Below are 57,671 nucleotides of genomic sequence, written 5' to 3'. Positions count from 1 at the left end.
TCAGCTCGCTCGCCCCGTCGATCCTCGCCGCCTCGAACATCTCCTCGGGCAGGGCCAGGAAGAACTGCCGGAAGATGAACACCGCGGTGGTGTTGATGAAGAACGGCAGGATCATCCCGGCGTAGGTGTCCCCGAGCCCGTACGAGCCGGCGACCTGCACGTACAGGGGGATCATGAGCAGCTGGAAGGGGACCATCTGCACCCCGAGCATGACCACGAACAGTACTCCGCGGCCACGCCAATGCAGCCGGGACAGGGCGTAGCCGGCGCTGAGGCCGAAGGTCAGGGTGCCCAGCAGGACACCGGCGGTGAACACCACCGAGTTCAGCAGCGCACGCAGCAGCGGGAGCCGCTCGTTGATGCTGGCGAAGTTCTCCAGGGTCCAGCCCCCGGTGGGGAACATGCCCGCCGGGGTGGTGGTCGGGTTCTCCTGCAGGGCACCGACGATCATGAAGTAGAAGGGGAAGATGAACACCAGCGCCGCGAGCGCGAGGATCACGTACAGCGCGATCCGGGTGGGGGTGCGGGACCTCATGTCAGCTCTCCTTCGTCAGGCGGGTGGAGGCCAGGGACAGCAGGCCGACGCCGATCACGAGCAGCACGCCGATCGCAGAGGCGACATCCGGGTTCCCCTGCTGGATGCCCTTCTGGTAGATCATCAGCACCGGTGAGGTGGAGGCGCCATCCGGTCCGCCGCCGCTGGTCAGCAGATATGGCTCGGTGAACAGGTTCGCGCCGGTGATGATCGAGAGGATCAGCACGAGCATCGTGGTGGCGCGCAGGCCCGGCACCGTGATGTGTCGGAAGCGCTGCAGGATCCCGGCCCCGTCGGTCGAGGCGGATTCGTACAGCTCTTTCGGCACGTTCTGCAGCGCGGCGAGATACAGCAGGATGTAGAACCCCAGTTGCTTCCACGTCACGTACAGGGCGATCGACGGCATCGCGAGGGCGTCGTTGACCAGCCACGAAGGATCCGGGGCGAGCGGCCCGAGGATCGTGTTGACCAGGCCATCCTGCGAGAACAGCAGCATCCACACGCCGATCAGCGACACGCTCGCCGTCACGTACGGGACGTAGAACGCCACGCGGAAAGCACCGGCCCAGCGGGTGACCGCGTTCAGGGCCGAGGCGAACCCCATCGACAGGATGACCGTGAGAGGCACATTGATCACGAGGAACACCGCGATGTTGCCGAAGGACTGCAGCACGCGGGGATCGGTCAGGGCGGTGCGGTAGTTCTCCAGCCCAACGAACGGATGGTCCATGTCCATGCCGGGGGCGGTGAACACGTAGTCGAAGAACGAGATGTACACGGCGTAGGCCAGGGGATATGCCATCACCGCGGCGAGGAACACGATGTACGGCAACGAGAGTCCCAGACCGAGGGGCTGCTTCCCGAGCAGCCGACGCAGCGGGCTCGTCGGAGGGCGTAGGGGCGGGGCGGTATCGGGGGTGATCATCGTGCTCCCTTCTGCACCAGCTGGTCGATCTGCTCGGCGGCATCGTGCAGGCCGTCCGCGACCGACTTCTTCCCGAAGATCGCGGAGGCGGAGAACTCGTCGCGGAATCGCTGCCAGATCTCGATGGCACCGGACAGGTAGGGCACATCGGCCACTCGATCGGCCTGATCGGCGAAGCTCGTGTAGTCGGGATGCTCGGCGAAGTAGTCCGGGTAGGTGGCGAGCAGGTCGGTGCGCAGGGGCATCTGACCGGAGAGCTCGAGCAGCTTGCCGTCCCACTCCTCGCTGGTGGCGAAGGACAGGAACTCCCAGGCCGTGAGCCGATTTCGGCTCGAGCTGAACATCGCGACGTTCTTGGAGTCCGCGAAGGTGATGGTCTCCTCGGGGGCGATGCCGTCCGCACTGGGAACCGGCATGAATCCGTAGTCGAGCTGATCCTTGTAGGTGGCGATCGCCCAAGGCCCTGCCAGCTGCATCGCGGTGGTGCCCATCGTCATCGCGTCGTCCGTGGACTCCTCCCGTGGGGCGAGCCCTTCCTCGTACATCGCGCGCCACAGCTCGGCGACCGCCAGGCCGTCGGGGGAGTCGAAGGTGGTCGCGTCATCCTCCACGAGGAGCGTGCCGTGGGTCTGGGCGAGGTACATCGGGTAGAAGTCGAACCACGGCTGGTAGAAGTCGCTCGTGGGTGCGGGCCAGACGGCTGATGCCGAGGCACCTGAGCTGACGATCTGCCGTGAGCCCTCGAGGAAAGTCTCGAAGGTGTCCATTCCTGGGGACCCTGGATCGATCCCGGCGGCCGCGAAGATCTCCTTGTTGAACATGACCATCACCGGGTTGGACTTCCAGGGCAGCTGGTAATAACCGCCCTGGCCTCCGTCCTCGGCGTAGTCGCGGGCGCGCTGTCCGGTGCGGCTCTCGATGTGCTCCCGGCCGCCCTCGAACGTGGTCAGATCGACCAGGCCGCCGGCGCGCACCCAATCGGGCAGCGCCGCCGGGGACGCGTTGAAGACGAGATCTGCGGTGGTGCCGGCCACGATCGCGGCGGAGATGGCCTCCTCCGAGCTGGCTCCGGCAGGGACCTCCTGCAGCGTGACCTGCTCATCGGGATGCTCGGCGTTCCAGGCGGCGGTGACCGCCTCGCCCCAGGCGAGCTCCTGCTCGTTGTTGGAGACCCAGATCCGGATGGCGCCACGGGTTGTCGCCGCCTGCACAGGGTCGACCGCGCTGCGTGAGCAGGCTCCTGCGGCGAGGGCCAGAGGAACTGCGAGTGCTGTGGCGCCGAGAGCGCGCCGGGTGAGGGTCATCGTCGATCTCCTCGGTGGTGGTCGTGGTGGTGGGCGGATCGTCAGGGCTGAGAGGGCGGAGCGATGCTGCCTCGGCGCACGACGACAGTGCCGTCGACGAGGACGGCGCGGTGGGCATCGCCGCCGAGCGCCGCCAGCAACGTGCGGGCCGCGACGGCGCCGCGCACATCGGCCCCGGTGGAGACGCTGGTCAGCCCTGGGGAGAGGTGCGCGGAGAGCTCGCTGTCGTCGAAGCCCGTGACGGAGAGGTCCTCGGGGATGCGCAGCCCGGAGCTGCGCGCGTAGGAGAGGCCGGCGATCGCCATCACGTCGTTCGCGTAGACGATCGCTGTCGGGTGGTCGTCGCCGTCGAGCAGTGCAGCGGTCGCATCACGACCGGAGGCGGCGGTGAAGTCGCCCTCGACGATGCGGTCGGGGAGGAGGCCATGGCGGGTCATCGCAGCCGCGAAGGCGTCCCGGCGCGCTGCGGCGTGGACGTAGCGCAGGGGCCCGGAGACGTGCGCGATGGAGGAATGGCCGGCATCGACGAGCAACTCCACGAGCTCGCCGACGGCGGCGGCGTCCTCGGTGTAGACCACGGGTGTGTCGACGGGCTCCTCCTCGTGGGGTGCTTCGGCGCTGAGTATCACGGCGGTCAGTCCCAGCTCGCGGACGAGGTCAGGGCGGCGGTCGCCCTGCTCCACATCGAGCAGGATCACACCATCGACGCGTCCCGCGGCGTATCGCTCGTAGGCCGCCGTCTCGGCGTCGTCATCAGCAACGACGTTGAGCATCAGGCCCATCCCGGCCTCGGCGAGGACGGCCTCGCAGCCGGCGATGAAGCGTGGGAAGAAGGTGTCGGTGGCGATGATCTCCGGTCGCCGTGCAATGACGAGACCGATTGTGCTGGTGCGAGACGTCGCGAGCGCCTGGGCGCTCGAGCTCGCGGTCCACCGCAGCGATTCAGCCGCTGCGAAGATACGGCGACGAGTCTCCTCTGCCACTGGGCGCTTGCCGGAGTATGCGAGGGAGACGGTGCCCTTGGAGACGCCGGCGGCTCGCGCGACGTCCCCGATGGTGGGTCGTGCACCGTGCATGGTCTTCCTCCTCCGGGCGGGGTGAGCGCAGTCGGCTCGGTCGAACCGGTCGGTCGTTCTTGGGTCTGGCGGTCTCAGCAGCTGTGCTGGCGCTGACGCCAGCACCGATGCGCAGACCGGTTTGAACAGAAAGCAGTTAAACCGGTTTGTGGATTCCTGTCAAGCTGATCGGGAGGAAGGGCCCCTATGGTCGGCACGCACTAACACGCGGTCCGGGCCCCTTGTGCAGCCGCCTGGGTGTCCCCTAGTGTTGCTGATCACGCACAGGGGGAGCGCTCCCCCACTGTTCGACCAGAGTTCACATGGCGATGCCTTCGGCGTTGCGTCGGATCCACTTTCGATGACGAGAGTTCCTACCGGTGGGGGAGCGCTCCCCCTGGCGTGGCCTCGACGTGACGCCCGTCCGCAGTCGTCCGCACCTCCGCCCTCCGGAGGGCCTCACCCCTTCGTGTACAGAAAGTTTTCCCATGCGACAGCTCCTGAAAGCCTCCGCAGTCCTCGCGACCGCAGCCCTTGCCCTGACCGCCTGCGGAAGCGCCGACAGCGGCGCCGACTCCGGCGACACCCTCATCGTCTACACGAACTCCAACGGCGACGGCCGGGGGGACTGGCTCACCGAGCAGGCTGCCGAGGCCGGCTTCGACATCGAGGTCGTCGGCCAGGGCGGCGGGGACACCACCAACAAGATCCTCGCCGAGGCGGGCAACCCCGTCGCAGACGTCGTGTTCGGGCTCAACAACGTCTACTTCAACCAGCTCGTGGACGCCGAGACGATCGAGCCGTACACCCCGGTGTGGGCCAACGAGATCGACGCCGAGCTGGGCGACGCCTCCGGGGACGGGAACTACTGGCCCGTCGTGCAGCAGGCCATCCTGCTTGCCTACGACGCCGACAGGATCGATGCGGCCGACGCCCCGAACGACTGGCTCGACCTCTGGAACGACCCCGCCTTCGAGGGCCGCTACCAGTCCGAGACCAGCATGGGCAACGCCACCATCCAGATCGTCATGTCCGGCATCCTCACCCGCTATGCCGATCCTGAGGGCGAGATGGGCATCTCCGAAGAGGGCTGGGCCGAGGTCGAGAAGTACTTCAGCACCGGCAGCCCCGCCGTCGAGGACGTCGACGTCTTCCAGCGGATCGTGGACGGGGAGGTCGACTACGGGCAGCTGCCGTCCTCCGGCCTGCCCGGCCGCGAGGCCAGCTACGACATCACAGCCGGTGTGGTGGAGCCCGAGGTGGGCGTGCCGTTCGTGGTCGAGCAGGCCGCAATCATCAAGGGCACCGACCAGCTCGAGGAGTCCCAGGAGTTCATCGACTGGTTCGGCGGCGCCGAACTGCAGGCCGCCTGGTCCGCGGAGTTCGACTCCATGCCCGTGAACCAGGGCGCGATCGACCAGGCCGAGCCATCGATCGTCGAGTTCCACGAAGGTCTCGTGCGGCAGGACATCGACTGGGAGTTCGTCACCGAGAACCTGCCGGGCTGGGTCGAGAAGATCGAGCTCGAGTACGTCGTCTGACCGGCTTCGCACCACCACCACCCACCGCACCCTGACGGAAGGCACCGAGATGATCCGCTACGACGGGATCCGCGTGGACTACGGCGATTTCACGGCGATCCACGGCCTCGACCTGCACGTGCGCGACGGCGAATTCTTCACCTTGCTGGGCCCTTCGGGCTGCGGCAAGACCACTGCTCTGCGCACGCTGGCAGGTTTCGTGAGTCCCTCGGCCGGGGACGTCCACGTCGCCGGCCGGCGCGTCACGCGCCTGCCCAGCGACAAGCGCCAGATCGGCATGGTGTTCCAGAACTACGCCCTGTTCCCGTCGCTGAACGTGCGGGAGAACATCGCTTTCGGGCTCAAGGTCCGCAAGGAGTCCCGAGCCGAGGTGGAGCGCAAGGTCCGGGAGATCGCCGAACAGGTCGATCTGTCCCCCACCCAGCTCGAGAAGAACCTCGCCGATCTCTCCGGGGGGCAGCAGCAGCGCGTGGCGATCGCGCGCGCGCTGGTGCTGCGCCCCAAGATCCTGCTGCTGGACGAACCGTTGTCGAACCTCGACGCGAAGCTCCGGGCCCAGCTGCGAGTGCAGCTCAAGGACCTCCAGGAGCAGTTCGGCATCACCACCGTCTACGTCACGCACGATCAGGACGAGGCGCTGAGCATGAGCGATCGCATCGCCGTCTTCCACGACGGCCGGGTGGAGCAGATCGGCACCCCCGAAGAGATCTACGACGCCTCCGCCACCGAGTTCGTGTGCCACTTCATCGGCGATGCGAGTCGCCTGTCGCCCGCTCTCGTCACGGAGGTCGCAGCCCGGTCGGGCACGGCCCTCGACCCCACGCGCGTCTCGTACGTGCGCGAGGAGAAGGTGAGGCTCGGCACCGGGACGGCGAGCGGCGGATCGGTCGCGCTTCCCGGCACCGTGGTGCGCCGTCGGTACCACGGAGTGCGCTCGAGCTACGAGATCAGCACGCACGGCGCGATCGTCAAGGTCATGCAGCCCGAGGACGGCTCCGCCCGCCCTCAGGCCGGCGACGTCGTCACCGTGCACATCGACCCCGCCACGATCCTCCAGTACGAGGGCAGGGCCGCCTCTGGCGCCGCCGAGGACGGGGCGCCCGCGACCGCCGTGACGTCCGTGGCCGCGCGATGAACGGCGCGAGCAGCATCTCGAGGATGATCCGCTCGCCCTTCGTGATCGTCACCGGCGCGATCGTGGGCTGGTTCATCGTCGCGTTCCTGATCTGGCCCAATGCGAATCTGCTGGTGCAGACCTTCGTCCCGGACGGCGAGCCCACCCTGCGGGCGGTCGAGAAGCTCGCCTCGTCGGAACGGGCTATGACGTCCCTCGGCAATTCGTTCCTGCTGGCGTTCGTCCTCTCGGTCACCGTGAACGTCGTCGGCATCTTCGTCGTGCTGGTCACGCGGTACTACGACATCAGGGGTGGCAGGATCCTGTGGCTGGGATACGCCACCACCCTGATCTACGGAGGCATCGTGCTGGCCGCCGGGTACAAGTTCGTCTATGGCGCCGACGGGATCATCACCGGGTTCCTGCTGCGACTGTTCCCCGAGATGGACCCCGACTGGTTCAGCGGCTTCTTCGCCGTCGTCGTCGTGATGACCCTGGCCACCACGACGAACCACCTCCTGTTCGTCTCCAGCGCCCTGTCCAAGGTGGACCATCAGACCATCGAGGCGGCACGGAGCATGGGTGCTTCGGAGTGGACGATCCTGCGCCGAGTGGTCCTGCCGATGCTGAAACCGGTGCTCTTCGCCGTCACGATCCTCACGTTCCTGGGCGGGCTCGGGGCGCTGTCGGCCCCGCAGGTGCTCGGCGGGCGCGACTTCCAGACCATCACCCCGATAATCCTGACGTTCGCCGCAACTCCCAGCTCGCGGGACATCGCCGCGCTCCTCGCGCTGGTGCTCGGCATCGCCACGGTGCTCCTCCTGATCGTCCTGACCCGGATCGAGAAGGGCGGCACCTATTTCTCGATCGCCAAGGTCTCCTCGCAGTTGGTCAAGCAGAAGATCCGCAATCCGGTGCTGAACGTCGCGGTGCACGTGGTCGCCTACGCACTGTTCGCGGCCTATCTGCTGCCCGTCATCCTCATCGTCCTGTACTCCTTCCAGGACTCTCGCGCGATCGAGTCCGGGCAGTTCCGCTTCTCGACCATGTCCCTGGACAACTATGTGCGCGTGCTCGGGGAGTCCGCGAGCCTGCGGCCCTTCGTCATCAGCATCGTCTACGCGGGCCTCGCCTCCCTGATCAGCGTGCTCGGGCTGCTGTTCGTCGCCCGCATCATCGCGAAGCACCGCAACGCGATCACGCTCGCCGCCGAATACCTGCTCCACATCCCGTGGATCCTGCCGACCACCTTGATCGCGCTGGGCCTGATCATCAGCTACGACCATCCGAGCCCTCTGGTGGGCGGCCGCGTACTCACCGGGACCACCGTGATCCTGCTGATCGCCTACGTGATCGGCAAGATCCCCTTCACCCTGCGCCTGCTGAAGGCTGCCTTCTCGGGGATCAATGACAACCTCGAGGAAGCCGCCTCGCTGATGGGCGCGAGGACACTGTACGTCTTCCGCAGGATCCTGCTGCCCGCGGTGCTGCCGACGGTTCTGGCGATCGGGGCGCTGAACTTCAACAGCCTGCTGGACGACTACGACACCTCCGTATTTCTCGCGCACCCGCTGTTCCAACCGCTGGGCCTGGTCATCAAGGCGAGCACCGAGGGTGATGCCAACCTCGATGCGCGCGCGAACACCTTCGTCTATACGGTGCTGCTCATGATCATCACCGGCGCGACGATGTACCTGGTCTACGGGCGGGGTGCCCGGGATCGCAGCGGCCGGCGCGCCCGAGCACGCCGTCAGCGCGATCGCGACGGGGCCGAGCGATGAGCGCCGCCTTCCGGCACCCGCAGCGGGGAGGCACCGACCGGCTCCTGCACCGGCGCCTCGCCGAGCTCGGGACCCTCGTGGTGGCGCATCGCGGCACGGCCGTCGGCAGCATCGCCGAGAACACCCGCGTGGCGGCGATGGCCGCTCTCGTCTCCGGGGCCGATGTGGTCGAGATCGACGTCTCGACCTCCGCGGACGGAGAGTTCTACGCCTTCCACGACGGGACCGAGCAGCGGCTGCTCGGGATCGGCGCGAACCTCACCACGCTCACGGCGCGGCAGATCGACGAGCTGCGATACGTGCACGTGGACCGCCCGGGCCGTCCGGCTGGTGTGGAACGCCTGCTCGACCTCCTGGCCGCGCTGCGTCCCACTGAGCTGGGTGTGGAGGACGAGGCGGCGCCCCTGGTGAACGTGGACCGGTCCTGGGGGTCATGGGCCACGCTCCTCCCCGCCCTGGACGGTCTCGGGATGACCGAGCAGCTGCTGCTGAAGAGCCCGGCCGCTCTGCCCGGACCGCTCGACGTCCTGCGGCGCCACGAGGTGAAGTACCCCTACCTGCCGATCTGCACGGATCTCGCGCAGATCGAGGACCTCGTCGAGGACGATGACCTCGACGTCGTGGGCGTCGAGCTGCTGGCCGATGGCCCGGACCACCAGCTCGCGGACCCCGACCTGTTCGTCGAGCTGCACGCCCGCGGACTGTTCGTGCTGGTCAACGCCGAGGTGCTGACGAACGGGATCCCGCTGTTCGCGGGCTATGACGACGAGGCGGCGCTGCTGCACGGGCCCGCTGCCGGGTGGGGACCGCTGTTCGACCTCGGCGCCGATCTGATCCAGACGGACTGGCCCTGGCTGCTGCGTGCCTATCGTGGGACCCGAGCAGCCCGCGGCACCGCCGGGGCGACAGCCGTCGACCAGGAAGTCCGTTCATGAGCACCTCCGCCTCCGCCTCTCCCGAGCCACGTCCCCCCGGTCGCGTCCGGCTGGAGGACGTCGCCGCCGCCGCCGGGGTCTCCCGCACCTCCGCCTCCCGCGTCATGCTCGGCCAGGGAAAGGTCTCCGACCGGACCCGGCGCCGAGTGCTCGCGGTCGCCGACGAGCTCGGATATGTCACCAACGTCGCCGCGAGCGAGCTCGCCTCCGGAGGCTCGTCCACCGTCGGCCTCCTGCTGCGCGACGCCTCCAACCCTGCCTACGGTCTGCTGTTCAGCGAGCTGCAGAAGGCGGGCCACGCCGCCGGCGTCACGCTGCTGTCGATGACCATCAAGCATGACGACCAGGGCAGGCAGCAGGTGGCCAGCCTGCACCGCCTGATGGGCATGCGCGTGGCCGGTCTGATCGTCGCCACGGGCGGAGTGACCAGCGACCAGCTCGAGCCCTTCCGCGACCGGCTTCCCATCATCCGGGCCGGACGCCCGGAGAGCAGCGGGCGGATCCACGCCGTCTCCTACGACGAGGAGGACGCGGCCCGTCGCCTCGCCGAGCACATTCTGGAACTGGGCCACACGGATGTGGCCGTGCAGACCGCCCGCGCCGAGGACTCCTACCCCGAGTTCGTGCGCAGCACTGTCATGACCCAGCTGCTCGAGAGCCGCGGAGCCACGGTGCACCGGCTCGAGTACCGACGAGGTCACGACGCGATGGACGAGTCCGTGGACCTGGCCCGTCGCGGCCGCGTCAGCGCCGTCATGGTCCCCTCCGACCTGCGGCAGCTGACCCTGATCCGTCGTCTCCACGAGGCGGGCCTGCGGACCCCCGAGGACGTCGCCACCACCGGCTGCGACGGGATCCTTCCCGGGATCGACCTGCTGGGCTTGACCACCATGCGCATCGCCGTCGAGGACGTCGCCGAACGGACCATCGCGAACATCGCCCGGATGATCGGGGCGACCGGCATCGGGGACGATGCGGGGTCGGGCGGATCCGCGGAGGCCGGGCCTGGAGATCCCGCAGGAGGCAGGGTCGTGCACGAGAGACTGCCCGGCCGATTCATCCAGGGGCGCACCGCCGGGCCGCCCCGCACCACCGGAAGGACACTCGCATGAACGCACTGCGCGCCGCCGAATATCCGAGGGCGAACCACACCCTGGTCCACCTCTCGGACACCCATTTCGTGCCCCCGGGCGAGCTGCTGTCCGGGGTCGCCCCGGTCCGTGAGCATCTCGAGGGGCTGCTCGAGGACCTGGTCGCCACCAACCTGCGACCCGAGGCACTGATCTTCACCGGCGACCTCGCCGATCGCGGGGAGGCACCCGCCTATCGGCAGCTGCGCGAGCTGGTCGAGCCGCTCGCCGAGCACCTCGGCGCCGAGCTCATCTGGGTGATGGGCAATCACGACGATCGCGCCACGATGCGCACCGAGCTGCTCGATGCGGAGGCCGACGACGCCCCGTACGACCGGGTGGTCATGCTCGGAGGCCTGCGGATCATCGTGCTCGACTCGACCGTGCCCCGCAGGGCCTACGGCGAGATCCGTCCGGCCCAGTACGCCTGGCTGCGAGAGGTGCTCTCCGAGCCTGCCCCGGAGGGAACGATCCTCGCCCTGCACCATCCCCCGGTCCCGTGCGTCCAGGACCTCGCCATCACCGTCGAGCTGCGCGACCAGGACGCCCTGGCTCAGGTGCTGGCCGGCAGCGATGTGCGCGCGATCATCGGGGGTCACTTCCACTACTCGACCTCCGCGACCTTCGCGGGCATCCCGGTCTCCGTCGCCTCGGCCACCTGCTACACCCAGGACCTGCAGACGCCCGACCGCGGCACGCGGGGCCGGGACGGCGCGCAGGCCTTCAACCTCGTCCATGTGTACAACTCCACGATCATGCACTCCGTGGTGCCCCAGGGCGGCGGCGCGAGTGTGAGCCGCCATGTCGATGGTGCTGCCACCGCCCGCAAGCTCGCCGAGCAGGGCCTGTACATCCCCGACGCCCCGGCGCTCGCGAGCTGGACGGGGGCCCGGTGATCCTGGACCCCGGACGACGCATCGTCTTCCTCGACGTCGACGGCACGATCATCGCCCACGACGGAATCCTCCCCACCTCGACGGTCGACGCGATCCGCTCCGCCCGCGCCGCGGGGCACCGCGTACTGCTGGCCACCGGCCGTTCCCCGAGCGAGCTGGACCCTCGTCTCGCGGAGATCGGGTTCGACGGAGCCGTCCTCGGCGCCGGCGCATTCGTGCACCTCGGCGAGGACTGGGTGGTCCAGCACGCCATGCCCGTCGCGAAGGCGAGACGCATGATCGAGGTCTTCGGACAGCTCGATCTGGACTACGTGCTCCAGGCTCGCGACGGCGTCTATCCCGTCGCCTCGCGTCGGGAGGAGATGCGCAGGATGCTCGGCATCGAGGACCGGCCCGGGCTGGGGCCGGGCGAGGAGCTGGACATCGAGCAGGTCGCGGAGAAGGCCCCGCTCGACGCGATCGCCAAGGCGATCTTCCTCGGCGTGACCCCGGACGCCTTCGAACGGGTCCATCAGGCGCTCACGCCCGAGGGCTTCAGCGTGATCACCGGGACCATCACGCATCTGGGCACCGGTGGGGGAGAGGTCTCACTGGCCGGGGTGAACAAGGGCTCGGCAATCCTGGCCCTGCTCGACCAGCTCGGGCTGGACGTGGCCGATTCGATCGGGATCGGGGACAACAACAACGATCTGGAGATGCTGCGCATCACTGGCGTGGGCATCGCGATGGGTGAGGCGACCCCCGAGGCGCGGGCCGCGGCCGATGAGATCACCGGCACGGTGCACCAGAGTGGGATCGCGCAGGCGTTCGCCCGGCACGGTCTGCTGGATGGGACAGCTCCCGAGGGAGAGGGGTCAGCGACTGCGGGCGCCGCGCAGCGGTGAGTGCAGTGCGACCAGCACGGCCGCGGTGAAGATCACTGCAGCAGCGTCAACTGGCCCCACCGTACCCACGAGCGCTCCGCCGAGCGCGGGCCCGGAGGACTCCGCGACCGTCAGCGACTGGCCCACCCGGGCATCGGCGAGGACCCGGGTCCTGCGCGGCACCAGATCGGGCAGGTACGGCTGCTCGGCGGCGACGACGAACACTCCGCCGCAGCCGACGGCGAACAGGATGCCTGCCGTCGCACCGATCGAGAGCCCGCCGGCCACGAGCACGTCGACCGCGACGGTCGAGATCCCGAGCGCGGGGAAGCCCGACGCGCTCGCCGGCCAGTAGCTGCGGAAGCTCGGAGGGCGAGGGGCTCCCTCACCGTTCGGTGCCGAGCGGCCTCGCCGGCCCATCGCCCCGCTATCGCGGGTCGAGTCCACGGAGCCGAGTGGAGGAGCGGGGCCCAGCTCCTACTCAGATGTCCTTGAACGTCTCGATGCGCGCACCGAGCTTGTTGAGGCGCTCGGCGAGGTCCTCGTAGCCGCGGTTGATGACGTACACGCTGCGCAGCACCGAGGTGCCCTTCGCGGCGAGCATGGCCAGCAGGATCACGACGGCGGGACGCAGCGCCGGCGGGCACACGATCTCGGCGCCGCTCCAGCGGGTCGGCCCGTCGATGAGCACGCGGTGGGGATCCATGAGCTTGACCTTGGCCCCGAGCTTGTTGAGCTCGGTGAGGTAGATGGCGCGGTTCTCGTACACCCAGTCGTGCAGCAGCGTCTGGCCCTCGGCGGTCGCGGCGATCACGGCGAAGAAGGGCAGGTTGTCGATGTTCAGCCCCGGGAACGGCATGGGATGGATCTTGTCGATCGGTGCCTTGAGCTGCGAGGGGTGCGTCGTGATGTCGACCAGACGGGTCTGCCCGTTGCGGGCGAGGTACTCCTCGGACCGGTCGTAGCGCAGCCCCATCTCCTCCAGCAGCGCCAGCTCGATCTCCATGAACTCGATCGGCACGCGCTGCACGGTGATGCTGGAGCTGGTCACGATCGCGGCGGTGATCAGGCTCATCGCCTCGATCGGGTCCTCGCTGGGGGCGTACTCGACATCGGTGCTGATCTCGGCCTTGCCGTGCACGGTGAGCGTGGTGGTGCCGATGCCCTGGATGCTCACGCCGAGCTTCTCGAGGAAGAAGCACAGGTCCTGGACCATGTAGTTGGGGCTCGCGTTGCGGATCACCGTCTCGCCCTCGTACCGGGCTGCGGCCAGCAGGGCGTTCTCGGTGACGGTGTCGCCGCGCTCGGTGAGCACGATCGGCCGACGGGGGCCGACCCCGGGGGAGACTGTCGCCTGGTAGTCGCCCTCGGTGGCGACGACGTCGAGGCCGAAGGGGCGCAGCGCCGTCATGTGCGGCTCGACGGTGCGCGTGCCGAGGTCGCAGCCGCCGGCGTAGGGGAGCTGGAAGGACTCCTCACGGTGCATCAGCGGGCCCATGAACATGATGATGCTGCGGGTGCGGCGCGCCGCATCGGCATCGATCGAGGCCAGGTCGAGCGAGGTGGGGACCTTCAGCTCGAGGTCGTTGTCCTCGTTCATCCAGCGGGCCTTGACGCCGATCGAGGTGAGCACCTCGAGCAGGCGGTTGACCTCTTCGATGCGGGCCACCTTGCGCAGGATCGTGGTGCCGGTGTTCAGCAGCGACGCGCAGAGCAGGGCGACGCCGGCGTTCTTGGAGCTCTTGACGTCGATGGAGCCGCTGAGGGTCCGCTGGCCCTCGACGCGCAGATGGCTGGGGCCCGAGGTGCCGAGGCCCACCAGTTCGGAGTCCAGGGCGGAGCCGATCTTCGAGATGGTCTCCAGCGTCAGGTTCTGCTGACCCTTCTCGATCCGGTTCACGGCGCTCTGGCTGGTGCTCAGCTGATCGGCGAGCTGAGCCTGGGTGAGGCCGGAATGCTGACGGGCGTCACGGATCAGGGTGCCGATACGGGCCAGGTAGTTCTCGTTCTCAGTCATGGATCGACCGTATCTCATAGATGAGATACGGGGTGGAGGTCGGCGTGCGGAGCGGGTCACACCGCGAGAAGCACCGGCAGCGCCTCGACCTGACCGCCGACGCGATAGGCCAGCGCCGGATCGTACGGCTCGAAGCGCAGATCCATGCCCGCCTCCAGCGGCGTGAGGGCGCCTTTGCGGTTATTGCACTCCTTGCAGGCGCTCACCAGGTTCCACCAGGAGGACTCCCCGCCCCGGGAGACCGGCTGGATGTGGTCCACCGTCGCCAGCAGTGCTTCGCAGGGCGGTCGTTTGGAGACGCTGCGCCCGCAGTAGGCGCAGGTCCAGTGGTCGCGCTCGTGGATCGCCCGATAGGAGAAGCCGACGGAGCGCTGTCCGGCACCTTCGACCCAGGCACCGCTCAGCTCGCGGGTCAGCTCGAGCGCGGTGGGGAGGATGCGGTCCTCGACGATGATCAGCTCCACCGGGCTCGCGACCTCGCGGCGGATCATCCCGAAGGCGTGGCGCACGGACGTGGTGTGCAGGAGCTCGCCGATCCCGGTGTCGACGTCGTACCCGCGGTTGTAGACCCTCACCACGCTCATCGTCACCACCGCCTCTCCGGACCACCCGTCATAGTGTGGTCCGCTTCACGTCCGGTTTCCACTGAATTGTGCTCCCTGGCGGCGACAAGAGTGTGACGCGAGGCCGTACGACCTGGAAACTCTGCGTGTCGGGCGCGACGTCGCCCCCCCGTCCTGAGGGAAATCCCAGCCGGGCGAGACGATCGATGAGAAAATAGGCGCACGGCCCGGAGATCGGGTGTGCCGCCGAACGGTGGAGCGAAGGCCACCGGGAGGACACTCCATGGGTTTGGAACAGTTCGAGGTCGTCGCCGTCCTGGCCGTGCTGATCATCGTCGCTGCGTCGTACTTCTCGAGCCGTTTCGGACTCGCCACTCCGATCATCCTGGTGATCGTGGGTCTGGCCGTGAGCGTCATCCCGGGGATGCCGCTGATCGCCCCGGAGCCCGAGCTGATCCTCGCGCTGGTGCTGCCGCCGCTGCTCTATTCGGCGGCCGTCAACATGCCGGTGATGGACTTCCGACGCGATCTGAAGACCATCGGCGCGCTCTCCGTGATCCTCGTCCTGGTGTCCGCCTTCGGCGTCGGGACCCTGCTGTGGGCGATCTTCCCGACTCTCAGCTTCGCCGCCGCCGTGGCCGTGGGCGCCGTGGTCAGCCCTCCCGACGCCGTCGCCGCGACCGCCATCGGCAAGCGATTGGGGCTCCCGCCGCGACTCCTGACGATCCTCGAGGGCGAGGGCCTGGTCAACGACGCGACCGCCCTGGTGCTGCTGCGCACCGCCGTCGCCGCGACGGCCGGCGCGTTCTCCTTCTGGCAGGCCGCCGGGGACTTCTTCTACGCGGTGGTGGTCGCCATCGCGATCGGTGCCGCCGTCGGGTTCGTCGCGGTGCGCATCCGTTCCAAGATCGACCAGCCCGTGCTCACCACTGCGATCTCCTTCGTCGTGCCGTTCATCGCGTTCCTGCCCACCGAGCTCGCGAACGCCTCCGGGGTGCTCGCCGTGGTCGCCGCCGGCCTGGTGACCGGCGCGAGCAGCGTGCGCCGCCTCAGCGTGGCGGACCGCAATGCCGAGCGCACCAACTGGCTCACCGTCCAGCTGCTGCTGGAGAACGGCGTGTTCCTGCTGATGGGTCTGCAGCTGCGCACGCTCGTCACGGACGTCTCCGAGGGCGGGCTGTCGGTGTGGCACGCCGTCTGGGTGGGTCTCGCCGTCACGGTGCTGCTGGGCCTGATCCGGGTCGCCTTCGTGGTCCCCGTGGTGTTCACCGCCCGCCGCCGACGTCCGGACTACGAGGAGCAGGCCCGGCGCTTCGACGAGGCGCTGGAACGGGTCTCGGCCGACGAGCGCTTCCAGCAGCACCCCCGGAGTGCACGCTTCGAGCGCTGGCTGCAGCGTCGCCGCGCCGATGCCCGGTTCTACGCCGGGAACGGGCTGGGCTGGCGCGGCGGCGCCGTGCTCGCCTGGTCGGGCATGCGCGGCGTGGTCACCCTCGCCGCCGCGCAGTCCCTGCCCACGGACTTCCCGTATCGCACCCAGCTGGTGCTGGTCGCGTTCGTGGTCGCGCTCGTGACCCTCGTCGGCCAGGGCGGGACGCTCCCGCTCCTGATCCGCGTGCTCGGCATCCGGGGCACCGACGAGGAGCAGGCCCGACGCGAGCTCGCCCTGCTGCTGGTCGAGATCAACGAGGCGGCCGCCGGTCAGGTGCTCGACAACCCCGATCTGCGCCGCCGCGGCGGTGAGCACTTCGACCCGGGGGTGCTGGAGAAGGTGCGGGAGGTGCAGGCCCGGATCGCCGATCCCCAGCTCCGCAGAGCCACCGAGGATCCCGTCAAGTCGCAGTACGCAGAGCTCATGCAGCTGATCCTCGACGCCCAGCAGGATGCCCTGAACGAGGCCCGTTCGACGGGCTCCTACGACTCCAGCACGATCAAGACGGCCCAGAAACGGCTCGACCAGGGGTCGGTGCGCGCCTCCGGGACCTGAGCGGCAACCGCACCCGGCGGTGAGCGTCATGCGGGATCCGTCATGCCTGCTCCCCCTGAGCATGGTGCTGAGCCGGTGCGGGGGCACAATGGCGGCCGTCCCCAGGCACGCACCTCCCGGCACCGTCGTCGGCCCTTCCGGTGCGTCCTCGACCCCCTCGAGAGGTACCCATGAAGTTCTTCCAGCGCCTCGGCAGATCGCTGATGCTGCCGGTCGCCGTGCTCCCCGTCGCCGCGATCCTCAGCGGCATCGGCTACTGGATCCTGGCCGCCACCGGCAACGAGACGAATGTCGTCGGCGGCTTCTTCAAGATCGCCGGCGGAGCCCTCCTCGACCAGCTCCCGCTCCTGTTCGCCATCGGCGTCGCCATCGGCATGGCCAAGAAGCCCGACGGCACCTCGGCCCTGGCGGGCCTGGTCTCCTGGCTCGTGGTCACCAATCTGCTGTCGCCGGCAAGCGTGGCGATCTTCAAGGGGATCGCCGAGGAGGATGTCAACCTCGCGTTCTCCAACGTCGAGAACGTCTTCGTGGGCATCATGTGCGGCCTGATCGGCGCCTACTCCTATGACCACTTCAAGGACTCCGAGCTGCCCGACGCCCTGGCGTTCTTCTCCGGTCGTCGCTCCGTGGCGATCGTCGCCGCCGGTGCCTCGCTCGTGCTCTCCCTGGTGCTGTTCTTCCTGTGGCCGCTCGTGTTCACCGGCCTGGTCGGATTCGGAGAGTTCATCCTGACCCTCGGCCCGCTCGGCGTGGGCATCTACGGCTTCCTCAACCGCATGCTCATCCCGCTGGGCCTGCACCATGCCCTGAACTCCGTGTTCTGGTTCGACGTGGCCGGGATCAACGACCTCGGCAACTTCCTCAACGCCACCGGCACCTACGGCGTCACCGGCCAGTACATGACCGGCTTCTTCCCCGTGATGATGATGGGCCTGCCGGGCGCCGCGCTCGCGATGTATGTGACCGCGAAGTCCTCGCGCCGCAAGGTGGCGGCGGGCGTGCTGTTCTCCAGCGCCATCGCCTCGTTCTTCGTGGGCGTCACCGAGCCCCTCGAGTTCTCGTTCATGTTCCTCGCCCCGGGCCTGTACGTGGTCCACGCCCTGTTCACCGGCATCTCCATGGCGGTCTCCGCGATGCTCCCGGTGCGGATGGGCTTCGGCTTCTCCGGCGGCTTCATCGACCTGGTGCTGGGCTGGGTGAACCCCATGGCCCAGAACCCCTGGGCGATCCCGCTGATGGGCATCTTCTGGTTCGCGGTGTACTTCGTGGTGTTCCGCGCGATCATCCTCAAGTTCGACCTCAAGACCCCCGGTCGCGACGAGGGCGACCTGCTCACCGATGAGAACGCCGTGCTCTCCGGCGAACGGAAGCACCTCGCCGAGGCGACGGCCTTCCTCGCCGCGCTCGGCGGCAAGGACAACATCACCGACCTGGAGAACTGCACGACCCGGCTGCGGATGGAGGTCGCCGACACGACGCTCGTGGACGACGGTGCTCTGAAGCGGGCCGGCGCCGCGGGCGTGGTCCGCCCGGGCGGCCAGTCCGTGCAGGTCATCTACGGCACCAGCGTCCAGTTCGTGAAGGACGCGATGGAGTCGATCATGACCGGCCGGGTCGATCCGGTCGACGACGCGCAGCTCGCGGCGGAGGCAGGGACAGAGGCCGACGGCGGCGCCGACACCGCGGTGCGCACCAGCCACCTCGTGCGCCTGCGCCAGCCGATGGCCGGTGCGGTCATCCCGCTGTCCGAGGTCCCCGATCCGACGTTCGCCCAGGAGATCATGGGCCCGGGCGTCGCGATCGAGCCGACCGACGGCGAGGTCGTCGCTCCCGCCGCCGGCACCGTGGGCCATGTGTTCCCGACCGGGCACGCGGTCGCGCTGGTGCTCGAGGACGGCGTCGAGCTGCTGATCCACGTCGGCGTGGACACGGTCCAGATGAAGGGCGAGGGCTTCACCACCATCGTGGAGGCCGGCCAGAAGGTCTCCGCCGGCACCCCGCTGCTGCGCGCCGACCTCTCGGCCATCCGCGTCGCCGGGCATCCGGCGGTCACGCCGATCCTGGTCATGAACGACAAGGATGCGCGGATCGAACTGGTCTGATCCGCGCACCCTCCGCGGTCAGCGCCCGGCGACCTCCACCGTGGAGGTCGCCGTGCGGCCGTTGACCGTGACCGAGAGGGTCGCGGTGCCCGGGCGCATGCCCGTGATCTCGCCGGTCGTGGGGTTCAGGCGCACCACGCCGCGGCGATCGGAGCTCTTCGCCCCGTCGCCGAGCACCTGCACCCCCTCGCCGCCCCACTGGGCGGTCACCGGCCAGGCCACGGGCACGGTGCGTCCGTCCTGGGTGAAGCTCGCCGAGGTGCTGGCCACACCGCCCACCGTCAGCGTCCGTGGAGCCTGCACCGAGATCTCGTCGACCCACGGATGGGTCTCGGCGGCCAGCCAGTCCACTCGGTCCTGTGTGCTCGGAGCCGTGCCGACCGCGCCGGCGGCGGGATCGACGCCGAGCATGGTCCAGCCGGTGAATCCGCCGGTGGTGGGGGTGCCGGCCGGGCTCTTCCCGGAGTTGCCGTTGATCAGGGTGGTCACGCCCTCCGTGGCCGCGCCGTGGAAGGCGCCGACGTGTCCGTTGACCAGCGCGACGGACTTCCCGGAGGTGCGGCGGAAGTCCGCCAGCAGATCCTCGACGGCGCGGGCCTCGCGCTGATCGGTGAGCTGGCTGGTCATGCTGGGCAGGGGATCGGTGGGCGGGTGGTGGAAGAAGACCGTGACCCCGGTGAGGTCCGCGTCGCCCGCGGCCTCCTCGAGCGTGCTCTCCAGCTCGGCGATCTGGTCGATGCCCCCTCCGGCGAGCGTGCCCGAGGAGGTGTTCAGCGTGACCACCCTCGTTCCGCCGAGATCCTGCTGCGTGGTGACGGGACCGAAGGCGGCCTCGAAGGTCGAGATGTCCCCGCCCATCACCTCGTGGTTCCCGGGCACGTACACGTACGGGATCTCCTCGCCCCACTCCTCCTCGAGGATCTGCGCGGCCAGGGCGAAGTCCTCGGGGGCGGCCTCGTCGACGAAATCGCCGTTGATGACCAGCAGGTCCGGTTCGGCATCCTTGATCTCGCGCAGCGTGCGACGCGCGCCCTCGACGGCCCCTGACCCGGGATCGGCGGCGATGAACTGCGCGTCGCTCAGCACGGCGATCTGCTGGGGACGATCCACCACGCTCCCGGTGGACAGCAGGGCCGGGTCGTGCACGGGCGACTGCTCGGGGAGGTCCACCGCCGGGGTGGTGATCGCCTCGAGATTCGCGACGGCGATGTCACCGGAGTACTGCGCCTCGGGGCGGGTCTCCATCATCCGCACCCGCTGCACGGTGAGCGGCTGCGCGAGGCCCTCGGGCACGGTGAAGCGCACCTGCTCCCAGCCCTCGTGGTCGATCATGTCGCCGTCGAGGTTGGTGACGGTGCCCTCGGCGTCGGCCACCTGCAGGCGCGGCCAGGCGCCGCTGGCATCGCCGCGTACGTCCATCGTGAAGGCGAGTGCATCGCCCTGGACCGTCACCGGCTCCGTCGCCACCAGGTAGAAGCCGCGGGTGGCGGTAGAGGTGGTGAAGTCGTAGCTCATCCCGATCGCAGAGCCGGCTTCGCCGTCGGGGCCCTCGGCGGCGCTGATCGTGCCGGTCGCGCGGGCCGCGTCCGTGGTGAACGCGGAGAGGTCCGAGAGGTCCAGCACCGTGGTGATCTCGGTGCCGTGGGTGAGAGCCACCGTGGTGGAGAGATCGCCGACGGTGAGGGTCGCCGAGCCCGTCTCGGTGGCGCCGGTCGCGGTGACCGTCCACGCACCGGTCCCGTCCGGGGTGACCTCGAAGCCGCCGTCGACGGCGACCTCCACGTCGGCGGTCTCGATGCGGGCCCGCTGCCCGTCGGCGTCGACGCCGTCCAGGGTCAGCTCCGCGGAGTCCTCGGCGTCGGCCAGGTTCAGGGCGCGCACCGCCGGTTCGAGGCCGACGGGCGTGCCGAGCACGCGCAGCTCCAGGCGGTCCTCGAGCGTTCCCGTCGAGTACGTCACCGAGCCGGTCCCGCGCCCGGTGCCGCGCACGACCGCGCCCTCGGCGTCGGAGGAGACCAGGTCGAGGGGCCCGTCGGCCGCGAAGAAGCCCTCCGCCTTCAGCGGTTCGAAGTTCGCCCCGAGACCTGTGCCGCGCAGGGTGCGCTGCAGGCCGGGGAAGACGGCGTTGTCGTCCAGCGAGGTGGTGGTCTGCACGGCGGTGAGCTCCTCCAGCGGGGCATCGGAGTAGAAGACGAGAGCGTTGGGGACGTCACGGACCTTTCCGTCCGAGGGACTGTTCCAGATCGAGGAGCCCTCGGCGCCGGCGGTGCGCGCGGCGAGGGCGGAGGAGCCGCCGCCGTCGAGGTTCACCGCATTGTGCGCACCCATGTCCTGCAGGATCTTCCCGGCCTCCGGCAGCGTCATGCCGCGGGAGTCGGTGGTGCGGCCATCGATGACCATGACGAACAGCTCGCTGCCGTCCCGGGACACGCCCACCGCCGTGCGCGGATGGTCGCCCGTCACGAGCGAGTCGTCGCCCATCTCGGGCACGGCGCCGTCGGTGAGGATCTGGTGGGAGCCGGCGAGGCCGAAGTCCACGTCCGCACTCGGGCCCACCTCGATGTCGACGCGGTCGCCCACCTCGAGGTCGGCGATGGTCTCCGCGCCGTCCTCGCGGCCCAGGAGCACCTGCTCGCCCTCGGCGATGTCCGGTTCGCCGGCGCTGTCCTGGAGGCCGCTGACCTCGGTGACGACGCCGTCGACGATGCTCGCGCGGGCCACCTGCTCGGCGGGGGCGTCGGGGGCGCCCATCGGACGGTCCAGGGTGTACTCGCCCCAGGCGGCGGTGTACAGACCGATGCCATCCGCTGAGATCGAGGGGTTGTTCATCCCGGCGAGCTCGAGCGAGGTGCCGTCGGCGAGGGTCGCGGTGCCCGTCGCCGAGAGCGCCTGGATCGCGGCGTGGCCGTCGGCGATGGTGAGGGCCGGCTGCGGGGAGGGGGAGCCCATCTGCACGCCCTGCTGCGAGATGGAGGTGTAGATCGGGGCGTCGGAGTGGTTGATGTCGAAGAAGGTGCCGTTGACTGCGGCCACGGCCCGGTCGCCGTGCTCACCGGAGGCCATCACCTCCTGCAGCGGCGCGCGCCCGGAGACGGAGTCGCCGTGGGCCACGTCCAGCGAGAGCGTCGGGACGTCGAGGTCCGCGGTGAGCACGCTGCCCTCGTTCCAGCCGCCGTCCTCCAGGCGGGAGAAGTTCGTGAGGTCCAGGCCCGGGGCCACCTGATAGGTGCGGGAGTCGCGGAGCACGCCGTCGGCGGCGAGCTGGTCGTCGGTGACCTCGGCGGCTGCGGGCGGGGCCTGCATCGCCTGCAGAGCCAGGGCGGAGGGGGCGAGCAGGGCGAGGGCCGCGAGCAGAGCGAGGAGCCTCGCGGGTGGGGAACCCGCTGCCGGGGAGGAGGGGCGGGTGGGCGAGGAGTGGGCGACCATCACGATTCCGGGAGAGGTGGGGAGAATGGGTGGGGGCGCCCACACCGTATGCTCCCTGCGCTCCCGGGGAGGGGCGAACGGGTGAACGTCCGGTGGCAGGAACCGTCGTGGGCCGTCATGCTGGGGGGATGGCGGAGATGACGGACGAGCAGTGGAAGCAGGAGCGCGAGCTCGTGCTGTCCGAGTACGGCACCTGGCGCATCACGGCCGATGACGAGGCCCCGGTGGCGGGAGAGGTCAGCACCCTGGAGACGCTGCTGCGCCTGAAGGCCGAGCAGCAGGGGAGCCCGGAGCCCGGATGGTGGACGCAGGAGCTCGCCACGCAGCTGCTCACCGAGGTCGTGCCGCGCACCGTCGTCCAACCGCGCGAGCGCGTGATGGACATGGTGCCCACGCTGGTGCGCTTCTTCACCTATCTCGCGGAGACCGGTCGCTGGGAAGCCGGCGCGATGCCGATCACGGAGGCGCCCGCGATGGTGGAGTCGCTGGAGTTCGCGACCCTCGAGGCGGCGGATGACCCCTCGCGCCGCTCCTTCTCCACGAACGTGCTGGGTCACGGCATGGCCCTCGGAGTCGACCTCGAGGACGACGAGCAGCTGGCCGGCTACATGCACTGGTACAACTCGCTGCCCGACGAGGAGCGCGTCGAGCTCAGCGACACCGGACGCCTGCCCGCGCCGACGGTGGCCTTCGATCGCGAGGAGGAGATGCAGGCCGCCCGGACCGACAGCACCGTCTCGGGGACCTGGCCGTGGTTCCTGCCCGCGCTCGACGAGGACGACGGGATCGCCCTGGAGGACATGGTCCCCGGGGATGACCACGCGGTCTACGCCGGCAACGCCTTCGTGCGCCGGGCCGCGGCCCTCCTCGATCTCCTCGGGGACGGGGACCGTCCCGTCACCGCCACCGGCGCGCTGAACCGGGCGGACTGCATCGTGCTGCTGGAGGGCGAGCACGCGGGGACGGCGCCGGCGGTGCGGACGATGTGGGAACGTCCCGAGCTCGCCGGTCCCTGGGTCACCCTGCTGGACGGCGGCTGGCTCGAGGTCACCGGCTCCCGGGTGCGCCGTCGGCCGGGACCCGTGCCCTACGTCGCCCCTGATGCCGACTCCGAGGCCGCAGAGGGTTTCGTCGAGTTCGGCCATGCGGTGCTCACCGCGCACCTCTTCGGCAAGGACGCCCGGGAGATGGAGGACGGAGGGTTCCGCGGGATGCCCGACACCATCGCCGCGCTGCTCACTGCCTGCGGACCCTCAGGGCTCACCCTGCCCCGCCTGCAGTCGGCCGATCCGTACGCCCCGCAGGTCCCGATCGACCCGGCCACCGGGGAGTGGGACCGCGACGAGGTCAGCCGCTTCGTCGCCGTGCAGAGGGACCTCGGCGACCTCGCCGAGATCGGGATCCTCGAGCGGGACGGCGAGCACTACACCGGTTCCCCTGCCGTGATGGTCGCCCTCGTCGCGCTGATCAGGGACCAGAACGCACCGGATGACGGAACCGACGGCCGGATCTAGCGGGCCGGGACCCAGGCGGTGTCGGCGACGCTGCCGGGCAGGTACGCAATCGCGGTGAAGTCCGAGGCGGGCCGGGCGATGTCGCCGCGCTGCGTGACGGGTGCTGAGGAGTCGATCTTCCAGCCGAGGAATCGCCGGGGCCCGGGATGGGAGAACTCGGTGGTGAGGACGAACGAGTCGTTGCGGGCGGCGAGCGCCGCCTCCGTCGAGCCGGGCAGCACTGCGGGGAGCGGCACGGAGCGGTAGTCGTCCTCGCCGGTCGACGGGTCCACCGCCCGGCACATGCCCTCACCGCACAGGATGCCGACCGCGGCGTAGTCACCGCCGAGTTCATCGGCCAGAACCTGCCCCATCGCGGGCCCTCCGTAGAAGTCGGGGTTGATCGCCACGTGCTCGTTGTGGGCCCACAGCGCGGTGAGCCCGTTCGTCGGCCGCTGTTCGAGGAGGGTGGCGGCCATGAACCTGTCGCGGAGGTGGAGATCCGGAAGCTCTGGTGCATCCCGGTAGGCCTCGATCCAGCGGAGGAGCTGACGGGCGAGGGCTCCCGTCGACGGTTCGGGACCCGTGGCGAGCCGGCGGCAGAGACGGGTGAGGTTCGCCCGGGCGGGGCCGAGGGGATCGCTGCCGCCGGCGAGCTCGTGCAGCGGCGGTTCGTCGTGGCCGCGGTCGAGCAGGCCCTGCGCGGCGAGGGACGGCTTCTTGATGTCGATCCCGAGGAACGCGATGCGGCGATCCGGGGGCAGCGAGCGGTTCAGATCCCGGAGCGCGCCGAGACCCTCGCGGATCACCGGGGTTCTCCACACGGAGGTGGCCCGGGCCCAGGCGGCGTCGAGGTCTCCGTCACCGCGAAGCGCCCTGTCCACCTGCAGACCCAGTGCGTAGGACTCCTCGAACGCGAGGGCCGAGAGCTTCCCGCGACGAGCGAGCTCGAGCACCAGCTCCATCTTCGCCGCGAAGACGTTCGCGCTGCCATGGGTCGGTTCACCCAGACCGATCACCCCGTCCGCAGGAACCAGTTCGAGGAGATGGTCGGCGGGAAGCGTGGTCACCCCTCCAGTATTGCGGCCGCGCCACCTATCGTGGAGCCGCGCACTGCTGCCACACTCCCAGGAGCGATCGACGATGACGCTGCCCACCACCCGCCTGCACGCCGCCTCCACCGCCCTGCCGCCCGGCGTGATCAGGCCCCGGGGATGGCTCGAGCGCCAGCTGCGGCTCCAGGCCGAGAACATCACCGGGCAGCTCGAGGAGATCTGGCCCGACGTGGGCGCCGACAGCGGCTGGCTCGGCGGGACGGGGGAGAGCTGGGAGCGCGGCCCGTACTACCTCGACGGGCTCGTGCCGCTCGCGCACGCCCTCGGCGACGAGTCGCTGATCGCGAAGGCCCAGCCGTGGATCGAGTGGATGCTCGCCTCCCAGCGTGCCGACGGGTTCTTCGGCCCGGCGGCGACCGAGGACTGGTGGCCGCGCATGGTCGCCGCCAAGGTCCTCGTCCAGCACGCCGAGGCCACCGGCGACGAGCGCGTGGCCCCGTTCCTGCTGCGCTGGCACCGCTACCAGCGCGAGCATCTGCCCTCACGGCCGCTGACCGACTGGGGCAGGGCACGCGGGGCCGAGGACGTGCTCACCATCGCCTGGACCCATCGCGCCACCGGCGAGGACTGGCTGCTCGAGCTCGCCGCGCTGGTGCAGGAGCAGACCTTCGACTGGAACGACCACCTCACCACCGAGCTGATCACCGGGCAGGCCCAGGTGTTCACCCACTCCACCCATGGGGTGAACGTCGCCCAGGGTCTGAAGACCGGGGCGACCGCTCATCTGCTCGACGGCGACCCCGCCCACCGCGACCGCACCGAGGCCGCCCTCGCCGCCCTGGACCGCTGGCACGGACAGGCCCACGGCTGGTTCTCCGGGGACGAGTGGCTCGGCGGGCGGGAGGCCACCGCCGGCATCGAGACCTGCCTCGTGGTCGAGATGATGCACACCGCCTCGACCCTCTCCCGCGTGTTCGGGGACGCGAACCACGGGGACCGTCTCGAATCGCTCGCCTACAACCTGCTGCCCGCCTCGAGCGACCCGTCGATGCGCGGGCACCAGTACCACCAGCAGGGCACCCAGCTCGAGATCTCCGTGGCCCGGCGGGACTGGTCCTACTCGAGCGATGACGCGAACATCCTCGGCCTCGAACCGCATTTCGGGTGCTGCACCGCGAACCTCCACCAGGGATGGCCGAAGTTCGCCACCTCCCTGTGGGCGCGCGACGCCGACGACGCACTGCGAGCGGTCGCCTACGCCCCCGCCACGGTGAGCACCGAGGTGCGCGGCATCCCGGTGCGGATCGACGTCGAGACCGACTACCCCTTCGAGGACACGGTGCGGATCACCGTCGACGCCGACGAGCCCGGCGTGCGCTTCCCGCTGCGGCTGCGGATGCCCTCGTGGTGCGAGGACCCGACGCTTCGGGTCGACGGGGTGCAGATCGCCGTCGAGGCAGGAATCGCGAAGGCAGGCAGTGATGGGCACGTCGAGATCGACCGGGAGTGGTCCGGCGAGGTGACCCTCGAGCTGACGCTGCCCATGCGCCCGCGGATCGTGCGCCGGGAGCGCCAGGCCGCCGCGGTGCACCTCGGCCCGCTCGTGATGGTCGCGAGCCCCGGGGAGATCTGGACCGAGGTGCCCGACGCCCCGGGGCTGGGGGAGTGGACCGTGCATCCCCGCACCACCTGGAACTGGGCGCTCGCAGATCTCGAGAAGGCGCCCGAGTGGGCGGTGCGTCGCGGCGCGGTGCCGGAGGTGCCGTTCTCGCTCGGCGAGGCGACGACCGTGGAGGCCGTGGGTGCCAGGGTGCGGCAGTGGGGGAAGGACGGCGCCTCCGCCGCCGTTCCGCCGGCGAGCCCGGTGCTCGACCACGGGCCGATCCATGGGATCCGCCTGGTGCCCTACGGGACGGCGAGGCTGCGGGTGATGGAGTTCCCCGTCGTCGGGGCCTGGAGCAGCGCGGACAACCAGCAGCTGTTCTGAGCCGCGGCCCGGCTCCGCGGGCCACTTCCGGCGGAATTCCCCCTGCGTCCCCCTGCGCCGTAATCCCAGTATATGCCCTGGTGGGGGGCTTGCGGCAAGGTCCCCCCGGTGCGCAAGAATCACCGGTCGATCACATCGAGCACCGGGGGAACCATGACCACGACCAGTATTTTCTACCTGCGCGGGCAACGGGCTCACAAGGCCGCGCCCGCCCGCATCGCCGCTGACGACGCTTGTTTCCGGCAGGTCGCGGAGGCGCTCGCGGCGGATATCCGCGAGGTGCAGGGCAACCTCGAGGAGACGCTCCTCCATCAGACCGGGGACGCCGCGGGACGGGTCGAGCGCGAGGCGCGCGTGGACCACTTGCGCGCACGCCTGCACGGGCTGCGGCGCGTCGAGCTGGACGCCGTGCTGGGTCGGATGACCCCGCAGGACGGTTCGGCGCCGCTCTACGTGGGACGGCTGGCGGTCCACGACGACGGCGGCACCCCGCTCCTGCTGGACTGGCGTTCGCAGGCAGCCGAGCCCTTCTTCGCCGCGACCCGTGCGCACCCGCACGGGCTGCTCTCCCGCCGCCGGTACCGCTGGGAGGGCGGCCGGATCCGCGACTACTGGGACGAGACGCTGGGGGAGAGCGCGGAGCAGGGCGACGGCGCAGAGCTCGGGACCAGCCCGGACGAGGAGTCGGCGCTGCTGGACGCCCTGACCCGCGCGCGCACCCCGCAGATGGGCACCGTGCTGACCACCCTCGCCGCAGACCAGGACGCCATCATCCGCGCGAGCTCCCGTCGCCCGCTGGTGGTCGAGGGAGGGCCCGGCACCGGCAAGACCGTCGTCGCCCTGCACCGCACCGCCTACCTGCTGTACACGGACCCGCGCCTGCGGGACCGCCGCGGCAGGGTGCTCGTCGTCGGCCCCCATCAGCCCTACCTCCGCTATGTGGCCGATGTGCTCCCCAGCCTCGGCGAGGAGGACGTGCTCACCTGCACGCTCGCCGACCTTGTTCCCGAGGGTGCGCATGCGGTCCCCGAGAGCGATCCGCAGGTGTCGGCGCTCAAGGCAGGTCCTGCGCTGGTCGCCGCGATCGAGCCCGCGGTCGCCCTGTACGAGGAGCCGCCGGAGGTGGCGCACGTGCTCGAGAGCCAGTGGGGCCCCGTGCGGCTGGAACCCGAGCACTTCGCCGACGCCTTCGAGGCCGTGCATCCTTCGACCCCGCACAACCTCGCGCGCGAAGAGATCTGGCAGGAGCTGGCGGAGATCGTCCTGGCGCAGCTCGACCCGGGCGAGGATCCGGAGGAGGACCCGGTCGTCGAGCAGGTGCGCGAGGAGCTCGCCGCGGACGAGGAGCTCGTGGTGATCGTGCACCGGGCCTGGCCGCTGCTGGAGGCGACGGATCTCGTCGGGGATCTCTTCGAGGTCCCCGCCTACCTGCGGCGATGCGCGCCCACCCTGGGTCCGCAGGAGGTGCGGATCCTGCAGCGCGAGCAGCCTCGCGCGTGGACGCTCGAGGACCTGCCGCTACTCGACGCCGCCCGGCACCGGCTCGGCGATCCGGGAGCCGACGGTCGGCGTCGCCGGCAGGACGCGGCCCGCCGGGAGACCGTCGAGGAGGTGGAGCTGATGACCGACTACCTCATCGCCTCCGACAGCTCCGACATGAAGGAGATGTCCATGCTGCGCGGCGAGGACCTGCGCAATGCGCTGGAGGATTCCACCTACGTCGAGGTCGCGGCACCGGACGTGCTGGCCGGCCCGTTCGCCCACGTCGTCGTCGACGAGGCGCAGGAGCTCAGCGATGCCCAGTGGGCGATGATCCTGCGGCGCTGCCCGTCGGAGAGCCTCACCCTCGTGGGTGACAGGGCGCAGGCGGCGCACGGCTTCACCGAGACCTGGGAGGAGCGGCTCGCCCGGGTGGGCCTGGAGCGGGTGGAGCGTTCCACGCTCACGCTGAACTACCGCACCCCGGCAGAGGTCATGGAGCACGCGGAACCGGTGATCCGGGCTGCGCTGCCCGATGCGAACGTGCCGACCTCGATCCGCGAGTCCGGGATGCAAGTGCGCCACGGCCGACCCGACGAGCTCGGCACGATCCTCCAGCGCTGGCTCGCCGAGCACGAGGAGGGGACGGTCTGCGTGATCGGGGAGGACACCGGGTACCGGCAAGAGCGCGTCATGACGCTCCCGCCCCACCTGGTGAAGGGGCTCGAGTTCGACCTCGTGGTGCTCGTGGAGCCGGAGAGCCTCGGGGCCGGCATCGAGGGCGCGGTCGCGCGGTACGTCGCGATGACCCGGGCCACGCAGGAGCTGGTGGTGCTCTCGACGGAGTCCTGATTCCCACGTGGGCAGTGAAGTTGTGGCAGGCTGTGCGGGTACCGCTGGCCCCCTCTCCACCAGGAGCGAACGACGATGACGCTGCGCGCCACCACGCATGACGGCACCCACCCCCGCCCCACGATGATGCGCGAGGACTGGACGCTGCTCGACGGCGCCTGGGGATTCGCCCATGACGACGACGCGGTGGGCCTTGCCGAGCGCTGGTTCGAGCCTGCCCGCGACGAGCACTTCGATCGCGAGATCACCGTGCCCTTCGTGCCCGAATCCGAGGCCTCCGGGATCCACGACACAGCCTTCCACCCGGTGGTCTGGTACCGCCGCACGATCACCGCGTCGGCCGCTGCCGGCACTCGGCTCCTGCTGCACCTGGGCGCCGTGGACCACGAGGCCCACGTGTGGGTGGACGGGCACCTGGCCGGGCACCACGTGGGTGGGCAGACCGCTTTCACCTGCGATCTGACCGACCTCCTCGCCGAGGGCACGGAGCACGTGCTCGTGGTGCGCGCCCACGATGATCCGCACGACGTCGAGCTGCCCCGGGGGAAGCAGGACTGGCGCGAGGAACCGCACGGCATCTGGTACCACCGCTCCACCGGGATCTGGCGCAGCGTGTGGCTCGAGACCGTGCCCGAGCAGCACGTCACCGGATTCCACTGGGACTTCGACATGCCGCGCGCCCGTGTCGACGTGACCCTGCGCCTGGCCCGTCGGCCCGAGCCCGGCACCACCGTGCGGATCGCCTTCGCGGGGGAGGAGCAGAGCCTGGGCGCCGTCGAGGTCGCCGCGCACGACCCGCGCGTGCAGACCACCATCGACGTGCCCGCGGTGCGCAACACCCAGGACCGCGACCGCCTGCTGTGGAGCCCCGAGCATCCGCACCTCGTGGACGTCACCCTGCAGGTGCTCGTCGACGGAGAGGTCGTCGACGAGGCCGCGAGCTACCTCGGCCTGCGCACCACCGGCATCGACCGCGGCCGGTTCCTGCTCAACGGGGAGCCGTACTTCGTGCGCTCCGTGCTCGAGCAGGGCTACTGGCCCACCTCCCAGCTCACCGCACCGACCCTCGCGGCGTACAAGGAGGAGGTGGAGCTGATCAAGGAGCTCGGCTTCACCGCGGCCCGTATCCACCAGAAGGTCGAGGATCCTCGCTTCCTGTTCTGGGCGGACCGGCTCGGCCTGCTGATCTGGGGCGAGACCGCCAACGCCTACTCGTACTCACCCCGCGCCGTCGCCGCGATCACCGCGGAGTGGACGGAGATCGTCGAGCAGGTGCGCGCCCATCCGTCGGTGGTCACGTGGGTGCCGATGAACGAATCCTGGGGCGTGCGCGACCTCGCCGACCACGCCCCGCAGAAGGACCTCACGATCGCGCTGACCGCGATCACCCGGGCCCTGGACCCGAGCCGGCCCGTGGTCGCCAACGACGGCTATGAGATCACCGGCGGGGACATCCTCGCGCTGCACGACTACACGACCGACGCCGCGACCCTGGAGCGTCGTTATGCCGATGACACCGCGGTGCAGGACGTCCTGGAGGGCCGGGGTCCGCAGGGTCGGCGCCCGGTCGACGACGCCGCCCAGCACGTCACCGAGGGTGCCCCGGTGATGCTCACCGAGTTCGGCGGGATCGCCTACGCCGCCGAGAACACCTGGGGCTACGCGACGGTCACCACCCCGGAGGAGTTCGAGGCGAAGGTGGGCGGGCTGTTCGCCGCGCTCAACGCCAGCCCCGTGCTCGCCGGTCACTGCTACACGCAGCTCACCGACACCCTCCAGGAGGCCAACGGCCTCGCGGACGCGGACCGTCGGCCCAAGCTCGACGCGGCCACGATCCGGGCGTTCGTGACGGGGCGCGCTGAGCGGTGATCGCACGACGGTGATCGCACGACGGTGAACGCACAACGGTGCACGCACGATGTGATGGTGAAGGCGCTGCTCGGGACGCGCTGGTCCGGTGACCACTTGGACATCTGACCGAAAGTTCCTACGGTGAGGCCATGGAACCCGTCCCCGCGTCCCGTGCCCGCCCGCCGATCCATCGGACCCGTCGGACCGGAGAAGGCCGATGATCGCGCTGCTGAGCGCGGTCGGGGCCCTCGCGGTCCTCTCCTTCGTGCTCTTCGTCGCGCTGGGCCTGCTCAAGGGCTGGCACGACACGACCGCCCGGACGCTGCTGCGCGTCGCGGGCGGTCTGGGCATCGTGTGCGCCGTGATCGGCGTGCTCATCCCCGTCGTCATGCCCTGACGGCGGGGGAGCGGGGGCGTCAGAGGACGCCGCGCATGCCCTGGTGCACCGGCTTCGAGATCGCCAGCATGATCAGGCCGATCGCGATGGTCACCGCGCCGAGGATGCCGAAGTAGGCGCCCTCGGTCTCGGCGGAGTAGAACTGCGCGAGCGCACCGGAGAGCGACGTGCCCAGGGCGATCGACAGGTTGTACAGCGCCATCATCATCACCGGGAACGCCGCGGGGGCGAGCTTCGTGGTGAGCGAGAGACCCACCGGGGACAGCGAGAGCTCGCCGAGCGTGGCGACCAGCATGATCAGGGCGATCCACAGCACCGGCACCGAGGCCACCGGGACCATCGGCAGGAACAGCAGGAATGCCGCGCCCATCAGCATGATGCCCAGGGCGAACTTCTTCGGGGTGGTGGGCTGGCGGGTGCCGAGCTTCGTCCACAGCGCCGCGAACAGGGGTGCCAGCGTGATGATGAAGAACGGGTTGAAGGACTGCGCCCAGGAGATCGGCATCTCCCAGCCGAACAGGTTGCGGTCCAGCCGGGTGTCCGAGTACAGCGTGATCACCGTGAACTGCTGCTGGAACAGCGCGAAGAACGCCGCGGTCCCGACGAACAGCGGGATGAAGGCGACCACGCGCGAGCGTTCGTCGCCGGTCACCTTCTCCGAGGTCAGCAGCAACGTGAAGATGACGACCGCGCCGACCACCGACAGGCTCACCATGATGGTCGCCAGGTTGCCGGGGTTCATCGCCCCGGTGAGCACGAGGATCAGCACCACCAGCACCACGACCACGGCGATCGCGGCCCACAGCGGGTACTTCGAGCGCGGCAGGGGATCGGGGACCACGTGCACGGTGCGCGGCAGCGACCTACGGGTGAGCAGATACTGCGTGAGCCCGACGGCCATGCCGATCGCGGCCAGCCCGAAGCCGAGGTGGAAGCCCCATTCCTTCTGGGCGAAGCCGGTCACGAGCGGACCGAAGAGCCCGCCGATGTTGACGCCCATGTAGTAGATGGAGAAGCCGGCGTCGCGCCGGGTGTCCTGGAGGTCGTACAGCGAGCCGACGAGCGTCGCGGCGGTGGCCTTCAGGCCGCCGGAACCGATCGCGACCAGCAGCAGTCCGGCGACCAGGCCTGGCACTCCCGGCACGAGGGCCAGGGCGAGGTGGCCGATCATGATCATCACGGCGCTGCCGAACAGGGTCTTCTCCGGGCCCAGCAGCCGGTCCGAGACCAGCGCGCCGAGGATCGAGAAGATGTACACCGAGCCGCCGTACGCGCCGACGATGCTGAGGGCTACGCCCTCGTCGATCCCCAGACCTCCGGCCGTGGCCGAGAAGTACATGTAGATCGCGAGGATGCCCTGCATGCCGTAGAAGCTGAAGCGCTCCCACAGCTCCACGCTGAACAGGTTCGCCAGCGGCCGGGGCTGGCCCATGAAGGTCTTGCCGGAGGGATTGTGCAGATCCGCCTCACGACTCTCGGCCGCGGGGGCCGACGGGGTCGGAGCGGAGGGGTCTGAAGAATTCACGGTCAATCATCCTGCGACACAGGACGTCCTCCGTCACGTTCAGGGACGCGGATGTGACGGGTCAGTCGCGGAGCCTGTCATGTCGGTCGCCTGCGGGGACAGGTCCGGCAGCTCGTGGATCCCGAACTCGTGGCGCAGCACCCGTCGCGCGGCGTGCCAGCCGTTCATGCCGTGCACGCCCGGGCCGGGCGGCGTCGCGGCAGAGCACAGGTACCAGCCGGTGTCGGCGAGCCGGTACGGATCCCAGCGGGCGGTGGGTCGGGCGATCATGCGCCACATGGTGACCTGCCCCAGCGAGATGTCCCCGCCCACGAGAGCGGGATTGTGGTGGGGCATGTCTGCCGCGCTCACCCCGCGAGAGGCGACCACCACGTCGCGGAATCCCGGCGCGAAGCGCTCGATCTGGCGCATGACCAGCTCGGTGGGGTCCGTGGTGTCGCCGGTGGGGACGTGGGCGTAGGCCCACAGCGGTCGCAGGCCGGCCTGGATGCGGGAGGGGTCGCCGACGGACGGGTCGCTGACCAGCGTCACCGGATGCTCGGGGACCCGGCCGGCCGCGACCTCGGCCTCGGCGGCCGCCATCTGCGCACGGGTCCCGCCCAGGTGCTGCGTGCCGGCGCGGCCCACCTCCGCATCGCGCCACGGCACCGGGCCGGACAGCACGAAGTCGACCTTCGCGGCGGCGTTGCCGTGCCGGAAGCGCCGCAGCGAGTCCTCGAGGGACCGGGGCAGTCGGTTCGCGAGGATGTCCGCCGCGGCGCCGGCGGTCGTGTCCAGCAGCACCGCTCGCGCCGACGGGACATCGCGCCAGGTGCTCACGTGGTGACCGGTGACGATCTCGCCGCCATGGGCGCGCAGGTCGGCGACGAGGGCGTCGATGATCGCCTGCGAGCCGCCGACGGGGATCGGCCAGCCGGTGCCGTGCGCCAGGGTGCCCAGCAGTGCGGAGGTGGCGCCGAGGGCGAGGGACGGAAGATCCCCGATCGCGTGGGAAGCGACCCCGGTCAGGAGGGCCCGGGCCCGCTCCGTGCGGAAGGGCAGGTTCCAGGCGGCGGTGCCCTGCAGGCCCAGCAGAGCACCGAACATCGGCGCCGCGGCGAGCGTGCGGGGGCTCAGCAGCGCCGACGGCACGGACCTCTTGTCGCCCAGGGACAGCTCGACCACCAGGTCCCAGTGGGCCGCGAGGGTGCCGAGGGTGGCGCGCCAGGCGGCGGCGTCGGCCCCGAGGCCTGCGGCGGTGCGCTCCACATCCCGCCAGGCGATCGCCGCGGGCTCGTCGTCCAGGGGCTGGGCGTAGGACGCCTCCGGGGTGCGCAGCTCCACCCCTCGGGCCCTCACGTCGAAGGCACGGAAGAACGGGCTCGCCAGGGCGAGCGGCTGCACGGCCGAGCAGATGTCATGGGTGATGCCGGGGGCGAGGCCGAGATCCAGGGTGCGGGCGCCGCCGCCGATCGTGTCCTGCGACTCCAGCACCTGCACCCGCAGCCCGGCGCGGGCGAGGGTGACGGCGGCGGCGAGGCCGTTGGGCCCCGAGCCGACGACGACGGCATCGAGCTCGGCGAACCGCTGTGCACTCATGTCCCCAGCTTAGACGTCGTGATCCGAAAGCCAGCAGAGACCAGCAGAGACCAGCAGATGAGATCCCAGCTGCCGTTCATTAACGAAACGCAGGTGTCGCGTAATGTGGAGACATGGAGACCACGCCTGCCCCGTCCGCCCCCGCGAAGCGCCCCCGGAAGCAGGCGGTGCTCGAGGTGAGGGACAAGACCCGTCTCTCCCCGCGCCTGCTCCGAGTGACCCTGGGCGGGGAGCAGTACGACCACCTCAACCGCAACGAGAACAGCGACGCCTACGTCAAGCTGCTCATCGCCGATCCCGCCTCCGGCCTGCACCCGCCATACGATCTCGACGCCCTCCGCGAGGAGCAGCCCGAGCTGCTCCCGGCACGCCGCACGTACACCGTGCGTCATTGGGACGACGAGGCCCGCACCCTCGACCTGGACTTCGTGCTGCACGGCCACGGCGAGGACAGCGGGATCGCCGCCCGCTGGGCGGACGAGGCCCTGCCCGGCGACCTGATCGCCCTCTCCGGAGCCGGCGGCGGCTACACCCCGCAGCCCGGCACCAGGACCCACCTGCTGATCGGCGACCACGCCGCGCTGCCCGCGATCGCCGCGTCCCTCGAGGCCATGGACGAGCAGGCCGAGGGTCTCGTGCTCCTCCACCTCGATCACGAGGAGGACGCGCTCGAGCTCCCACGGCCCGCCGGTGTCGAGCTGCGCTGGATCGTCGGTGAGCGCGAGCTGCTGCTCGAGGCCGTGCGCGGTCTGGACCTGTCCCGCACCGAGGGCCTGCAGGTGTTCTGCCACGCCGAGCGAGGGCTGACCAAGCAGCTGCGCCGGCTCCTCGTGAAGGACTCCGGGATCCCGCGCGAGCAGATCTCGGTCTCCGCGTACTGGGCGCTGGGTCGGATCGAGGACCAGTTCCAGGCCGAGAAGCGCGAGATCATCGGGAAGATCGACGACTGATGGCCGACGGTCTCGTCCTCGGGCCCGACGGGCTCCACCGGCCGGCCTGGGCCTCCGTGCACGAGGACCTCCGCCACTACTACGACACCGAGTGGGGCCTCCCGGTGCGTGACGAGCACGGAGTCTTCGAGCGCCTCGCCCTCGAGGGGTTCCAGTCCGGGCTGTCCTGGGCGACGATCCTGCGCCGACGCGAGGGGTTCCGGCGGGCCTTCGCCGGCTTCGAGGTCGAGGTCGTGGCCGATTTCGGTCCCGAGGACGTGGAGCGGCTGCTCCACGACGAGGGCATCATCCGCCATCGCGGCAAGATCGAGGCGACGATCTCCAACGCGCGGGCCACGATCGCCCTGCACGGCCTCGACGGGCTCGGCCCGCGCGGCGAGCTCGGGCCCGGCGCCGATCTGGCGGATCTGGTCTGGTCCCACCGGCCCGAGCGCACCCCGATGCCCGCGACCGCGCAGGACGTCCCCACCACCAGTGCCGAGTCGATCGCCCTGGCGAAGGAGCTCAAGCGCCATGGGTTCCGTTTCGTCGGCCCCACCACGATGTTCGCGCTCATGGAGGCGCTCGGCGTGGTCGACACCCATCTGCTGGGATCGCACCGCCGCGGATCCTCGCAGGTGTGGACGCAGCACGGCTCTCCCGCCTGACATGACGGTGCGTGACCCGGTGCGACGTGAAGCCCGCGCACGGCCACAGTCCGTCACACTCCTCGCGCGCACTGCGCGGTCTCCCCGAAGCTGAGCAGGATTCCGCACAGGACGACACCCCCGGGGAGGCCACGTGAGCACGTCAGCGATCCACGCAGGCTGGAGCGGCGGCGACATGCACGGCGCCGTCACACCCCCGATCTACGCCACGAGCGCCTATGCGCACCCGGACCACGATTCCCTCAAGGAGCTGTTCGCCCGGCGCCGCAGCGGCTTCGCCTATGCCCGTTCCGGCAACCCCACCACGGCGGTGCTCGAGCAGCGCCTCACCGCGCTCGAGGGTGGGATCGGGGCGATCGCGGTGGCCAGCGGCCAGGCCGCCACCACGATCGCCCTGTGCGCGCTGCTCGAGCCGGGCAGCCATGTCGTCGCCTCCGAGCTGCTGTACGGCGGAACCACCGAGTTCCTCGACGACACCCTGGCCGACCTCGCCGTGACCACCACGACCGTGGATCCCTGGGACCTCGATGCCTGGGAGCGTGCGATCACCCCGAGCACCCGCGTGGTGCTCGTCGAATCCATCGCGAATCCCGGCGCGCAGCTCGTGGACCTCGACGCGATCAGCGCGATCGCCCACGCCCATGACGTGGCGGTGGTCGTGGACGCGACGCTGTCCACCCCCGCGCTGTACCGGGCGGGCGACCACGGGGCCGACGTCGTCGTGCACTCCGCCACCAAGTACCTCTGCGGCCACGGCACCACCATCGCGGGGATCATCGTGGACACAGGGCGCTTCGACCCGCGGCGATGTCCGCAGCGCTGGCAGCGGCTGACCACCCGCAACCGGCGTTTCGGCGTCGTCTTCGCCGACGACTACGAGCGCGGCGCCTCGGGGCTGCTGTCCTACGCCCGCGCGAAGTACGTCACCGACTTCGGGACCACCCTGCCGGCGACCAGCGCGCAGCAGATCCTGGTGGGCATCGAGACCCTCGACCTGCGGATGCGCAAGATCAGCGCCGATGCCGCGACGCTCGCCGGGCGCCTGCACGGCAGCGCCGGGATCGCCCGGGTCAACCATCCGAGCATCCCGGGCCGTCCCGACGCGCACCTCGTCCGTCGCGACTTCCCCCACGGCACCTCCGGCGTGTTCTCCGTGGACCTCGCCGGGGGAGAGGAGGCGGCCGCCGCCTTCTGCAACGCCCTGGAGCTGTTCACCCTCGCCGTGAACATCGGCGATGCCCGATCGCTGGTCTGCCACCCCGGGACCACGACGCATTCGCATCTGACCGAGCCCCAGCGTCGGGCCTGCGGGGTGCACCCGGGCACGGTGCGCCTCAGCATCGGCCTCGAGGATCTCGAGGACCTCTCCGCCGATCTCGAGCGGGGCCTGGCCGCCGTCGAGGCGGTCGCACCCGGGACCGATCGAGCGGCGCAGGAACCGGCTCTGCTGAGCTGATGCCGCACAGGCCGCGGTGATGTCCGACGCGTCGGGGAACACCCCGGGCGTGCTCGGAGTTCGACCGGACATGTGGATCCCTGGAGGCAGCGTGGACGGCGTGGTGGACGTCGTGGTGATCGGTGCCGGCCAGGCCGGGCTCTCGGCCGCCCATCATCTGCTGCGCCGGGGCGTACGGCCGGCGGCGCTGGCGGCACCGGGGGAGCGCAGCGTCGTGATCCTCGACGCCGGGAGCGGCCCGGGCGGGGCGTGGAGGCATCGCTGGGACAGCCTGACCATGGCCACCGTCAACGGGATCTGGGAGCTGCCCGGGATGCCGGTGGTCGAGGCCGATCCCGCCGACCCCGCGAACCGTGCGGTGCCCGAGTACTTCGCCGACTTCGAGCGACGGTTCGAGGTCCCGGTCCAGCGGCCGGTGCGTGTGGTCCGGGTCGAGGACGACCCGGAGACCGCCGCCCAGGAAGGGACGGCACTGCTCCGGGTGCACGCCCTCGGGCCCGATGACGTCCCGCTGCCGCCGCTGCGCACCCGCGCGATCCTCAACGCCACCGGGACCTGGACGAGACCCTTCCTCCCCGCCACTCCGGGTGCCGCCGACTTCCGCGGCCGGCAGCTGCACACCGTGGACTATGTGCGGGCCGCGGACTTCGCCGGTCAGCGTGTGGGCATCGTCGGGGGAGGGATCAGCGCGCTCGGCTTCCTCCAGGAGATCGCCGACGTGGCCGAGACGTTCTGGTACACGCGGCGGGAGCCCGTGCTCGAGGACGGCCCGTTCACCCAGGAGGACGGGCGCGAGGCGGTCGCCGGGGTCATCGAGCGGGTGCGGCAGGGGCTTCCGGTGGGCTCCGTCGTCTCGAACACCGGCCTGCGCTGGACCCCCGCGCTGCGGGACGCGCAGCGTCGTGGGCTGCTCGAGCGCCGCCCGATGTTCGTGCGGATCACCCCCGACGGCGTGCGCGAGGCCGACGGGACGGAGACCGGGCTCGACACGATCCTGTGGGCCACCGGGTTCCGCCACGAGCTGCGCCATCTGCGGCCGCTGGGCCTGCACAACGCCGTCGGCGGCATCGCCCTGGACGGCACCGCCGTGGTCTCGGACCCGCGCATCCACCTGCTGGGCTACGGCCCCAGCGCCTCGACGATCGGCGCCAATCGTGCCGGTCGCGCCGCGGTCACCGCGCTGCTGGCCGCGCTCGAGCGCGAACCGGCGGTCTCTGCCTAGAGTGGGCAGGGACCCGCCACCTGCCCAGGAGGATCCCGATGACCGACACCGCCGCCCAGCCGCTGCCGCCCTTGCCGGAGCACGGGATCCGTCGGGTGCTGTGCGTGGTCGCCCACCCCGACGACATGGAGTACGGCGCCTCCGCCGCCGTCGCCGCCTGGACCGCGGCCGGCATCTCCGTGACCTACCTGTTGCTCACCCGCGGCGAAGCGGGGATGGCCGAGGACCCCGAGCTCGTCGCCCCGCTGCGCGCGACGGAGCAGCGCGGCGCCTGCGACGTGGTCGGCGTGGAGGATCTGCGGATACTCGAGCATCCCGACGGCATGCTCGAGGCGACCCTCGTCCTGCGCCGCGACATCGCCCGCGTGATCCGCCAGGTGCGCCCGGATCTCGTGCTCACCACGAACTTCGACCTCGAGGCCTACGGATCGCTGAACCAGGCCGATCATCGCGCCGCCGGCCTCAGCGCCGCCGACGGCGCCCGCGACGCCGCCAATCCCTGGGTGTTCCGTGAGCTGCGTGAGCAGGAGGGACTGGAGCCATGGAGCGCCCGCGCCCTGCTCGTCGTCGGCCATCCCGACCCGACCCACGCCAAGGCGGTCGGGCCCGAGCAGGTGCAGGCGTCGGTGGACTCGCTGCGCGCCCATGCCGCGTATCTCGCGCACGTGACCGGGCACCCGGTGCCCGAAGGGTTCATCCCCCAGATCCTCCGCGACGGCGGCGAGGCCGCCGGGACCGAGCACGCCGTGACGATGCGGGTCCACGACCTCGGTGGGCTCCGGAGCGCCGAGAGCGACTGACCACCGCACTTCTGGACCGAGCGGTCGTCAGCACCCTTGTCGTCCTCCGGGCACGCTCCTAAGGTGATGACCACACAGGACGATGAACATCGGCGCCCCGGCGCGGTCACGTCTCCGCACCCGGGCTCCGGGAAGGAGCAGTCCATGACCACCACCCAGCACGAGGGACTCGATCTCTCGCAGATCCCCGAGCTCGCCGCCCAGCTGCGCGTCGACTCGATCCGCGCCTCCACGAGCGCCGGTTCGGGACACCCCACTTCGAGCATGTCCGCCGCGGACCTGCTCGCCACGCTGATGAGCCGCCACCTGCGGTACGACTGGGACGACGCCGACGCCCCCGGCAACGACCACCTCGTCTTCTCCAAGGGACACGCCTCCCCGCTCCTGTACGCCGTGTACAAGGCCGCCGGCGTCGTCTCCGACGAGGAGCTCATGACCGGCTACCGCCGCTTCGACGAGCGGCTCGAGGGCCATCCCACCCCGGTGCTGCCCTGGGTGGACGTCGCCACCGGCTCGCTCGGCCAGGGGCTCCCCGACGCGGTCGGCATCGCCCTGTCCGCGAAGTATCTCGAGAAGGCCCCGTATCGCGTGTGGGTGCTGTGCGGTGACAGCGAGATGGCCGAGGGCTCCATGTGGGAGGCCCTCGACAAGGCGTCCCTCTACGGCCTGACCAACCTGATCACGATCGTCGACGTCAATCGGCTCGGACAGCGCGGCCCCACCGATCTCGGCTGGGACCTCGAGGCCTACCAGCGCCGCGTCGAGGCGTTCGGCGCCCGGGCGATCGTGCTCGACGGGCACGACCTCGACGCGATCGACGCCGCCCTGGCCGAGACGGACGGCGACCTCGACAAGCCCCTGGTGATCCTCGCGAAGACCATCAAGGGCAAGGGATACCCCGAGGTCGAGGACGCCGAGGGCTGGCACGGCAAGCCGCTGCCCGAGGACAAGGCCGCCGAGGCCATCGACGGCCTCGGCGGCGAGCGCCACCTGCTCGTGCGCGGGCCGAAGCCTCCGGAGGTCGAGCGCGCGGCGCCCGAGGTGGGCACCGCGAGCATGCCGACCTTCGAGAAGGGCGAGGAGGTCGCGACGCGGAAGGCCTACGGCGCCGCACTCGCCGCGCTCGGTGATGCTGATCCCCGCATCGTCGCCCTGGACGGCGAGGTCTCCAACTCCACGGGGACAGGCACCTTCGTCGAGAAGCATCCGGATCGATTCTTCGAGATGTTCATCGCGGAGCAGCAGATGGTGGCCGCCGCCACCGGGCTCGCCACCCGCGGCCACATCGCCTTCGCCTCCTCCTTCGCCGCCTTCCTCACCCGTGCGGCGGACTTCCTGCGGATGGCCCCCGTCTCCCGTGTCGACCTGCGGATGGTCGGCTCCCATGCGGGCGTCGAGATCGGGGCCGACGGACCCTCCCAGATGGGCCTGGAGGATCTGGCGATGTTCGCCGCCCTCCAGGGCTCCACGGTGCTCTACCCCTCCGACGGCACCTCCACCGCGGCTCTCGTGCAGCAGATGGCGGAGACCTCCGGGGTGAGCTACCTGCGCACCACACGGGGCGAGTACCCGGGACTGTACGAGGCAGGGGAGGAGTTCCCCGTCGGCGGATCCAAGACGCTGGTGGAGTCCGCGGATGACGACGTCACGCTGATCGGCGCGGGCGTCACCCTCCACGAGGCGCTCTCGGCGGCCGCCGCTCTCGCGGAGCAGGGCACCCGGGCGCGGGTCGTGGACGCCTACTCGGTCAAGCCGATCGATGCCGAGGGCATCCGTGCCGCGGTCGAGGCGACCGGCGGACGGGTCGTCGTCGTCGAGGACCACCACGCCGAGGGCGGACTCGGAGCCGCGGTGCTCGCCGCGCTGGCCGCGGAGCCGATCACGGACCTGCGCTTCAGCCACCTCGCGGTGGACGGCGTCCCGGGATCCGGCACCCCCGCCGAGCTTCTCGACTGGGCCGGGATCGATGCGGCCCACATCGCCGAGGCGGCCCGCAGCCTGCTCGAGGCCTGACCGCCCCGTCCGGACGGCCCCGTCCGAACGGCCCTGTCCGACAGCGACGGCCGCCCCTGATCTCGGATCAGGGGCGGCCGTCGTCCCTGCGGAGCGACTGTCGGTGCAGGCGCCAGGAGGTCGGTCGGCGGAGCCGGCTCGCGTCGGGGTCGTCTATGTCGTCGTCTACGTCGTCGTCGTCTTTGTCGTCGTGTTTGCCGTCTACTTCGTCGTCTTCTTCTTCGTCCGTCCCAGCTGCAGGTCCTCCATGTCCTCGAGCTCGCGGTCCTTGGTCTCCGGGACCCACAGGAACACGAACAGCAGGCTGAGCAGGGCGAACAGGGCATACAGGCCGTACGCGAAGCTCAGGCCGACGGTCGACAGGGACGGGAACGTGGCGGAGACCGCCCAGTTCGCGGCCCACTGCGCAGCAGCGGCGACGGCGAGGGCCGAGGCCCGGATGCGGTTGGGGAACATCTCGCCCAGGAGCACCCACACCAGCGGGCCCCAGGTGGTCCCGAAGAACATCACGAAGGCGTTGGCGCTGATCAGCGCGACCGTGGACCAGGGATCCGGGAGGGTGATGGCGTCGGTCCCCGGGGCGATCTCCCCGAAGGAGAACGCGAGCGCCATGAGTCCGAGGGAGACGGTCATGCCGGCCGAGCCGACCAGGAGCATGAGGCGGCGTCCCACCCTGTCGACCAGGAGGATCGCGATGATCGTGGCGACGATGTTCATCACCGAGGTGAACGTGCTGGTGAGCAGGGCCTGGGATTCGTCGAAGCCGACGGACTGCCACAGCGTCGTCGAGTAGTAGAAGATCACGTTGATGCCCACGAGCTGCTGGAACAGCGAGAGCAGGATGCCGATCCAGACGATGGGCTTCAGCCCGAAGCGTCCGCCGACGAGATCGCGCAGGCTCGCCTTCTCCTCCCGCTCGAGGGTGCGACGGATCTGCTCGATCTTCAGGTTGACGTCGAGCTCACCGGTGAAGTCGTAGAGCACCCGCGAGGCCTTGTCGAGCTCGTTCTTCGCGATCAGGTAGCGCGGGGACTCCGGCAGGAACAGCGCCATGACCCCGTAGACCGCGGCGGGGATGGCCTCGATCATGAACATCCAGCGCCAGGCGTCGACCCCGAACCAGAAGGACTCGGCCGCACCACCGGCGGTGTTCGCCAGCAGGGAGTTGGAGAGCAGCGCGGTGAAGATGCCCAGCACGATCGCGAGCTGCTGGAGGGAGCCCAGACGGCCGCGGTACCTGGCCGGGGCGACCTCCGCGATGTAGGCCGGAGCGATGACGCTCGCGGCGCCCACGCCGAGACCGCCGACCACGCGCCACACGATGAGGTCCCACACCCCGAAGGCGAGGCCGGAGCCGATCGCGGAGATGAAGAAGAGGATCGCGGCGATCACCATGACAGGGATGCGTCCGAAGCGGTTGGACAGGCTGCCGGCGAACCAGGCGCCGACGGCGCAGCCGATCAGCGCCGAGGAGACCGCGAAGCCGGTGAGCCCGGCGCCGAGGGCGAACTCGTCGGACAGCGCATTGACGGCGCCGTTGATGACGGAGGTGTCGAAGCCGAACAGGAAGCCGCCGATCGCGGCGGCCACGCTGATGACGACGACCTTGGGGTTCAGATGCTGGGCGTGCTGCGCCGTGGAGCCGGCGGACTGCTCGGATGTGGACATGGGAAGGACGCCTCCCGTTCGGTATCGGTGTCGCGGTCGCGGATGCTGACACGCTATACCCGGCGTGACCAGCGCGTCGGACCGGGCGGTCGCTCCAGGGTCCGGCGGTCAGCCCTGCCGGCGCACCTGGGCGGCGTACTCGTCCAGCACCCCGAGGATCTCGGTGTGCTGCCACACCCGGTTGCGTGAGCGCCCGGTCGCCTCGGTGAGCACGCCGGTCTCCGTGAGCTGGGCGAGGGCGCGCTGCGCGGTCATCGCGGTCACCCCCAGGTTCCGCTGGAGATGCGCCGCATTGACGATCGGCTGTCCCACCAGCAGGGGCAGCACCCTCCATGCGAGCGCATGGCGGCGCACGCCGGCCAGACGCTCCCGATCCCGCTCCAGCTGCGCGGCGAGATCGTCGACCAGCTGCGTCCCGGTGACGGCGGCGTAGCGGGCGGCCTGCGCGAACTGCTCGACGACGGGTCGGGCGTTCCCCTCCCGGTAGGCGGTGAGGGCTTCGGTGTAGCCGAGCAGGTCCGTGAGCAGACCGGCCGAGACCGGGGCCGTGGTGCCCGTCAGCAGACCCTTTCCGGTGAGCATCGCGTGCACGAGGGCACGTCCGGTACGGCCGTTGCCGTCGGTGAAGGGATGGATCGTCTCGAACTGGGCGTGCGCGATCGCCGCGTGGAGCAGCACCGGGAGGTCGTCCCGGGCGATGAAGGTGAGCAGATCCGCCATCGCGGCAGGCACCAGCTCCGCCTCCGGGGCGATGTGCACAGCGCCGAGCGGGCTGTGCCCGCTGCGTCCCACCCAGACCAGCTGCTCGCGCAGACGGCCTGCCGTCGGGTCCGGGGCGAGCAGCTCTGCCTGCATGCTCAGGACGGCCTGGAGATCGAGGTCCGAGGCGAGTCGCAGAGCCGCCTCCATAGTGCGCACGTTCGCGACCACGGCGCGCGCGTTCGCGCTGCGGGATTCCTCGAGCTCCGCGAGGGCGAGCTGCCGCGCCCCGACCGTGAGGTCCTCGATCTGCGAGGAGGAGGCCGACTCCGTGCGCAGCAGGATGCTGCTCATCGGGCCGAGGGCGGGGTTGTCCGCACCGAGTCGGGCGGCGGCGTGGAGCCCGAAGGTGGTCAGGGCACGCTCCGCGTCGGCGACATCGGCGGCGAGATCCCCGGGCAGGGCGAGATCGAGGCGGTGGTCGAGGTCGTGGTCGGCCGCCCCGGCGGGACGGGACAGCGCCGCGGGCACCGTGGACTCATAGGGTCCGGTGCCCCGGGACCGGGCTGACCGCGAGACCAGGCCGTCATCGGGCACGACCCAGGTCCCTGCACGCCGGGTGGTGGCGGGAACGGGCAACGGCGCCGGATGTGTGGGCATGCCGCCAGTGTAGTAACACTTCGGGGAGGAAGTGTTATCTAGAGACGAGGACCGTGCACATCCGGCGGGAAGGACAGCCGTCGGGATCAGCCCTCCGAACCAGCCCTCTGGATCAGCCCTCTGGATCAGCCCTGCGGATCGGCCGCGGTCGTGGCCTCGAGCCGCTCGAGCTCCTGCTCCGCGATGACCGGATCGAGCTTCACGAAGATGCCGGTGGGCTTCACGACCTTCTGGCCGACGCCCACCGGGTGGTGCCCCCAGGCCGGGACGCCCGTGTAGTCGCCGGTGATGATCGGGTATCCGGGACCGCCGTCGAGGTCGTCGACCTCCACGATCGAGGGCATCGGGGCGATCAGCCGTTCCCCGCCCAGCGCCTTCTCGACCTCGTTGGCCGAGTGCGGCAGGAAGGGAGCCATCATCGTGTTGAGGTCGGTGACGGCCTGCGCGAGGACGTGCAGCACGGTGAGCAGGCGGGGCCGCTGCTCGTCGGCCTTCATCTTGAAGGGCTCGGTCTCGGAGACGTAGCGGTTCGCCTCGCCGACGAGACGCATGACCTCGGCGATCGCGGCGCGCTGCCGGTGCGCCTCGATGAGACCGCCGACGGTGTCGAAGCCCTGCCGGATCGCGCCCAGGAGCTTCTCGTCGACCTCCTCGAGCTCCCCGGCGGCCGGGATCTCGCCGACGTTCTTGGCGATCATCGCCGCGGTGCGGTTGACCAGGTTGCCCCAGCCGGCGACCAGCTCGTTGTTGGTGCGAGAGACGAAGTCGACCCAGGTGAAGTCGGCATCCTGGTTCTCCGGACCCGCGGCCGAGATGTAGTAGCGCAGCGCATCGGGCTGGTATCGCTCGAGCATGTCGCGCACGTAGATCACGATCTTCTTCGACGAGGAGAACTTCTTGCCCTCCATCGTGAGGAACTCGCTCGAGACGACCTCGGTGGGGAGCTTCAGCTCGCCGAACCTCCCGGGCTCGCCGCCCTTGTCGCCCTTCCCGTTCTGGGCGATCATCTCCGCCGGCCAGATCTGCGAGTGGAAGACGATGTTGTCCTTGCCCATGAAGTAATAGGCGAGCGTCTCGGGGTCGTTCCACCAGGCGCGCCACGCCTCGGGGTCGCCGCTGCGGCGCGCCCACTCGATCGAGGCGGAGAGGTAGCCGATCACGGCGTCGAACCACACGTACAGGCGCTTGTTCGGCTGGTCCTCCCAGCCCGGCACCGGGATGCCCCAGTCGATGTCTCGGGTCATCGCGCGCGGCTTGATGTCGTCGAGGATGTTCTGGCTGAAGCGGATCACGTTCGGGCGCCACAGGCCCGTGGCCTCGCGGTCGTCGAGCCAGCGGCCCAGCTCGCCGGCCAGGGCCGGGAGGTCGAGGAACCAGTGGGAGGTCTCGATGAACTCCGGGGTCTCCCCGTTGATGCGGGAGATCGGGTCGATGAGGTCCGTGGGGTCGAGCTGGTTGCCGCAGTTGTCGCACTGGTCGCCGCGGGCGCCGCCGGCGCCGCAGATCGGACAGGTGCCCTCGATGTAGCGATCGGGCAGGGTGCGGCCGGTCGACGGGGAGATCGCGCCGGAGGTCAGCTTCTCGACCATGTAGCCGTTGTCCCGCACGGTCACGAACATGTCCTGCACCACCTGGTAGTGGTTGCGCGTCGTGGTGCGGGTGAACAGATCGTAGGACAGCCCGAGCGCGACGAGGTCCTCGACGATGAGGCGGTTGTTGCGGTCGGCGAGCTCGCGCGCGGTGATGCCCTCGGAGTCGGCCTCCACGAGGATCGGGGTGCCGTGCTCGTCGGTGCCGGAGACCATGAGCACGTCGTTCCCGGCCATGCGCATGTAGCGGGAGAAGACGTCGGAGGGGACGCCGAAACCGGCGACATGGCCGATGTGGCGGGGACCGTTGGCGTACGGCCAGGCGACCGCGGACAGGACTGTGCTCATAGCAGTCGATTCTAGGGGAGTGCGGGTGGGTTCTCCGACGGGTCCTCCGATATCGGGTCCGCGGTGCCCGCTGAGGCAGGGTCGGACGGGGCGTGGTGGAGCACGGCCCGCCATCCGAAGCGGACAGCCCCGCCCACATGCCGGGAGGAGTCGTCGAGGAAGGCGACCTGGTCGGGGCGCAGCGACGTTCCGAGCTCCTGCTCGATCCGGGCATGGGCGCGGGCGTAGGCCTCCTGGTCGGGCTTGGCCGCGCCGAGATCTGCGGTGTTCAGCAGGAAGCGTCGGCCCGGACCGAGGAAGGGCGTCATCCCCAGCTCCTCGAGCTCCTCGGGCACCCGGTCCGTGCCGTTGGTCAGCACGAACACCCCGAGTCCCGCGGCGCGCAGCGATTCGAGCTGCGTCAGGACCCCCTGGTCGATGCGGGCGGGGGAGGCGAGCCAGGCGGCGATCGCGGCGTCGGCCGCCTGCGGGCTGCTGCCTGCCGCGACCAGTGCGGAGGCGGCGTGCTCGCGCCATCGGCGATGGGTGCCGCGCCCGCGCACCACCTCGTCGAGGAACGGATGACCGAGCACCGCCTGGTACGCCGTGCCGGCGGGAGTCCCGGTGATCCCGTCGAGCTCGGCCCACAGCGACCCGTCGAAGATTCGCAGCACGCCGTCGAGATCCGACACGACCGCCCGGATGTCGTGGTCGCGGACCAGCTCGCGCAGCTGCTGCAGGGAGGTGCTCATCGCGCCATCGTACGAAGGCGGGGCGAGAGGCTCCTGGAGGCGAACGGAGCGGAGCACCCGCCCGCCCCGATACCCTGGACCCATGAGCACCGAAGGACTTTCCGCAGCGCAGAAGAAGATGGCCGACGAGGGGGTCGCACAGACCGCGATCGACGTCTTCTCCCATTACTACGGGCAGCTCGAGGACGGGGTCACCGGCTCCATCCCCGAGGACACCATCGAGCCCTACCTCGACCCGCCGCTGCTCGAGGACGTCTCGATCGATCCCGCGCACGCCAAGCAGGTCTTCGACCAGCTCGCGATCATCAACCTCAACGGCGGCCTGGGCACCTCGATGGGCCTGGACCGTGCCAAGTCGCTGCTGCCGGTGCGCGAGGGGAAGACCTTCCTGGACCTCATCGTCGAGCAGGTCCTCGCCGCCCGCCGCGGCACGGGCTCGCGCCTGCCGCTGATCTTCATGAACTCCTTCCGCACCCGCGAGGACACCCTCGAGGTGCTCGCGAAGTACGAGGACCTGCCCGTGGGCGACCTGCCCCTGGACTTCCTGCAGAACAAGGAGCCCAAGCTCCGGGTCGACGACCTCACCCCGGTGGACTGGGAGGCGGACCCGACGCTCGAGTGGTGCCCGCCCGGACACGGCGACATCTACACCGCCCTGCAGACCTCCGGCCTGCTCCAGCAGCTGCTGGACGCCGGTTTCAAGTACGCCTCGGTCTCCAACTCGGACAACCTCGGCACCGTGCCCAATCCGGTGATCGCCTCCTGGTTCGCCGCCACCGGCGCTCCGTACGCGGCAGAGCTGTGCCGTCGCACCCCCGCGGACCGCAAGGGCGGCCACCTCGCCGTGCGCAGGTCCGACGGCCGCCTCATCCTGCGGGACACGGCCCAGACCCCGGCGGAGGAGATGGACTACTTCACCGACGAGCACCGCCACCCGTTCTTCCACACCAACAACCTGTGGTTCGATCTCGAGCAGATGGCGGCCGTGCTCGAGAAGCAGGGCGGCATCATGGGTCTTCCGCTCATCCGCAACGAGAAGACGGTGGACCCCGCCGACAAGACCAGCACGCCCGTCTACCAGATCGAGTCCGCCATGGGCGCGGCGATCGAGGTGTTCGACGGGGCGACCGCCATCGTGGTGGGACGTGACCGCTTCCTGCCGGTGAAGGCCACCAGCGACCTGCTCCTCATGCGGTCGGACGTCTATGCGCTCGATGAGCGCGCGGCACTGGTCCAGCAGGTCGAGTCGGTGCCGACGGTGTCGCTCGCCCCTGACTGCTACAAGCTGATCCAGGACTTCGAACCGCGCTTCCCGCAGGGTGTGCCGTCCCTCAAGGAGGCCACCAGCCTCGACGTGCAGGGCCGCTGGACCTTCGGTGCGGACGTCTCCGTGTTCGGCGACGCCGTGCTCGGCGACGAGGGCGGCGAAGTCCCCGAGGGCGCCCGGGTGGGCACGGCCAGCACCTCCTGACCTCCAGCACCGCCCGCCCTCCGGCACGGCCAGCACCGCCTGCCCTCCAGCACCGCCCGTCCTCCAGCACCGCCTGTCCTCCAGCACCTCCAGACATCCAGCACCGCTTGACCTCCAGCACCGCCTGACCTCCAGCACCGCCTGACCGCAGTTACCCGCATCCGTGTCCGTGCGATCGTTCGGTCGTCGGGACGGATTCCCCGCAGGACTTCCTGGTGCGATGCCTATCGAGTGCGTCCTTGGCGTTGCCCTAGGACTGCTTATCCAGCTCCAAGGACGCACTCGACGAGGGCACGGGGGTCTGGCGCCTCTGCTGAGAGCGGCGCGCTTCCACTGAGGGCGGCGCGCTTCAGCGTCTCGCGATCGACAGCCGGGGCACGTCGACAGTTGGCGCTGACGGTGTCTGTGTTCCTCTGTGTTCCTCGGTGTTCCTCGGTGTTTCTCTGTGCGCCGCGGACCTGCGTCGTCAGCTGGGGAGGAAGGGTTCGTCCTCAGCTGACCTGCGATGTGTGCACAACCCGACGAGCCGCGTTCAGGTGTTCGATGCTGTCGGTATGCCGAGCCGACCGCGCCCACTTCCTCCAGATCTGCCCTTCGCCGTCTTCACGACGGAGGAGGCGACGGGGCTCGATGTCTCCAGCGCTCGGCTGAGGGCGTCAGATCTGCGCTCCGTGGCCCGTGGGCTGTGGGCGCGCCGTGACCTCCCGCTCACCGAGCTGGATATCGTCGCCGCGTACTGCCGCCAGGACCCCGCGGTCTTCGCCGCCGGGCTCACGGCTGCTCGACTCTGGAAGTTCCCGTTGCCCGGCGCCCTGTCCGAGGACGTCGTCGAGCCTGTCAGGTCGACCGGGCATAGGTCGGGTCGATCCGTGTTCAGACCGCGCGGGAACTGGGTGGACACCCGTATCCATCTGGCGACTGCCGGCGTACGGCGTCGGGAGACGGCACTCCTGAGGTGGAGCCTCCTCCCGATGGAGCCGACCCTGCTCGGCAGCGACTCCGGAGTACGGATCACCTCGAGGATCCGGACATACCTCGATCTGGCCGGGACACTGCGTCAGGACGCGCTCGTGGCCATCGGCGATCATCTGGTGCGGAGGCCGCGCTCGAAGTTCGAGGGTCGCGCCGAGCCCTACACCACGTGCGTCGATCTCGCGGACGCAACGCAGCGGTTCTCGGGCCGTGGTGCCCGGAAGCTGCGTCGGGCGGTGGATCAGGTCCGAACCAGCAGTGATTCTCCCGCGGAGACCAGGCTCCGCCTCGCCCTCGTCGCTGCTGGCCTGCCGGAGCCGCTGGCCAACGTGCGCATCTCGGGGCCGGTGGAGGCGGACGAGGGGCCATGCGATCTGGGCGAGCCCGACCTGCACTGGCCGCAGTGGAAGGTTGTCGTCGAGCATGAGGGCCCGCACCATCTCCGGGCCGAGCAGCTGGCCAAAGACATCTCACGGGGAGATCGCCGTCGAGCGGCAGGATGGCAGGAGGTGCGGACCACAGCGGACGATCTGTCCTTCGGCTGCCGAAAGGCGGTGGCGCGCGTTCGCGCCGCCCTCGTCGCAGGAGGGTGGAGACCGTCGTGAGCCCGTGAGCCCGTGAGCCCGTGAGCCCGTGAGCCCGTGAGCCCGTGAGCCCGTGAGCCCGTGAGCCCGTGAGCCCGTGAGCCCGTGAGCCCGTGAGCCCGTGAGCCCGTGAGCCCGTGAGGAGTGTGCCGTGGCCCGTGGCCGGTGGCCCGTGAAGAGCGGTACGCGAGACCAAGCAGGGGACGCGGACCGTGGAGTGCGGTACACGTGACCAGACAGGGACGCGGCTCGTGGAGAAGATCGATGGGCACCGGGCGGGCTTGAGCGGGATCCGGGCAGGACCCAGCCGCGCACCTCGGGCGGATGTCAGATATCGCTCTTCCAGTGCGTCCTTGGCGCGCCCTCCGCAGATCGAGGACAGCGCCAAGGTCGCACTGGGACCGCTGGGACCGCTGGGACCGCTGGGACCGCTGGTCCGCTGGTCCGCTGGTCCGCTGGTCCGCTGGTCCGCTGGTCCGCTGGTCCGCTGGGCTGCTGGGGCCGCTGGGGCTGCTGGGCCGCTGGAGCCGCTGAGTTGCTAGAGCCGCTGGGACCGCTGGACCGCTGGGCCGCTGGGCCGCTGGGGCTGCTGGGCCGCTGGGCCGCTGGGCCGGCCCTGGCTCAGCTCAGGTGCGTCCACTGCCGCCGCGGGGTGGCGGCGAGGGCGAGGGTGCGGGCGAAGCCGGCCTGGTCGAGCAGGTGGGTGCCGACGTCGGTCTCGCGGGAGCCGATGACCAGGTCCGTCTCCGGATCGCGCCGGTCCTCCCACAGCCGCTGAGCGTAGGCCTGCGTGATCTTCCGACCCTGGACCCGAGCGCCCAGGATCGACTCGGCCATCAGGAGGTTCGACAGCAGGATGGCGTTGAACTGGATCGGCTGCTCGTCGAATCCCGCCCCCGTGGTGTAGGGGTCGTAGTAGGCGACGATCGATCGGGCCAGCGCCAGCGCGTTGTCCCGGTGCGTCGCATCGCCGGTGAGCTCGTAAGCGAGAGCCTCGCAGCCCAGCGGGACCCCCTGGTTGTAGGTCCAGAAGGTCCTGTCGATCTTCCCCTCGAGATCGATGTTGTCCCAGAACAGCCCGACGTCGGGATCGAGCAGGGTGTCCCGGCCCCAGGCCATCCAGCGCAGGGCGTCCTCGAGCGCGCTCTCGTCGCCGGTGAGCTGATGGATGCGCAGCGCCACCTTCGCCGAGGGGAAGGTCGAGACCGTGTTGCGGGAGTGGTTCCAGTCCCCCTGGGTCCAGAAGATCCCGCCGGGGGAGGGCAGCGAGGGATCGGTCGACTCCCCGGAGCGGAACAGCTCCAGGAGTTCGACCGCCCGATCCAGGTCCCCGGCGGCGCCGCCGCTGACCAGGTGCTGCTCGATCTCGAGCAGGGCGATCCAGTCGTTGTCGTCGTAGAAGAAGTCGCCGTTGGCGCCCTGCTGCGAGTCCGTGGCGGCGGTGTATCCCGGCACACCGGTCGTCCCGCCCTGCGGGTACCAGTAGTGCTCCTGGGCGCGGATCAGCGCCGCGTCGGCGGCGTCGAGATCGAGATCGCCGAGATCGGCCGACGGGCCGCCCGCGTCCAGTGCGGTGATCAGCTCGGTGACGGCGGCGCGGGCCTGGGAGAGCGGCCAGACGTAGGTGAACTCCGGGTCGTCCGCCTGGCGGGGGAAGCGTTCGATGAGCATGTCCGGATCGGTCTCGGCCGGGAAGTTCGTGAGCAGGGCGCGGGTCGCGTCGACCGCGCGCTGGGAGGTCTCGCGCGGCGACGGGGCCTTGCCGCCCTCGGGGTCCATCTCGGTCACGGCAGGATCGGTCCTCTCGGTCGGTGCGGGGAGGGCGGGCGCGGCCAGGGCAGGTGCGGCCAGAGCAGGCGCAGCGCTCAGCGCCCCGCCTCCGAGCGCGGTGGCGGCGAGGACGGTGCGCCGTGACGGCGCGGACGGGATGGGCATGACGAGGCACCTCTGTGCGGTCGGAGCGGGATCGGTCCCGCCCTACGCTAGCCGCGGGCGTGACCTGTCGCACAGCGTTTGGTCGAGAGTCTGGAACGGGCCACGGCAGAGCGCCCCTCGGGTCAGGACCTGGCAGTCGTCGGGCGCGACGAGGCGTCCGGCTTCTCCTCCGGCTTCTCCTCGGGCTTCACCAGCAGGTGCCCGATGGGTGGATCCGTCACCCAGCGCGTCAGCCGGCCCACGATCCCCGAGCCCAGGATCGCCGTGAGGAGCAGCGCTGCGACGACCAGGCCGAGGGTTCCCCACCAGGTCGAGGTGATGTCCGGCACCTCGTCGGCGTACCGGAACGAGACCAGGACGAGAGGATGCAGCAGATACACGGTCAGCGAGCGTTCACCCAGCGTCGTCAGCGGTGAGCGGCCCCGCGGCGTCACGATCAGCAGGGCGAGGGCGCCGATCACCCCGACTGCGAGGACGGCGAGGCGCAGGACCATGCCGATGAGCAGCCCGTTGTCCTCGTCGTACGCCTCGCGGAGGAAGAAGATCGACGTGCTGAAGTCCTCCCGCATCAGAACGGTGCAGACGAGGGCCCCCAGCAGCACGAGCGCTCCCAGCCAGCGGTGGCGGAAGGCCTTGAGCCGCTCGAGCATCTGCGGCGTGCACACGAGGCCGACCACGAAGAACGGCAGCATGCTCACCAGCCGGCCCACGGTGAGGGTCGAGTCGAGTCCCGGATCGAGCGGGGAGATCACGGCGATCGCGACGGCGAACACCAACGGGTGGCGCAGCTGGCGCAGCACAGGGGTCGCCAGACGCCACAGCATCAGTGCCAGCAGGAACCACAGCGTCCAGGCCGGCAGGAAGAGCTGGAGGTGGTACTGGTCGCCGAGCAGGACCATCTTGGCGAACTCGTGGATCAGCTGGAAGATCACATACGGCACGACCATCGAGGTGAGCAGACGGCGCACCTGTCGGGGCTCATTGCGGTACGAGCGGGAGAGGAACCCCGAGATCATGACGAAGCCCGCCATGTGGAACGAATAGATCCAGGTGTAGATGGTGTCCGGGAGCATCTCGGAGGACTGGAAGAAGCTCTCGATCGTATGCCCGACGACCACCAGGGTGATCAGGATGCCGCGCGCATTGTCGAGGAACGGGTCCCGGGGCGGACGGGCCGCCGTCGTACGGGACGTCGTCGTGCGGGCCCCCGAGGTCGAGGCATCGCCCGGGGTCTCGGGGTGCGGGGATGCCGGGTCGCCGTCGGGCATGGAGCTCCTTCGAGCTGGTACTCAAGAATGACGGGAGCAGAGTACGACCTCGTGCTGCTGTCGTCCCCCAGGTGCGCCCGGCAGGCTCCGGACGTGTCTCAGGCGTCGCCGCGCAACCACCCTCGGCCGCCGGTGAGGTCCAAGGGTTCGGGCAGCGGGTTGCCGTAGCGGTGGTTCGTCGCGCTGATCGCCTGCTCGTGCAGGAAGGTCAGCATTTCGACCCGTGCGGAGACCACGACGGCACCGGTGAACAGGGCGACCGTGATGTGCTCCGCTATGGCGGACCGCAGGGCAGGGTCCACCTCCCCGATCAGCCGCACGCGGGCCTGCTCCAGATCCGGGATGCGCAGCGCGAAATCCGCGGCGCCCTCGACGAGGACCTGGGTGGATTCGAGCCCCGAAGCGGTGGCGACCGCCGCCAGCTCGGCATCGGCGACCGAGACCTCCACGTCGGCACCCACGGTCGCCGCGGCGTGCAGCACGCGGGTCAGCTCCGCCGGCGCGGTCCCGGGAGCGGCGCGCACCATGACCGGCAGGGGCAGGTACCGCAGCACGTTGATCTCCCCGTGCAGCTGCTGCTGATCGCGCGGTGCGAACGTGGAGGACCAGTGCTCCCGGTCCGAGTGTCGGGCGCGCTCGAGCCACGCCTCGTCCTGGCCCGGAACGCGCGGCGCGGCATCGGCGGCGTCCATCAGGTGCACCAGGTAGTTGGGGCCGCCGGCCTTCGCCGTCTGACCGATCGCGGAGCGCTTCCAGCCGCCGAAGGGCTGGCGCTGCACGATCGCTCCGGTGATCCCGCGATTGACGTACAGGTTCCCGGCCTCCACGTGCTCCGTCCACCAGGCGACCTCGGCAGGCTCCAGGGAGTGCAGGCCGGCGGTCAGCCCGAAATCGGTGCCGTTCTGGATGCGCATCGCCTCCTCGAGGGAGCCGGCGTGCATGATGCCCAGCACCGGACCGAAGTACTCGGTGCGGTGGAAGGCGGAACCCTCCTCGACACCGGTGCGCACACCGGGGGTGAAGAGGCGGCCGCTGTCGTCCAGCTGCCGGGGACGGGCGAGCCAGGATTCGCCGTCGCCGAGCTCCGTGAGACCCGAGGCGAGCTTCTCGCCGGGCTGCTCGATGACCGGTCCCATCTGCACGGTCGCATCCGTCGGCTCGCCCACGTGCAGGCTGAGCACGGCGTCGGCGAGCTGGGCGGAGAAGCGGCGGGACTGGGACACGGAGCCGACGGCGATGACCAACGACGCCGCCGAGCACTTCTGGCCGGCATGACCGAAGGCGCTCGCGGCGACATCGTGGGCGGCCAGGTCGAGATCGGCGTGCGGAGTGACGATGATGGAGTTCTTGCCGCTGGTCTCGGCCAGGATCCGCAGCTCGGGCCGCCAGGAGGCGAACAGCGCGGCCGTGTCCGATGCTCCGGTGAGGACGAGCTGGTCGATGCGGGGGTCGGAGATCAGCGCCCGCCCCACCTCGTCCTCGGGGACATCGACGAGCGTGAAGACGTCCTGCGGCACTCCGGCCTCGTGGAAGAGACGGCCCAGGAGGGCTCCGCAGCGGCGGGCCTGGGGCGCCGGCTTCATGATCACGGCGCTTCCGGTGACGAGGGCGGCGAGGGCGCCTCCGGTGGGGATCGCGACCGGGAAGTTCCACGGCGGGGTGACCAGCGTGAGCGGTCGCGGGGAGAAGGTGACGTCCTTCAGGGCGGCGAGCCGCTCCGCCTGCTCCGCGTAGTAGAGGGCGAAGTCGATCGCCTCGCTGACCTCGGGGTCTCCCTGCTCGAGGGTCTTGCCGGTCTCCGAGGCCATCACTTCGAGCAGGTCGCCGCGATGCGCGGAGAGCGTGCTGGCGACGCGGCGCAGGATCAGGGCGCGCTTCTCCACGTCGAGGGCGGCCCACCCCTGCCCCGCGGCGAGCGCCCGCGTGATCGTGCTGCGGACCCCCTCCACCGTCTCGATCCGCGCCGCACGCGCCTCGTCCTCCCCGAGCGAGGAGCTGCGGATGCGATGCGTGATCTGCTCGGCCCATTCCTGGTTCGCGGGAGTCGAGAGGTCGGTGTCCGGGGTGTTGCGGAAGGCGCCGGGAACGGAGGGCAGGGCTGAGCTCCCCAGCTGGGCGAGGGCGCCCTGCGTCTCGGTGGAGCGGTCCTGATCGCGATGGGTGGGCAGCGAGGATTCCCGGAGGGCGCGGTCCAGCGCCCTGGCGAACCGCTGCTGCTCCCGCTCGAACAGGTCCGCCTGGGTGTCGAGCTCGAAGGCCGCCGAGAGGAAGTTCTCCGAGGAGGCGTTCTCCTCGAGGCGACGCACGAGGTAGGACACGGCGACGTCGAAGTGCTGCGGGTGGACGACGGGCACGTACAGGCGCATGGTGCCGGTCGCCTCCCGGACCACGGCCTGCTGACCGGGAGCCATCCCGGCGAGCATCTCGAACTCGACGCCGCTGCCGGCCCCCGCAGGGATCCCGCGCTCTCCCATGAGCAGATGCGCGAAGGCGACGTCGAACAGGTTGTGGCCGGCCACCCCGAGATGCACGGCGGCGAGCTGCTCGGGATGGAGGGCGTCCAGGAGCACCCGCTTGTACTGGGCGTCGGTCTCCTCCTTGCTGAGCAGCGGCGCCTGCATCCAGCCGTGCACGGAGGCGTCGACCTTCTCCATCGCGAGGTTCGCGCCCTTGACCAGGCGCACCTTGATCGGAGCGCCGCCGTCGGCCACCCGGCGCTCGGCGAAGCGTCGCAGCCGAGCCATCGCCGACGGGGCGTCGGGGAGGTAAGCCTGGAGCACGATGCCGGCAGGCATCCGGGAGAGCTCGGGACGGTCCAGGAGCTTCTCGAAGACCTGCAGGGTCAGCTCGAGGTCGCGGAACTCCTCCATGTCCATGTTCAGGAACGTGGGATGGTCCCCGTGAGCCGCCTCGAGGTACAGCGGGAGCAGCGTCTCGACGATGTGGTCGACGGTCTGCGCGGCCGCCCACAGCGGCAGATGATCCACGATCGAGGAGACCTTGATCGAGGCGTAGTCGACGTCGTGCCGGGCGACGAGCTCGCGCACGCCCTGCAGCCGACGGGTCGCCTCCTGAGCGCCGAGGACGGCCTCGCCGAGCAGGTTGATGTTGAGCGCGGTGCCATCGGCGGTGAGCCGGGTGATGGCCGTGGAGAGCGGGCCGCTGCGGGCGTCGAGGATGAGGTGGGAGACCATCCGGCGCATCGCCGCCTGGGCGGTGGGCACCACGAGGGACGGCGCGATGCGCGAGCCGACGCCGCCCAGGGAGACCACCCGACGCAGCGCGGGCGGGAGGAAGGCCGGCGGATCCTGCGCGAGACGACGCAGCTCGACGGCCGCGGCCTTCGGGTCCTCAGGGCGGATCACGCGATCCACGAAGGCGAGGGTGAAGTTCAGACCCTGCGGATCGCGCAGGAGATCCGACAGCATCTTCGCCGGCCCCGGGACGGAGCGGGTGGCGGCGGCATCGACCCAGGCGCGCACCTGTGCGGCGACGTCCTCGATGGTCAGCGTGGTGGTCGTGCGCTCATCGAGCGGGAACTGCGACGTGGACAACGTGTCTTCTCCTCGGTCGCCGTGCAGGACGGCGGAAACAGTCGGCGCAGGGCTTCATCGCCCTCCTGTGATGGTAGATCCTCCGCACCGCCGCGGAGGCTCACCGGTGCTCCGATTCGTGGAGGTTGTGTAACCGGGATGGGACCATTCCGGGACGACGCGGGATCTGCCTGGACGCCCCTCGTCGGGCGCGCTGTGCTGAACCAGTCGGTAGGATCCGCAGGACGTTCGTGACCGGGCTGTGACACGATGCGGGCACGACACCGACGTTCTGAAGGAGGCAGTGATGAAGAAGTTCATTTTCCTGGCCGGTCTCGCGGTCGGATTCGTGGTCGGTTCCCGTGCGGGTCGCGGCCCGTACGAGTCCCTCGAGCGCACGGCACGGCAGGTCGCCGATGATCCTGAGGTCCAGCGTCGCGCCACGCAGGCCAAGGAGACCGCGGGTCGTGTCGCGCAGGACACCGCGACCACCGTGAAGGACAAGGCTCCGGAGGTCGCTTCTGCGGCCAAGGGTGCCGCGTCAGGTGCTGCCGCCTCGGCCTCGGGGGCCGCGGCGTCCGCCAAGGAGCGGCTCAGCAGTGGGCAGCAGGACGACTTGGACGCGGAGTCCACGAGCGGTGGCGGCGATGCCGAGGTCGGCGACGACCGCCCGCTCAGCTCCTGAGTCGCCGACGACGAGACGCGGCGCGGTTGCCCCTACGGGGGCCGCGGCG

General features: G+C 70.3%; 41 protein-coding genes (1 of these 41 running past the window's edge). 23 read left to right on the top strand and 18 right to left on the bottom strand.

The features are described 5' to 3' along the window. The 4 genes in view from ACT3UL_RS14375 to ACT3UL_RS14360 are tightly spaced (at most 41 nt apart) and all read right to left on the bottom strand, a layout consistent with a single transcriptional unit that may run on beyond the window. Positions 1-535, bottom strand: partial view of a carbohydrate ABC transporter permease gene (locus tag ACT3UL_RS14375; RefSeq protein WP_114306161.1) — the 5' portion only. The gene continues 302 nt to the left of window position 1, outside the view; 535 of the gene's 837 nt are visible here — the first part of the coding sequence; its start codon is at positions 533-535; its stop codon lies beyond the left edge, outside the window. A 1-nt stretch (position 536) separates the two neighbouring features. Beyond that, a complete protein-coding gene (locus ACT3UL_RS14370; protein ID WP_096166041.1) occupies positions 537-1,460 on the bottom strand; it encodes a carbohydrate ABC transporter permease in 924 nt (307 codons plus the stop codon). Continuing rightward, a complete protein-coding gene (locus ACT3UL_RS14365; protein WP_444578934.1) occupies positions 1,457-2,764 on the bottom strand; it encodes an extracellular solute-binding protein in 1,308 nt (435 codons plus the stop codon). Before ACT3UL_RS14365 ends, ACT3UL_RS14370 begins: the two co-directional genes overlap by 4 nt. Before the next feature lie 41 nt (positions 2,765-2,805). After that, positions 2,806-3,840, bottom strand: coding sequence for a LacI family DNA-binding transcriptional regulator (locus tag ACT3UL_RS14360; protein ID WP_441447830.1), 1,035 nt, complete (start codon positions 3,838-3,840; stop codon positions 2,806-2,808). Between the two features lie 467 nt (positions 3,841-4,307). Here ACT3UL_RS14360 and ACT3UL_RS14355 point away from each other — a divergent pair, with 467 nt between their 5' ends. Genes ACT3UL_RS14355 through ACT3UL_RS14325 form a run of 7 tightly spaced genes read left to right on the top strand, consistent with a single transcriptional unit; the run spans position 4,308 to position 12,100 of the window. Continuing rightward, positions 4,308-5,360, top strand: coding sequence for an extracellular solute-binding protein (locus ACT3UL_RS14355; RefSeq protein WP_193117518.1), 1,053 nt, complete (start codon positions 4,308-4,310; stop codon positions 5,358-5,360). Positions 5,361-5,409: 49 nt separating this feature from the next. Continuing rightward, positions 5,410-6,495, top strand: a complete 1,086-nt coding sequence (locus ACT3UL_RS14350; RefSeq protein WP_193117519.1) for an ABC transporter ATP-binding protein — start codon at positions 5,410-5,412, stop codon at positions 6,493-6,495. Between the two features lie 23 nt (positions 6,496-6,518). Further along, positions 6,519-8,255, top strand: coding sequence for an ABC transporter permease (locus ACT3UL_RS14345; protein ID WP_444578933.1), 1,737 nt, complete (start codon positions 6,519-6,521; stop codon positions 8,253-8,255). Next, positions 8,252-9,190 (top strand): glycerophosphodiester phosphodiesterase family protein, encoded by a 939-nt coding sequence (locus ACT3UL_RS14340; RefSeq protein WP_444578931.1) that lies wholly within the window; start codon positions 8,252-8,254, stop codon positions 9,188-9,190. The genes ACT3UL_RS14345 and ACT3UL_RS14340 overlap by 4 nt, the downstream gene beginning before the upstream one ends. Beyond that, on the top strand, positions 9,187-10,302 hold the full coding sequence (locus ACT3UL_RS14335) for a LacI family DNA-binding transcriptional regulator (RefSeq protein ID WP_444578930.1): 1,116 nt from the start codon (positions 9,187-9,189) through the stop codon (positions 10,300-10,302). Before ACT3UL_RS14340 ends, ACT3UL_RS14335 begins: the two co-directional genes overlap by 4 nt. Then, complete coding sequence (locus ACT3UL_RS14330; protein ID WP_444578929.1) at positions 10,299-11,216, top strand: phosphodiesterase; 918 nt, start codon at positions 10,299-10,301, stop codon at positions 11,214-11,216. The genes ACT3UL_RS14335 and ACT3UL_RS14330 overlap by 4 nt, the downstream gene beginning before the upstream one ends. Continuing rightward, positions 11,213-12,100 (top strand): HAD family hydrolase, encoded by an 888-nt coding sequence (locus ACT3UL_RS14325; RefSeq protein WP_443349600.1) that lies wholly within the window; start codon positions 11,213-11,215, stop codon positions 12,098-12,100. The genes ACT3UL_RS14330 and ACT3UL_RS14325 overlap by 4 nt, the downstream gene beginning before the upstream one ends. Here ACT3UL_RS14325 and ACT3UL_RS14320 read toward each other — a convergent pair. The 3 genes from ACT3UL_RS14320 to ACT3UL_RS14310 are packed head-to-tail and all read right to left on the bottom strand — an operon-like array spanning position 12,071 to position 14,680. After that, the gene (locus ACT3UL_RS14320) at positions 12,071-12,526 is read right to left on the bottom strand and encodes a hypothetical protein (RefSeq protein WP_444578927.1); all 456 of its coding nucleotides are present in this window, start codon (positions 12,524-12,526) and stop codon (positions 12,071-12,073) included. The two genes, ACT3UL_RS14325 and ACT3UL_RS14320, sit on opposite strands and share 30 nt — an antisense overlap. Positions 12,527-12,560: 34 nt before the next feature. After that, on the bottom strand, positions 12,561-14,096 hold the full coding sequence (locus ACT3UL_RS14315) for a UDP-N-acetylglucosamine 1-carboxyvinyltransferase (RefSeq protein WP_444578925.1): 1,536 nt from the start codon (positions 14,094-14,096) through the stop codon (positions 12,561-12,563). 56 nt (positions 14,097-14,152) lie between these two features. Beyond that, positions 14,153-14,680, bottom strand: coding sequence for an HNH endonuclease (locus ACT3UL_RS14310; RefSeq protein ID WP_444578924.1), 528 nt, complete (start codon positions 14,678-14,680; stop codon positions 14,153-14,155). Between the two features lie 262 nt (positions 14,681-14,942). Here ACT3UL_RS14310 and ACT3UL_RS14305 point away from each other — a divergent pair, with 262 nt between their 5' ends. Both ACT3UL_RS14305 and nagE read left to right on the top strand, forming a co-directional pair. After that, positions 14,943-16,646 (top strand): cation:proton antiporter, encoded by a 1,704-nt coding sequence (locus tag ACT3UL_RS14305; protein ID WP_444578923.1) that lies wholly within the window; start codon positions 14,943-14,945, stop codon positions 16,644-16,646. 170 nt (positions 16,647-16,816) lie between these two features. Continuing rightward, positions 16,817-18,748, top strand: coding sequence for an N-acetylglucosamine-specific PTS transporter subunit IIBC (gene nagE, locus ACT3UL_RS14300; protein ID WP_444578922.1), 1,932 nt, complete (start codon positions 16,817-16,819; stop codon positions 18,746-18,748). A gap of 18 nt (positions 18,749-18,766) precedes the next feature. Here nagE and ACT3UL_RS14295 read toward each other — a convergent pair whose 3' ends face one another. After that, positions 18,767-22,174 carry a phosphodiester glycosidase family protein gene (locus tag ACT3UL_RS14295; protein ID WP_444578921.1) on the bottom strand — a complete coding sequence of 1,136 codons (3,408 nt, stop codon included), beginning with the start codon at positions 22,172-22,174 and terminating at the stop codon, positions 18,767-18,769. A 128-nt stretch (positions 22,175-22,302) separates the two neighbouring features. Between ACT3UL_RS14295 and ACT3UL_RS14290 the strand changes: the two genes are divergently transcribed. Continuing rightward, the gene (locus ACT3UL_RS14290; RefSeq protein ID WP_226850132.1) at positions 22,303-23,688 is read left to right on the top strand and encodes a hypothetical protein; all 1,386 of its coding nucleotides are present in this window, start codon (positions 22,303-22,305) and stop codon (positions 23,686-23,688) included. Here ACT3UL_RS14290 and ACT3UL_RS14285 read toward each other — a convergent pair. Continuing rightward, complete coding sequence (locus tag ACT3UL_RS14285; protein WP_444578920.1) at positions 23,685-24,737, bottom strand: erythromycin esterase family protein; 1,053 nt, start codon at positions 24,735-24,737, stop codon at positions 23,685-23,687. The genes ACT3UL_RS14290 and ACT3UL_RS14285 overlap by 4 nt on opposite strands. Before the next feature lie 73 nt (positions 24,738-24,810). Here ACT3UL_RS14285 and ACT3UL_RS14280 point away from each other — a divergent pair, with 73 nt between their 5' ends. The 4 genes from ACT3UL_RS14280 (at position 24,811) to ACT3UL_RS14265 (ending at position 31,288) form a co-directional block, all read left to right on the top strand. Then, complete coding sequence (locus ACT3UL_RS14280; protein WP_444578918.1) at positions 24,811-26,709, top strand: beta-L-arabinofuranosidase domain-containing protein; 1,899 nt, start codon at positions 24,811-24,813, stop codon at positions 26,707-26,709. A gap of 153 nt (positions 26,710-26,862) precedes the next feature. Beyond that, positions 26,863-29,040 carry an RNA polymerase recycling motor ATPase HelR gene (helR, locus tag ACT3UL_RS14275; RefSeq protein WP_444578917.1) on the top strand — a complete coding sequence of 726 codons (2,178 nt, stop codon included), beginning with the start codon at positions 26,863-26,865 and terminating at the stop codon, positions 29,038-29,040. Positions 29,041-29,115: 75 nt separating this feature from the next. Continuing rightward, a complete protein-coding gene (locus tag ACT3UL_RS14270; protein WP_444578916.1) occupies positions 29,116-30,909 on the top strand; it encodes a glycoside hydrolase family 2 protein in 1,794 nt (597 codons plus the stop codon). Positions 30,910-31,108: 199 nt separating this feature from the next. After that, complete coding sequence (locus ACT3UL_RS14265) at positions 31,109-31,288, top strand: hypothetical protein (protein WP_193117535.1); 180 nt, start codon at positions 31,109-31,111, stop codon at positions 31,286-31,288. Positions 31,289-31,307: 19 nt separating this feature from the next. On the opposite strand, the gene ACT3UL_RS14260 is transcribed toward ACT3UL_RS14265, so the two are convergent. Continuing rightward, the gene (locus tag ACT3UL_RS14260; protein WP_444578990.1) at positions 31,308-32,720 is read right to left on the bottom strand and encodes a peptide MFS transporter; all 1,413 of its coding nucleotides are present in this window, start codon (positions 32,718-32,720) and stop codon (positions 31,308-31,310) included. Between the two features lie 132 nt (positions 32,721-32,852). Further along, entirely contained in the window at positions 32,853-34,391 is a 1,539-nt protein-coding gene (locus tag ACT3UL_RS14255) for a phytoene desaturase family protein (RefSeq protein ID WP_444578914.1), read from the bottom strand. Positions 34,392-34,504: 113 nt separating this feature from the next. On the opposite strand from ACT3UL_RS14255, the gene ACT3UL_RS14250 reads away from it, so the two are divergent. The 6 genes from ACT3UL_RS14250 (at position 34,505) to ACT3UL_RS14225 (ending at position 41,479) form a co-directional block, all read left to right on the top strand. Next, positions 34,505-35,341 (top strand): siderophore-interacting protein, encoded by an 837-nt coding sequence (locus tag ACT3UL_RS14250; RefSeq protein ID WP_444578912.1) that lies wholly within the window; start codon positions 34,505-34,507, stop codon positions 35,339-35,341. Then, the gene (locus ACT3UL_RS14245; protein WP_444578911.1) at positions 35,341-35,988 is read left to right on the top strand and encodes a DNA-3-methyladenine glycosylase I; all 648 of its coding nucleotides are present in this window, start codon (positions 35,341-35,343) and stop codon (positions 35,986-35,988) included. The genes ACT3UL_RS14250 and ACT3UL_RS14245 overlap by 1 nt, the downstream gene beginning before the upstream one ends. A gap of 133 nt (positions 35,989-36,121) precedes the next feature. Continuing rightward, complete coding sequence (locus ACT3UL_RS14240) at positions 36,122-37,444, top strand: O-acetylhomoserine aminocarboxypropyltransferase/cysteine synthase family protein (RefSeq protein ID WP_444578909.1); 1,323 nt, start codon at positions 36,122-36,124, stop codon at positions 37,442-37,444. 70 nt (positions 37,445-37,514) lie between these two features. Beyond that, positions 37,515-38,666, top strand: a complete 1,152-nt coding sequence (locus tag ACT3UL_RS14235) for an FAD-dependent oxidoreductase (RefSeq protein WP_444578907.1) — start codon at positions 37,515-37,517, stop codon at positions 38,664-38,666. 38 nt (positions 38,667-38,704) lie between these two features. Then, a complete protein-coding gene (locus ACT3UL_RS14230) occupies positions 38,705-39,466 on the top strand; it encodes a PIG-L deacetylase family protein (protein WP_444578905.1) in 762 nt (253 codons plus the stop codon). Between the two features lie 144 nt (positions 39,467-39,610). Continuing rightward, entirely contained in the window at positions 39,611-41,479 is a 1,869-nt protein-coding gene (locus ACT3UL_RS14225) for a transketolase (RefSeq protein ID WP_444578904.1), read from the top strand. A 201-nt stretch (positions 41,480-41,680) separates the two neighbouring features. On the opposite strand, the gene ACT3UL_RS14220 is transcribed toward ACT3UL_RS14225, so the two are convergent. The 4 genes from ACT3UL_RS14220 to ACT3UL_RS14205 form a co-directional block, all read right to left on the bottom strand. Continuing rightward, complete coding sequence (locus tag ACT3UL_RS14220; RefSeq protein WP_444578903.1) at positions 41,681-43,147, bottom strand: sugar porter family MFS transporter; 1,467 nt, start codon at positions 43,145-43,147, stop codon at positions 41,681-41,683. Positions 43,148-43,255: 108 nt separating this feature from the next. Further along, positions 43,256-44,506 (bottom strand): Fic family protein, encoded by a 1,251-nt coding sequence (locus ACT3UL_RS14215; protein WP_444578902.1) that lies wholly within the window; start codon positions 44,504-44,506, stop codon positions 43,256-43,258. A 125-nt stretch (positions 44,507-44,631) separates the two neighbouring features. Then, positions 44,632-46,443, bottom strand: coding sequence for a methionine--tRNA ligase (metG, locus tag ACT3UL_RS14210; RefSeq protein ID WP_444578901.1), 1,812 nt, complete (start codon positions 46,441-46,443; stop codon positions 44,632-44,634). Between the two features lie 11 nt (positions 46,444-46,454). Beyond that, positions 46,455-47,174, bottom strand: a complete 720-nt coding sequence (locus ACT3UL_RS14205; RefSeq protein WP_444578900.1) for an HAD family hydrolase — start codon at positions 47,172-47,174, stop codon at positions 46,455-46,457. Between the two features lie 82 nt (positions 47,175-47,256). On the opposite strand from ACT3UL_RS14205, the gene ACT3UL_RS14200 reads away from it, so the two are divergent. After that, a complete protein-coding gene (locus tag ACT3UL_RS14200) occupies positions 47,257-48,645 on the top strand; it encodes a UTP--glucose-1-phosphate uridylyltransferase (protein WP_193117545.1) in 1,389 nt (462 codons plus the stop codon). 554 nt (positions 48,646-49,199) lie between these two features. Beyond that, positions 49,200-50,222 carry a hypothetical protein gene (locus tag ACT3UL_RS14195; RefSeq protein ID WP_443351779.1) on the top strand — a complete coding sequence of 341 codons (1,023 nt, stop codon included), beginning with the start codon at positions 49,200-49,202 and terminating at the stop codon, positions 50,220-50,222. Between the two features lie 600 nt (positions 50,223-50,822). On the opposite strand, the gene ACT3UL_RS14190 is transcribed toward ACT3UL_RS14195, so the two are convergent. From ACT3UL_RS14190 to ACT3UL_RS14180, 3 genes are all read right to left on the bottom strand, one after another. Continuing rightward, positions 50,823-52,136 (bottom strand): glycoside hydrolase family 76 protein, encoded by a 1,314-nt coding sequence (locus ACT3UL_RS14190; protein ID WP_193117547.1) that lies wholly within the window; start codon positions 52,134-52,136, stop codon positions 50,823-50,825. A 122-nt stretch (positions 52,137-52,258) separates the two neighbouring features. Next, positions 52,259-53,404, bottom strand: coding sequence for an acyltransferase family protein (locus ACT3UL_RS14185; protein WP_193117548.1), 1,146 nt, complete (start codon positions 53,402-53,404; stop codon positions 52,259-52,261). Positions 53,405-53,502: 98 nt separating this feature from the next. Then, the gene (locus ACT3UL_RS14180) at positions 53,503-56,958 is read right to left on the bottom strand and encodes a bifunctional proline dehydrogenase/L-glutamate gamma-semialdehyde dehydrogenase (RefSeq protein ID WP_444578897.1); all 3,456 of its coding nucleotides are present in this window, start codon (positions 56,956-56,958) and stop codon (positions 53,503-53,505) included. A gap of 286 nt (positions 56,959-57,244) precedes the next feature. Here ACT3UL_RS14180 and ACT3UL_RS14175 point away from each other — a divergent pair, with 286 nt between their 5' ends. After that, on the top strand, positions 57,245-57,622 hold the full coding sequence (locus tag ACT3UL_RS14175) for a hypothetical protein (protein ID WP_193117549.1): 378 nt from the start codon (positions 57,245-57,247) through the stop codon (positions 57,620-57,622). The last annotated feature ends 49 nt before the right edge of the window (positions 57,623-57,671 follow it).

The organism is Brachybacterium sp. 107 (assembly GCF_052379725.1).
Lineage (GTDB): Bacteria > Actinomycetota > Actinomycetes > Actinomycetales > Dermabacteraceae > Brachybacterium.
Note: the sequence above shows the minus strand (reverse complement) of the source record. Positions and strands in the feature narration are given on the sequence as shown.

What these genes read in the sequence shown, in the direction of transcription:
- ACT3UL_RS14370 (WP_096166041.1), bottom strand. Translation starts at nt 1,460, where the DNA reads ATGATCACCCCCGATACCGCCCCGCCCCTACGCCCTCCGACGAGCCCG.
- ACT3UL_RS14365 (WP_444578934.1), bottom strand. Translation starts at nt 2,764, where the DNA reads ATGACCCTCACCCGGCGCGCTCTCGGCGCCACAGCACTCGCAGTTCCT.
- ACT3UL_RS14360 (WP_441447830.1), bottom strand. Translation starts at nt 3,840, where the DNA reads ATGCACGGTGCACGACCCACCATCGGGGACGTCGCGCGAGCCGCCGGC.
- ACT3UL_RS14355 (WP_193117518.1), top strand. Translation starts at nt 4,308, where the DNA reads ATGCGACAGCTCCTGAAAGCCTCCGCAGTCCTCGCGACCGCAGCCCTT.
- ACT3UL_RS14350 (WP_193117519.1), top strand. Translation starts at nt 5,410, where the DNA reads ATGATCCGCTACGACGGGATCCGCGTGGACTACGGCGATTTCACGGCG.
- ACT3UL_RS14345 (WP_444578933.1), top strand. Translation starts at nt 6,519, where the DNA reads ATGATCCGCTCGCCCTTCGTGATCGTCACCGGCGCGATCGTGGGCTGG.
- ACT3UL_RS14340 (WP_444578931.1), top strand. Translation starts at nt 8,252, where the DNA reads ATGAGCGCCGCCTTCCGGCACCCGCAGCGGGGAGGCACCGACCGGCTC.
- ACT3UL_RS14335 (WP_444578930.1), top strand. Translation starts at nt 9,187, where the DNA reads ATGAGCACCTCCGCCTCCGCCTCTCCCGAGCCACGTCCCCCCGGTCGC.
- ACT3UL_RS14330 (WP_444578929.1), top strand. Translation starts at nt 10,299, where the DNA reads ATGAACGCACTGCGCGCCGCCGAATATCCGAGGGCGAACCACACCCTG.
- ACT3UL_RS14315 (WP_444578925.1), bottom strand. Translation starts at nt 14,096, where the DNA reads ATGACTGAGAACGAGAACTACCTGGCCCGTATCGGCACCCTGATCCGT.
- ACT3UL_RS14310 (WP_444578924.1), bottom strand. Translation starts at nt 14,680, where the DNA reads ATGAGCGTGGTGAGGGTCTACAACCGCGGGTACGACGTCGACACCGGG.
- ACT3UL_RS14305 (WP_444578923.1), top strand. Translation starts at nt 14,943, where the DNA reads ATGGGTTTGGAACAGTTCGAGGTCGTCGCCGTCCTGGCCGTGCTGATC.
- nagE (WP_444578922.1), top strand. Translation starts at nt 16,817, where the DNA reads ATGAAGTTCTTCCAGCGCCTCGGCAGATCGCTGATGCTGCCGGTCGCC.
- ACT3UL_RS14295 (WP_444578921.1), bottom strand. Translation starts at nt 22,174, where the DNA reads ATGGTCGCCCACTCCTCGCCCACCCGCCCCTCCTCCCCGGCAGCGGGT.
- ACT3UL_RS14290 (WP_226850132.1), top strand. Translation starts at nt 22,303, where the DNA reads ATGGCGGAGATGACGGACGAGCAGTGGAAGCAGGAGCGCGAGCTCGTG.
- ACT3UL_RS14280 (WP_444578918.1), top strand. Translation starts at nt 24,811, where the DNA reads ATGACGCTGCCCACCACCCGCCTGCACGCCGCCTCCACCGCCCTGCCG.
- helR (WP_444578917.1), top strand. Translation starts at nt 26,863, where the DNA reads ATGACCACGACCAGTATTTTCTACCTGCGCGGGCAACGGGCTCACAAG.
- ACT3UL_RS14270 (WP_444578916.1), top strand. Translation starts at nt 29,116, where the DNA reads ATGACGCTGCGCGCCACCACGCATGACGGCACCCACCCCCGCCCCACG.
- ACT3UL_RS14265 (WP_193117535.1), top strand. Translation starts at nt 31,109, where the DNA reads ATGATCGCGCTGCTGAGCGCGGTCGGGGCCCTCGCGGTCCTCTCCTTC.
- ACT3UL_RS14260 (WP_444578990.1), bottom strand. Translation starts at nt 32,720, where the DNA reads ATGGGCCAGCCCCGGCCGCTGGCGAACCTGTTCAGCGTGGAGCTGTGG.
- ACT3UL_RS14255 (WP_444578914.1), bottom strand. Translation starts at nt 34,391, where the DNA reads ATGAGTGCACAGCGGTTCGCCGAGCTCGATGCCGTCGTCGTCGGCTCG.
- ACT3UL_RS14250 (WP_444578912.1), top strand. Translation starts at nt 34,505, where the DNA reads ATGGAGACCACGCCTGCCCCGTCCGCCCCCGCGAAGCGCCCCCGGAAG.
- ACT3UL_RS14245 (WP_444578911.1), top strand. Translation starts at nt 35,341, where the DNA reads ATGGCCGACGGTCTCGTCCTCGGGCCCGACGGGCTCCACCGGCCGGCC.
- ACT3UL_RS14235 (WP_444578907.1), top strand. Translation starts at nt 37,515, where the DNA reads ATGTGGATCCCTGGAGGCAGCGTGGACGGCGTGGTGGACGTCGTGGTG.
- ACT3UL_RS14230 (WP_444578905.1), top strand. Translation starts at nt 38,705, where the DNA reads ATGACCGACACCGCCGCCCAGCCGCTGCCGCCCTTGCCGGAGCACGGG.
- ACT3UL_RS14225 (WP_444578904.1), top strand. Translation starts at nt 39,611, where the DNA reads ATGACCACCACCCAGCACGAGGGACTCGATCTCTCGCAGATCCCCGAG.
- ACT3UL_RS14220 (WP_444578903.1), bottom strand. Translation starts at nt 43,147, where the DNA reads ATGTCCACATCCGAGCAGTCCGCCGGCTCCACGGCGCAGCACGCCCAG.
- ACT3UL_RS14215 (WP_444578902.1), bottom strand. Translation starts at nt 44,506, where the DNA reads ATGCCCACACATCCGGCGCCGTTGCCCGTTCCCGCCACCACCCGGCGT.
- metG (WP_444578901.1), bottom strand. Translation starts at nt 46,443, where the DNA reads ATGAGCACAGTCCTGTCCGCGGTCGCCTGGCCGTACGCCAACGGTCCC.
- ACT3UL_RS14205 (WP_444578900.1), bottom strand. Translation starts at nt 47,174, where the DNA reads ATGAGCACCTCCCTGCAGCAGCTGCGCGAGCTGGTCCGCGACCACGAC.
- ACT3UL_RS14200 (WP_193117545.1), top strand. Translation starts at nt 47,257, where the DNA reads ATGAGCACCGAAGGACTTTCCGCAGCGCAGAAGAAGATGGCCGACGAG.
- ACT3UL_RS14195 (WP_443351779.1), top strand. Translation starts at nt 49,200, where the DNA reads ATGCCGAGCCGACCGCGCCCACTTCCTCCAGATCTGCCCTTCGCCGTC.
- ACT3UL_RS14190 (WP_193117547.1), bottom strand. Translation starts at nt 52,136, where the DNA reads ATGCCCATCCCGTCCGCGCCGTCACGGCGCACCGTCCTCGCCGCCACC.
- ACT3UL_RS14185 (WP_193117548.1), bottom strand. Translation starts at nt 53,404, where the DNA reads ATGCCCGACGGCGACCCGGCATCCCCGCACCCCGAGACCCCGGGCGAT.
- ACT3UL_RS14175 (WP_193117549.1), top strand. Translation starts at nt 57,245, where the DNA reads ATGAAGAAGTTCATTTTCCTGGCCGGTCTCGCGGTCGGATTCGTGGTC.